Below are 53,188 nucleotides of genomic sequence, written 5' to 3'. Positions count from 1 at the left end.
GCGGTGTGACAGTCAACAGATGTATTGGCTGTTCCACCGCATTCGCGAGCAAGCCCGCTCCCACATTGGTTTAGTGGTGTTGCATAGATTCGAGCAAGACCTCAATTTCTTCAAAGCCCGGCCGCGCCAGCACATCCGGCTGGCAGCAGCGTTGTTGCAGTGCCTGCAAGCGTTCGTCACTGGCCTCAGCCCGCTCCAATAACTCCCCCAGCAACACCCCGAACGCGCGCACTTCAATACGCTGCAGCGCACGGGTTTCCAACGTGTCCGCCGTGGCATGGAAGGACGCCGCGCCAAAGTCTCCCAGCAAGCAATCACCCGCTGCATTCCACAGGATATTGTGGCCATACAGGTCACCATGGGTAATGCCGTGCCGATGCAGGTGCGCCGCCACCGAAGCAATACCCCGCGCCATGCGCAGTGCCACATCCAGGCTGAAACGGGTGTCGGGGGCGTAGATGTCGCGCGTGCACGACGCCAGGCTCGGCAGGGCCGCGAGGTTGCGGTAACTCGGATCGATCAGCTCCATCACCAGGGCGGCCTGGTTATCGGGATGGCCGACGACCCGCCCTTCAACCTTGATCAGGTTGGGATGCAGCCCGGCGGCGATGCAGGCTTGCATTTCATGCAGCGGTGAACCGTCGCTGGTGATGGTGCTCTTGTACAGCTTGACCGCGACCGGCACCGCACGGGGTTTCCACAGCGCCTTGCGAATAATCCCCGAGGCGCCTTCGCCCAGGACTTCGCCCATTTCCAGTTCCTGCCAGGCGATGTTCGGCGTCGCCTCATCACTGCTCACCTGCACGGCCATTTCCACCGGGTTGCCTGCGTAGGCCAGCCAGGTCAGGCTCGGCAGGGTCAGCAGCCACTGCGGCAGATGAGTGAGGCGGTTGGAGGCGATGCGGATCAACTCCAGGTTTTGGCACTGGGCCAGGCTTGGCGGTAGGTGAGTCAGTTGGTTACCGGCCAGCATCAGTTTTTGCAGCAATGGGCGTTGGCCCAGTTCATCGGGCAACTGACTGATGCGGTTATCGGTGAGGATCAGCCAGCGCAACAGCGGCGGCAGGGCGGCGGCGGGCACCTGGCTGATCTGGTTGGCCTTGAAGCCGATCATGCTCAGCTGGGCGCACTGGCCCAGGCATTGTGGCAGTTCGGTAAAGGCGTTGTCCGAACAGAACAGTACGCGCAGGTGCGTCAGGCGGTGCAGGTCGTCGGGCAGGCTGCTCAGCGCGTTGCCGGTGAGGTTGAGGATTTCCAGCGAGTCGGCCAGATCGAAAATTTCCCGGGGGAACTCGGTCAGCCCGCAGGCCAGGTCCAGGCGCATCGCGCCGGCCAATTGGCCAGCCTTGAGTTGGGCGAGGGTATTCATGCAGGCGTGGTGCTCGGAAGAGGGCGTAAAAGGCGCTCATGATAGCCGCTCGGGCGCGGTTTGCGGGCATAGCGTGTGCAATTGCCGCAGGCGACTGGCGGTGCGGGCGAGGTCGATGGCCTGGCCTTCCAGGCATTTATCCAGGGGCTGGTGACCGATAAGTGTCAGTTGTTTGTCCTGGTCGTAGAGCACGTCTACCAGGTTGATAAAGCGCTGTTGCACGGCGATGGGGCATTCGGCCAGATGCGGCAGGCCGTCGATGATCCAGTGGTCGAAGTCCTGGCACAACAACAGGTAGTCCATGACCGCCGTGAGCTGTTCGCACAGGTCGTTGAAGGTGAACGCGATGGTTCGTGCCTGATGGCCTCGGCATTGTAACTGCCGAGTGCCGACCTTCAGGGTTTGCGCCGGGCAATCTGTGGCAGGCAGGCCCAGGTTTTCACGCTGGCCAGCCGTACCTGGCCAGACGTACTGGCCGCCCGTGAAGCGTTGTTGCGCGTGGGCCTGAGCCAGGCTGCGAAAGTCCTGAGGCGCACTGACTTCCAGCACCTCCATGCGCGCGGCGATCAGCTCGATCACCGGTTTGAAGCGTTCGTGGTACAGCGGGTTGGGCAGCAATCCTTCCGGCGGATAGTTGGAAGTCACCAGCACCAGCACGCCGCGCTGGAACAGGGCCTTGAACAAGCGGCTGATGAGCATTGCATCGCCGATATCGTGCACATGGAATTCGTCAAAACACAGCACTCGGCAGCCGGCCAGCAGCTCGTCCAGCGTGACGCCCAGGGCATCGTCATGCCCGCGGTGCAGGAACATGCCCTGGTGCAGCCGGGCGAAGAAGCTGTGGAAATGCACGCGCTGCTTCTCGGCGATGGGCAGTGCTTGGAAAAAACCGTCCAGCAGCCAGCTTTTGCCACGCCCCACCGGGCCATGCAGGTACAGGCTGCGCGTGGCCTGGCCGGTGAGCAGGTATTGGGCCTCGCGATTCAGGGCGCTAATCGCCCGGATTTGCCCATCACTGAGGGTATAACCCTGTTGTGCGGCCTTTTGTTGAAAATATGCCGGGATAGGCGAGGCGTCCGAGGCGTCGGTTTTTTTACCCAGCAGGCGCTGGAGCAGGGCAAGCACGGCCAAGAATAAACACTCTGTATTGCGGTGGTCGCTCACTGTAAGACGCTCGATGCCATTTGACCAATAGCGAACGGCCCCAAGCCTTGCAAACTGGCACTTTCGGGTTAACTGGCTAACCTCATACACAGTTGTCACCCCTGTATAAGGAATTGGGGCTGTGAAGGGACCGGCGGTATTGGCAGTCATGGGCACGATGCTCTGCAACGCGGCGATTGCTGCGCAACTCCAGGTGCAGGTGCGTATCGACGTGCAACGGGGTTGCCAGTTGGTGGGCACCACCCGTAGTGCGGGCATCGAGCAACTTGGTGTATTGGATTTCGGCAGCGGCCCGCGTCTGGATGACCCGGCCGGCCCCCTGAGTGCGGCCCTGATCAGCCAGCGCCAGCCGCGCCTGGAATGTAACCCCGACACGCCTTACCAGGTGCGCGTTGACGGCGGCCTGCATGGCGGTGTGGGTGAAGTGCGTTATCTGGCCACTGCGGCGCCTTCCAGCCGGCCCATCCCCTATCGAATCTACGCCGACGCCGCGCGGCTTATCCCCTTGCCGGTGGACGTGCCGATCAGTGGCCGTGTGCCGGACACCGGCTCCGTGGAGCTGCCGCTGTATGGGCGCATCGAACCACTCAAGGACATCCCCGCCGTCGGCCGTTATTCCGACCTGCTCAAGGTCACGGTCACATGGTAAGCCGCTACCTGGCCGTGACGGCCCTGGGCAGCCTGCTGTTGCTGGCGGATGACGCGCAGGCGGCGGTGGTCAACGGCCAAGTCCACGCACGGTTGGTGATCACCGCCAGTTGCGAAGTGAGCAAGGGCGTGGAAACCGCGCCGGTCACGCCCGAAGGCGGCACCGCGCTGTTGGACTTTGGCAGCCAGGGGCCGACGTGGAACGAGACCTTGGGCGCGGCGATTTCCGATGGCGACAAGGCGCCGCTGTCGGTGTCCTGTAACCCCTCGGTGGTCAGCAGTTTCACGGTGACCATCGACGGCGGCGCCAACGGCGACGGCACCACGCGGCGCCTGAGCAATGGCCGCCAGACCATTCCCTATCGACTCTCGGCCGACCCCCAGGGGCGCAGTGCCTACAGCATCGGTCAGCAACGCAATTTCGTCGTGACCCAGGGCACCCAGGTACCAATCCCGGTATTCGGTTCCGTGGTGGCGAATACCAGGGCCCTACCGGCCGGCATCTACACAGACACCCTGACGGTGACTCTGGATTGGTAAACCATGAGGATGGATATCATGCATGTACTTGTATCGCGAATCGGCCTCTGTGCCCTGGGCCTGGGGCTGGCCTCCAGCCTGAACGCGGCGACCACGGTGACCGGGCAGATCAGTTCCAGCCTGACGTTGATCGCCAGTTGCCAGGTCAACGGCTCGGGCGCGGCTACCGGGCTGAATTTCGGTAGCTTGAACTTCGGCACCACCAACAGCCTGTTTACCAATGCCGACGCCCAGTTGCTCGGCGGCACCGGTACCGGCGGGGCGTTGTCGATCCTGTGTTCGGCTGGCACCGCGCCAACGATCAAGGTGCGTGCCGGCGCCCACGATGGCGCTTCCCCCGGTGGCACCCGAGCGTTGGCCGATGGCGTGGGTAACTTCGTGCCCTATGATTTCTACACTGACAGCGGGCGTTCCGCGCTGTTGGCGATTGACGGCGTGGTGACACTCGCCACCAGTACCGGCGTGGCGCAGACCGTCAACCTTTACGGCCGGGCGGTGGGCAAGGCGGGGCTGCCAGCGGGCACCTACACCGACACGGTGGCCGTGGAACTGACGTTCTAACGATGTGGCCCAGAGTGTTGCTTGCCATCGGCCTGGCGATGCCGTTGCCGCTGTCGGCGGTGGTCAACCAGAGCTTCCAGGTGAGCGCGACCATTACGCCGGGCTGCCTGATCGTGGGCGGCGGTTCCAACTACGGCACGTTGGCCTACGGCAGCTATTCGGCCCTGGCCACCAGCACGGTGACGGCGGCCCTCACTGGCGGTGTAACCCTGCAATGCACGCCGGGCGTGGCCCTGAGCATGAGCGTCGATGGCGGCCTGCACAGCAGCACCGGGCGCAACTTGCAGCTCAACAGTGGCAGCGCGCGGGTGGCTTACCAATTGTTTCGCGATGCGGCGTTCAGCCAGAGCCTGGGCATCAGCCAGAGCGTCAGCGTGACCTACAGTGATGCGAGCAACATCAGCCTGCCGATTTACGGGCGGGTGGTTTTACCGGGCAATCAGCCTGGGGGGACGTACAGCGACACGCTGCAGGTGCAGCTGACGTGGTAGGGCTAACGGTTTTAAGGAGGGGTGTTATGGGGTGTGCTTTGCGACGGTTATGCACCGTGGGTTTCGCCTTGGGGGCGTTGTGCTCGGCGGGGTTTGTACAGGCAGCCAGTTCGGTGCTGATCTGGCCCATCGACCCGGTGCTGGAGGCCGACCAACAGGCCAGCGCGCTGTGGCTGGAGAACCGTGGCACCGAGACCGCCAACCTGCAGATCCGCGTGTTTGCCTGGAGCCAGAATGGCTTTGACGAGCAGTACCAGAACCAGCGCGATGTGATCGGCAGCCCGCCCGTGGCCAAAATCGAGCCGGGCCAGAAACAACTGGTGCGCCTGACCCGCACCCGGGAAGTGCCGCCGGGACAGGAGCTGGCCTATCGCATCATCATTGATGAAATCCCCTCGGCGCTTCAGGTGCCCACGCCGCCGGAGGGCAAGAACACGGCGGCGGCGATTCGCTTTCAGATGCGTTATTCGGTGCCGTTGTTTGCCTACGGCGCCGGCTTGTGGAGCAAGGACGACGCTACCCGCCAACGCGATCCCAAGGGCGCGGGCAAGCCGCAGTTGAGCTGGCAGAAGGTCAACGTGGCAGGGCGCAACTACATCGAGGTGCGCAACCAGGGCGCCGTGCATGCGCGGCTTACCGATGCGTCATTCAAACAGGGCGGGCAGACCCGGCCGTTGGTGGACGGTTTGCTCGGCTATGTGCTGCCGGGCGCGAGCATGCGCTGGCCGGTGCCGGATGCCGTATCGGCCGACCAGCCGTTGCAGGTACGCGTCAACGGCGCGCCGCAACTGGAAAGCCTGGCGCCCAAGCGATAGCCGTTATGTAGCGCAACGGGCACGCGCCCGGGTTTTAACAGGATGGAGATGTCCATTGAAGGACACAACGCCATGGTGAGTCGTGGTTGGGCTCGGGTTTTATGGCCGTCGGTGGCAGTGGCAAGCGGGCTGTGGGGCGCAGCGATGGCGGGCGACTTGCCGCCGCCGCCCGGCAGCATGGAGGCAGTTGCCGATGCACAGCTGTTTCTGGAACTGGTGGTCAACCAGATGGACACCGGCCGCGTTATCGCGGTCGAGCAGCGCGCCGGCCAGCTGTTTGTGCCGGCCAGCGCGTTGCAGGACGTGGGCATGAAACTGCCCGGTGAGCCCGTCGGCAGTGTGGCCCTGGACCAGGTGCCGGGCCTGCACAGCGACTACGACAGCAACGGCCAGCGCCTGCTGCTGGATGTGCCGCCTTCCTGGCTGCAGGAACAGTTCATCGGCAACCGCAATACCTATCCGCGTACCCAGGCCATGAGCAGCTTCGGCGCCTTGCTCAACTATGACGTGTATTTCAATGACACCGACGACGGCGGCAGTTACCTCGCGGCGTGGAACGAAGTGCGGCTGTTCGACACCTGGGGCACCTTGTCCAACACCGGGCAACTGCGCCAGACCCTGTCCGACGGAGTCAGCGGCGGCACCCTCAACAATGGTTACCGACGTTACGACACCACCTGGCGTTTCTCCGACGATGAGCGCCTGCTGACCTACGAGGCTGGCGACGTGATCAGCGGCGCGCTGCCCTGGAGCAGTTCGGTGCGCCTGGGCGGGGTGCAACTGTCGCGGGACTTTGCCGTGCGCCCCGACCTGGTCACGTACCCCTTGCCGCAGTTTGCCGGTGAGGCGGCGGTGCCGTCGTCGGTGGATCTGTTTATCAACGGCTATAAATCCGACAGCGCACAGTTGCAACCCGGCCCTTACACCCTGACCAACATCCCGTTTATCAACGGTGCCGGCGAGGCCGTGGTGGTCACTACCGACGCCCTGGGACGCCAAGTGTCGACCACGGTGCCGTTCTACGTCACCAGCACCTTGCTGCAACAAGGCTTGACGGATTTTTCGCTGGCCGCCGGTACCTTGCGCCGTGACTACACCCTGCGGGACTTCGGCTACGGGCCGGGCGTGGCCAGTGGCACGTTCCGCTACGGCTATTCCGATAACCTCACCCTGGAAAGCCACGCCGAAGCCTCCAGCGACCTGACCCTCGGCGGGCTCGGCGGCAACCTGCGCCTGGGCAACTTCGGCGTGCTCAATACCGCCATCAGCCAGAGCCAGTTCGACAGCCGCACGGGCCAGCAACTGAGCCTCGGTTACCAGTACAACAGCACGCGCTACAGCTTTATGTACCAACGGGTGGAGCGCCGCGACGACTACGCCGACCTGACTCTGGTCGATACCCCTTACGCCAGCCTCAGCAAGCGCAGCGAGCAGGTGACCCTGAGCCTCAACCTCCAACGTTTCGGCAGCCTGGGCCTGGGTTATTTCGACGTGCAGGCGGCGGACGACTCGCGCACGCGCCTGCTCAACCTGAGCTGGAGCAAACCGCTGTGGCGCAACACCAGTTTCTATCTGTCAGCCAACCGCGAAATTGGCGACAGCAACTGGGCCATGCAGGCGCAACTGGTCATCCCGTTCGACCTCAACGCCAGCCTGGCCTTGAGCTCCGAGCGCAGCAAGGACGGCGCCAGTCGCCAGCGCATCAACTACAGCCGCGCGGTGCCCAGCGAAGGCGGGGTGGGCTACAACCTCGGCTATGCCCAGGGCGATGCCCCCAGCTATCGGCAGGCCGACCTGACTTGGCGCTTGCAGTCGGTGCAGTTGCAGGCCGGTGTGTACGGCAGCAGCGAGGCCATGACGCGTTGGGCGGACGCCAGCGGCTCGCTGGTATGGATGGGCGGCGAAACCTTTGCCGCCAACCGCATCAATGACGCGTTTGTGGTGGTGAGCACCCAGGGTTTCGCCGGCATTCCGGTGCGCTACGAAAACCAGCTGGTGGGCCAGACCGACCGCAACGGCCATTTGCTGGTGCCGTGGAGCAGTGCCTACTACCGCGGTAAATACGAGATCGACCCGTTGAACCTGCCGGCGAATGTGCAGAGCCCCAATGTGGAACAGCGCGTGTCGGTACGCCGGGGCAGCGGTTATCTGCTGGAATTCCCGCTGCGCCGGGTGCTCGCCGCCAGCATCACCCTGGTGGACCGCCAGCACCAGGAGTTGGCGCTGGGCAGCCTGGTAATGCACGAGCAAAGCAACACTCAGGCGGTGGTCGGCTGGGATGGCCTGGTGTATCTGGAAAACCTCAGCGCCCATAACACCTTGCAGGTCACGCTCGGTGAGGGCCGCATCTGCCAGGCAACCTTCGATATTGATGAGCAGCAACAGGATGTGCCCTTGATCGGGCCGTTAGTGTGCCAATGAGGGATTGAACAGGGAGTGTTCAGGTGAGGGGCAGCGTAGGGCTATATGGCGTAGGTTTGTTGTTTTGCGGGCAGGCCATGGCGGCGTGTTCGGTGGTGTCCACCGTGCCGGCCAGTTTTGGTTCGATCAGTTCGATGACGGTGCGCACCGCCGCGCAAACCAGCTCTACGGCCAACTCAGGGTTGAGTTGCACCTCGGCGCTGATATCGCTGCTGGTGTCCACCGACCACTTTTACGCCACGATCACCTCGCCCCAGACCGGTTTGGTCGGGCCGACCGGTGATGTGATCAGCTACACGATTTATGGCAATAACAGCACCAGCTATCCCATCACCCGTGGCAGCCAATTCGATTTCGGCGGCGCTGGCGGCATCGCCCAGAGCATCGGCCTGATCGCCGGGCCCGGCGCGAAAACTGTGCCGTTGTACCTGAGCAGCATCACTGGCAGCAACGTCGCCGCCGGGGTGTACACCGAGACATTGAGCATCGCCTGGGTGTGGAATTATTGCTCGGGGATCGGCCTTGGCGGCATTTGCCTGGGACGTGACATTGGCAGCGGCACGGCATCGCTGACCGTCAACATGACCGTGACCAACGACTGCCAGATCACTGCCCCGAATATCAGCTTTGGCAGCGCGCCGGTGGTCAGTGGGTTTACTGCGGTGACCGGGCAGACCATCAACATCGCCTGCACCAAGGGCAGCGCCTATACCGTGGGCTTGAGCGATGGCCAGAACCCGGTGAGTGTCGGCGGCCGGCGCCGCATGATTTCCGGCAGCAACTACCTGGCCTATGACATTTTCCAGAGCGCCGGCACCACGCGTTGGGGCAGTGTCGGCGCGGCGCGGCGGGCCAGTTCCACGGCCGAGGTCAACCCTGGCAACGGGTTGGGCGTCGGTAGCCAGGTGTACAACTACAACGCCAAGGTCTACACCGACCAGCCCACGCCGCCGGCTGGCACCTATCTGGATAATGTGGTGTTGGACGTCGGTTTTTAGAATGGCGTCTGCAGCGCGGCGGCCTGGTCTACCGGGCTGACCATTGCATAGTTGTAGCCGCCGCCCGACCAATAGTCGGCCTGCAAACCATCGGCACTGCGGCTGCCGCGAGGCAGGAAACCGTTGTTCGGGCCAGGCGGGCGGATGTAGAAGCTGATGCGCCGGCCTTGGGCGTCCTGATACAGCACCATGGCTGCCGCGCCTTGGTCGGTGGCGAGCAGGCGCCCGCTGACCGGCTTGAAACCGGCTTGGCTGAGGTCGGGCAGGCGATGGGCCTGGTTGAAATAACGGTCGAGCCAGGCCTGCATGGTGCCACGGTCCTGAGCGTTGTAGTCGGCGGGCATGATGCCGTCCTGGGCAAACAGACGGTAGGCCTGCATGGCGTCGGTCATCGGCAGCAGCGGCGGCTGGGTGGCTTCGCGGGCGTGCCAACCGCCAAACCCGCCGAGGCTCACGGCGATCAGCAGCAACGCCGCCGTGGCCAGGTGCCGACGGGACTGTTTATTGATGCGCTGACGAATCAGCGCCGGGTCCAATGCCGGGTTGTACGGCTGCTGCAGGGCGCCGCTCAACGACGCACGCAGCAACTGTGCATCCTGTTGCCAGGCCTGTACCTGGGCCGCCACTTCGGGGTGGCTGGCCAGCCAGGTTTCAAGCACACGACGGTCACCGTCCAGCAGTTGATGATCGACGTAGGCATGTAAATCGCGTTCGCTGGGGGGCAGGCTGATCATTTGAGTCTCCGCAGGGAAGGGCTGGTCATTTCGCCATCGCTGAGTTGACGCAACGCTTGGCGCGCGCGGGACAGGCGTGACATCACGGTACCGATGGGCACCTTGAGGATCTCGGCCACTTCCTTGTAGCTCAAGCCCTCGACAGACACCCACAGCAGCAGGGCGCGCTGTTCGGTGTTCAGTTGGTCGAAGGCTTGCAGGGTGGATTGGGCCAGCACCGTGCGTTCTACCGAAGGTTGCACGTCATCGCGGCCGGTGAAGAATTCGAGCATGCGCGCATAGCGGCGGTTGCGGCGGTGGGCGTCGAGGAACTGCCGGTAGAGGATCGAAAACAGCCAGGCGCGCAGGTCGCCCTCGATACGTTTATCGGCCCAGGCGACGATCGCGAGCTCCAGGGTCGATTGCACCAGGTCATCGGCGCTGCTGCTGTTGCGCGTCAGGGACACGGCAAAACGCCGCAACCTGGGGATGAGTTCGCGTAACTGTTCGTCGAGTTCATGCATGGGTGTCTGGCTGATCACTACGCTGGGACTAGAGAGACGTTTGGCGTTGAAGGTTATTCCCCGTCCCGCAAAATAAATCCAGGGCCTGGGAATAGAGCCCATCGGCGTTCGTCTTAATGCTCCGACCTTATGTTTCAGCCTGAGGCCTCTGGCCCTGGAGTTCCTGCATGGTAGATCACTCACCACCACCCCGTCCTCCCTTGAGCACTGCGAGCCTGATCGCACGACTCGCCGGCATCGGTGCCGTGGTTGCGGTTGTTGCCGGCGCATTTGCTTACGTCAATGGCACGCTCGACCCACAGCGCCTGCGGCCAAAAACCTTGGTCAATGCCCTGGAAACCAATAACGGCGTGCATCCGGGCTTTCGCCGTAACCATGCCAAGGGCGTATGCGTGGCGGGTTATTTCCAGAGCAGTAGCGAGGCCCGTGCGTATTCCAGTGCCCAGGTGTTCAGCGAGGCCAAGACCCCGATCATTGGCCGCTTTGCCTTGCCCAGCGGCAACCCCTACGCGCCGGACAGCAGTGTGCCGATTCGCAGCTTTGCCGTGCAATTCAGCCAGGCCAACGGCCAGCAATGGCGTACAGGGATGAACAGCATGCCGGTGTTCCCGGTGGGCACGCCCGAGGCGTTCTACCAATTGCTCAAGGCCGGCGCGCCAGACCCGGCCACGGGCAAGCCGAACCCGTCGAGCATGCCGGCGTTTTTTGCCGCACACCCGGAGACCGCGCCGTTCCTGGCCTGGGTCAAAACCGCCAAGCCATCGGCCAGTTACGCGACTGAAACCTATAACGGCATCAACGCGTTTTACCTGGTGGCTGCCGATGGCAAGCGCCAGGCCGTGCGTTGGGAGGTGGTGCCCCAGAGCCAGGACGCGGCGGGTGATACCGCACCTACGGGCAGTGACTTCCTGGAGCAGGATTTGGTGCGACGCCTGGCTGTCGGGCCGTTGCGTTGGCAGTTGAACATGACCCTGGCCAACCCCGGCGACCCGCTGGACGATGCGAGCAAGACCTGGAGCGGCGCACACAAGGTGCTCAACGCTGGCACCCTTGTGCTGCAAAGCAGCCAGCCCCAGGCAGACGGCGATTGCCGCGATATCAACTTTGACCCGCTGATTCTGCCCAGTGGTATCCAAGCCTCCAACGATCCCTTGCTGGCCGCACGTTCGGCCGCGTATGCCAGTTCGTACCTGCGCCGGGCCGGTGAAGTCAGCCCGTTGCACAGCGCCCCTCAGGAGTCGAAGCCATGAATGCTCAACCGCGATTTTTTGCGCCCTTGGCGCGCGTGCTGCACTGGCTGATGGCGCTGATGATCATCGCCATGCTGTTTATCGGCGCGGGTTTGGCGGCGTCGGTATCGGAGCGCCATGAGTGGCTGATCCACCTGCACAAGCCGCTGGGCATTGCGATTCTGGCATTGGTGATCGTGCGCCTGGCGGTGCGTTTCTCTACGCGCCAGCCGCCGTTGCCAGCGGATTTGCCGGTGTGGCAGAGGCTGGCAGCCAAGGCCTCCCATGTGCTGTTGTACGCGTTGATGCTGGTGTTGCCGCTGCTGGGTTGGGCGATGATTTCAGCGGCCGGTGACCCTGTGATGCTCAGTAGTAACCTGCAACTGCCCGCGCTGCTGGGGGCGAATGCGCCGTTGTTTGCGTTGTTGCGCAAGGCTCATGGTTATTTGGCCTATCTGCTGTTTCTCACCGTACTGGTGCATCTGGCGGCCGCGTTGTTCCACGGTTTGATCCGACGCGATGGTGTCTTGCAAAGCATGACCGGTAGCAAGGATTGACCGCTCTTGTGGCAAGCTCGCTCGCCACAAGAGCTCGCCTCAGGGGTTAGCGCAAACGCCCGACGATATCGGCGATGCTGCTCAATACGTCCTTGCCCAACTGTTTCGAACGATCGCCTGACCAGCCAGTTCGCAGGTTGGGCGCGTCGTCGTTGTCCTTGAAGGGCATTTCCAGGGTCAGGGACAGGCAGTCGTACTTTTCCCCCACCGCGTTGCAGGCCAGGGTCATGTTGGCTTGGCCAGGCAGGTCGCGGGTGTAGCCGTGGGTGGTCTGGAAGTCCCGGGTCAGGTGGCTCAAATGGCTGCGGAAGTGTTTTTCCAGGGCTTCGATACGCGGGGTGTAGCCAGGGTTGCCTTCGCAGCCGGCGGTGAACACGTAGGGGATTTCTTCATCGCCGTGTATGTCGAGGAACATATCCACGCCGTATTTTTCCATCTGTTGCTGGACGAACAGGACTTCGGGGCTGAGTTCCTGGCTGGCGCTTTGCCAGGCGCGGTTGAGGTCCTGGCCCATGGCATTGGTGCGCAGGTGGCCATGGAAGGCACCGTCCGGGTTCACGTTCGGCACCAGGTACAGATCGGCGACGGCCAGCAGTTTTTTCAGTTCGTCGTCGCCGTCTTTTTGCAGGCGCTCAATCACGCCCTCCATAAACCATTCGGCCATGTGTTCGCCGGGGTGCTGCTGGGCGATGATCCACACCTTGCGCCGGCCTTCGATCCCTTTGCCACGGCGCAGCAGTTGGATATCGCGGCCTTCAGCGCTCTTGCCGGTGGCCAGCAGGGTGACTCCGGCGTACTTCAGGGCTTGCTCGATCAACCAGTCGTGGCGTTCACGGCTGTAGGGCTCGAAGTAGGCAAACCAGGCGTACTTTTGCCGGGTCTGGAGAGTGATGTGCAGGATCTCGCCATCAAAACGTGTCGGTACCCGGAACCAGTTGATATGGTCATAGGACGCCACGGCGTTGTAACCGCTCCAGGCATGCTTGTAGGACGAGCGCCCTGCGTTGCTCAAGCGAAAGGTGTGGGTGTGCCCCACGTGCATGCCTTCGGCCTTGAAGTGGAACCATTGGTAGTGATCGCTGCGGGTGTCGGGTTTGATTGCCAGCAACAACTGATAAGCGTCGCTGGCATCCAGGACCTGAATGTTGCCGCTGTCGAAGTCGGTGCTGATCTTGATGGAGGTCAAGGCCACGGTCATAGTCTGGTTGCCTGAATATGAGTGAGGTGGCGGCTATCTTACACAGGGGTTCGGTAAAACCTGGATGCAAAAATTGTTGCAGGGGAGGGGGCGTCATCCGTGACGCCGCGGCAGCTTAGAGTCTATGAGATTGATTCTCAAGCGCTAATTCGCAGATATACGGGCTAGAGCGTTCGGACGACTTTCTTTGAGCGATAGTCTTTTGCTACCATGCGCGCCATCAAGCAACACACAGTCTTCATTAGCCTGAAGCCACGCCAGGGAAACTGGCAAAAAAAAGACCCGGCCAAAGAGCCGGGTCAAAAACCGTGATTAGCCTGATGAGGAGATATTCCAAGAGTCCGACCTAAGGTCTCTTGGTCTATCGACTGATCTCGCGATCAGCTGAGCCCAATAATAATCATTATCATTTGCAAGTCAAATGTTTTTATCCGTGGGATAGAAATATTTTTCTTTCGTGCCTGCTACGCGTTTGCCGCCGCCCCTGGCGCCTGCAACGACCGCTCCACCATCGCTTTCGCCATATCGATCAAATACACCACCGAAAACGCCAGATCACGCTGGTTGCCTTGATGGCTGCACGCCGATTCGTAGGCGGTAGCCGCTGCACTGCGCAACAGGTCCGAGGCGTGTACAAGGGCTTCCTCCTGGCTGATTTGCGGTTTTATCGCGAACAGGGCGCCGTCCGAATCCGGCGTCGACCGATTTTCTTTCAAGTAATAGTCCAGTGCGCGCTGGGCCGCACCACTGTTGCACATGTCGTTTACTTCAGTCAGTTCGGATGTTTCGGGCGTTAAGTGCGTGCGGGTCGTCATAAGCGGCAGTACTCCGGTGGGTGTCGAAATCCTTGGGCTTGATGATAGTACGTATCGTATTCCTGTCGTTTTATGGATTACTACAAACTGTTTATTGCCCGAAAAAATGGGCACCGTATTGTGATGCGTCATGGATAACTGGATAGCGTTGGTCAAAGCCAACATGAAAGACCGCAAGGTCACACAGGATGAACTGGCGCAGCGCCTGGGCATGTCCCAGGGCGGCATCGGCCATTGGCTCAATAAACGCCGTGTGCCGAGCCTGGCGGACATGAACCGCGTACTGGCCGAACTGGGGTTGGGGTATTTGGAGGTGGCGCTGGAAATTCGTGAACGGGCCGCGCAAGTGCCTGAACGGGAATCGCACTACAACCCGTACTTTCGTTACCCGGTCAGCGACTGGAAGCAGGCCTGCGAGCTGCGTGAGGAGCGTGCGCCTTATAGAACCGAGCGCTACGAATTGACCGATTACCACGCCCGAGGCAAGGCATTCTGGCTGCCAGTGAGGGGAGACGCCATGACCGCCCCCACGGGCATGAGCATTGCAGCTGGCATGATGATCCTGGTTGACCCGGCGATCGCGCCCGAGCCCGGTAAATTAGTGCTGGCCCAATGGGCTGGCAACCCCCAGGCCACCTTTCGCCAATTGCAGGAAGAAAGCGGCCAGCACTACCTGGTGCCGCTCAACCCCACTTACCCCAAGGTGCTGCTCACCGACGGCTGTCGCCTCCTGGGTGTAGTGGTGCAGGCCACGGCGAAGTTCTAGCCAGCCGTTTCAAGCTCCACCAACGCGCTGCCTTCGGCCACCATTTCACCTTCCTGGCAGAACAGCGCCTTGACCACCCCGGCGTGGGGCGCTCGGATGCTGTGTTCCATCTTCATGGCTTCGAGCACCACCAGCTGAGCGCCGGCTTCAACGGTTTGACCCAGCTCTACGAGCACTCGCACGATGCTGCCGTTCATCGGTGCGGTGAGGCCGCCCTGATGAGATTGACTGGCCTCGACCGCCGCAATCGGGTTGAACAGGCTGACGGCATGCATCTCGCCGTCCCAGCGCAGGTACAGGCTGCCTTCACTGCGCACCGCCAGATGAGCACGGCGCACGCCCTGATGTTCAGTCAGCAACTGTTCGCCGCATAACTGTGCGGTGTGCCCCGCCAGCGTCACCAGCCGATCCTGCCCATTGCAACTCAGGTGCAGCGACACCTCGGCAGGCAGGCCCGCGCGAAAGCCCTGGTGACTTGCCCAAGGCCCGTCGCCCACCGGCAAGCTCTGCATAAACGCCGCGCCCGCCGCCTGCCAGAACTCATCGCTCAAGGCCCCTGGCGTCGGCAACAACTCATTCTGATAGCGCGGGATAAACCCGGTGTCCAACTCGGCCGCGGCAAACGCAGGATGCCCGATGATGCGCCGCAAAAAGCCCAGGTTGGTCTTGAGCCCACCGACCGCAAACTCATCCAGCATGCTCAATAAGCGCAGGCGCGCTTGTTCGCGGTCTTCACCCCAGGCAATCAACTTGCCGAGCATCGGGTCGTAGAACGGCGACACGCTGTCACCTTGCTCGACGCCGCTATCCACCCGGCGTCCAGGGCCTGGGCTGGACTCGCGGTATAGCGCCAAGTGCCCGGTAGCGGGCAGGAAGTCATTGGCCGGGTCTTCGGCATACAGCCGTACTTCAATCGCATGACCGTTCAACGCGACCTGCTCTTGCGTGATCGGCAGCGCCTCGCCCTGGGCCACCCGAATCTGCCAGGCCACCAGGTCGAGGCCGGTAATCGCTTCGGTCACCGGGTGCTCGACTTGCAGCCGCGTGTTCATCTCCATGAAGAAAAACTCGCCACGGGCATCCAGCAAAAACTCCACCGTGCCCGCGCCGACATATCCGATGGCCTGGGCAGCGCGCACGGCTGCTTCGCCCATGGCCTTGCGCTGCTCCACACTCAAGCCGGGCGCCGGGGCTTCTTCCACGACCTTTTGATGGCGCCGCTGGATCGAGCAGTCGCGCTCATTGAGATACAGGCAATGACCCTGCTGGTCGGCAAACACCTGAATCTCCACATGCCGCGGCTTGAGCAGGTATTTCTCCACCAGCATTTGCCCGTTGCCGAAGGACGACAACGCCTCACGCTGGGCGGAAGCCAGGGCTTCGGCCAGCTGGCTGACATCCTCGACCACCTTCATGCCCTTGCCACCGCCGCCCGCCGTGGCCTTGAGCAGCACCGGGTAGCCGATACGTTCACAGGCGGCGCGGAAGGTCTCCAGGTCCTGGGCCTCGCCGTGATAACCCGGCACCAGCGGTACGCCAGCTGTTTCCATCAGCGCCTTGGCCGCGGATTTGCTGCCCATGGCGTCGATGGCCGAGGCCGGCGGGCCGAGGAAGATCAAGCCTGCCGCCTCGATGGCTCGGGCGAAGCCGGCATTCTCCGAGAGGAAGCCGTAGCCGGGGTGAATCGCCTGGGCGCCGCTGGCGTGGGCGGCGGCAATCAGCTTGTCGATTTGCAGGTAACTGTCGGTGGCTTTGCTGCCGCCCAGGTCGACGCGGATATCGGCTTCACGGCTATGGCGGGCATCGCGGTCGATGGCGCTGTGCACAGCCACAGTGGTCAACCCCATGGCCTTGGCGGTGCGCATGACCCGGCAGGCGATCTCGCCACGGTTGGCCACCAGTACGGTGGTGAGTGTGCTCATGAACGCGGCTCCTGGGTCTGCCAACTCGGCGCACGTTTTTGCAGAAAGGCGCGCAAACCTTCCTGGCCCTCGGCGCTTACCCGGATGCGTGCGATAGCGTTTTCGCAATAGCGGCGCAGTGCGGGGGTGAGGGCACCGTTACCCACTTCACGGAGTAAATCCTTACTGGCGCGCATGGCCGCCGGGCTGTTTTGCAGCAGGTTGGCGACCCACTGGTCCACCTGTTGATCCAGAGTCTCGGCGGGATAACTTTCCGCCAGCAAGCCGATCTCCCGTGCGCGCTGGCCGCCGAACCGCTCGGCCGTCAGGGCATAGCGACGGGCCGCGCGTTCGCCGATGGCCTGCACCACGAACGGGCTGATCACCGCCGGTGCCAGGCCGATACGCACTTCCGACAGGCAGAACTGCGCATCATCGGCGCCGATGGCCATGTCACAGCAACTGATCAGGCCCAGCGCGCCACCGTAGGCCGCGCCTTGCACCACCGCCAGCGTGGGGATTTTCAGCTTGGACAGGTTGTACATCAGCTCCGCCAGTTCCCGGGCGTCGTCCAGGTTGGTGTGGTAGTCCAACTCGGCCGACTGCTGCATCCAGGCGAGGTCGGCGCCGGCACTGAAGTGCTTGCCACGCCCGCGCAGTACCAGGAAACGCAGGGACGGGTCGCCTTGTACGCGGTCAAGAGCCAGGATCAGCTCGCGGATCATCTGGGCGTTGAACGCGTTGTTCTTGGCTTCACGGCTGAGCCACAGCGTGGCAAAGCCACGGCGGTCAGTGATCAGTTCGAGGGTGTTGAAGTCGCTCATGCAAGGAGCTCCATGATAATGAGAGGCCTCCTGTAGGAGCGAGCTTGCTCGCGAAGATCGTCAACGATAACGCGGGGCTTGAGAATGACCGCGTTGCCCTGAGGTTCTTCGCGAGCAAGCTCGCTCCTACAGGTTACATGCGGAACACGCCAAAGCGGCTCGGCTCGATGGGGGCGTTCAGTGCGGCGGACAAGGCCAGGGCCAGCACGTCGCGGGTCTGCAGCGGGTCGATCACGCCGTCATCCCACAAGCGCGCGCTGGAGTAGTAGGGGTGGCCCTGGGTTTCATACTGGTCGAGAATCGGCTGTTTGATCGCGGCTTCCTCCTCGGCACTGAAACCGTTGCCGGCGCGCTCAGCCTGTTCGCGCTTGACCTGCACCAGTACCCCGGCGGCCTGTTCGGCCCCCATCACGCCAATCCGTGCGTTGGGCCACATCCACAAAAAGCGCGGGTCGTAGGCGCGGCCACACATCCCATAGTTACCCGCACCAAAGCTGCCGCCGATGATCACGGTGAATTTCGGCACCTTGGCGCACGCTACGGCGGTGACCAGCTTGGCGCCATGCTTGGCAATGCCACCGGCCTCGTACTTCTGGCCGACCATGAAACCAGTGATGTTTTGCAGGAACAGCAGGGGAATTCCGCGCTGACAGGCCAGTTCGATAAAGTGCGCGCCTTTTTGCGCGGCCTCGGCGAACAGGATGCCGTTGTTGGCCAGGATCGCAATCGGGTAGCCATGCAAGTGCGCAAAGCCGCACACCAGGGTCGTGCCGAACAGGGCCTTGAACTCATCGAACACCGAGCCGTCCACCAGCCGTGCGATGACTTCGCGCACATCAAAGGGTTGCTTGGCATCCGCAGGGATCACGCCGTACAACTCTTCGCTGCTGTACAGCGGCGCCACCGGCGGGCGTTGCAGCAGCTCACCTTGCTTGCGCCAATTGAGGTTGGCCACGCTGCGCCGCGCCAGGGCCAGGGCGTGTTCATCGCTGTCGGCATAGTGGTCGGCCACGCCGGAAATCTTGCAATGCACATCGGCACCGCCCAGGTCTTCGGCGCTCACCACTTCACCGGTGGCGGCTTTCACCAGCGGCGGGCCGGCGAGGAAGATGGTGGCTTGCTGGCGCACCATGATCGCTTCGTCGGCCATGGCCGGCACGTAGGCGCCGCCGGCGGTGCACGAGCCCATCACCACGGCAATCTGGGGAATGCCCTGGGCGCTCATGTTGGCCTGGTTGAAGAAGATCCGCCCGAAGTGCTCGCGGTCGGGGAATACCTCGTCCTGGCGCGGCAGGTTGGCACCACCGGAGTCCACCAGGTAGATACACGGCAGGCGGTTCTGCTCGGCGATGGTCTGGGCGCGCAGGTGTTTTTTAACGGTCAGCGGGTAATAGGAGCCGCCTTTGACCGTGGCATCGTTGGCCACGATCATGCATTCGACGCCTTCCACTCGGCCGATGCCGGCAATCACTCCGGCTGCCGGGACGTCTTCGCCATACACCTGGTGAGCGGCCAGTTGGCTCAGCTCCAGAAACGGCGAGCCCGGGTCGAGCAGACGGTTGATGCGCTCGCGGGGCAACAGCTTGCCGCGTGAGGTGTGGCGTTCCTGGGCCTTGGCGCCGCCACCTTGGTGGACGTGGGCAAGCAGGCTGTGCAGGGCGTCGACCTGTTCAAGCATCGCCGCGCGGTTGGCGGCGAATTCCGCCGAGCGCGGGTTGAGCTGGGTATGCAGGGTAGCCATGGGGCGCTCCTTCAGCGGGTTTCGTTGAACAGTTCGCGACCGATCAACATCCGCCGAATCTCACTGGTGCCCGCACCAATTTCGTAGAGCTTGGCGTCACGCAGCAGGCGCCCGGCGGGGAATTCATTGATATAGCCATTGCCGCCCAGGATCTGGATCGCATCCAGGGCCATTTGCGTGGCGCGCTCGGCGCTGTAAAGAATCACGCCCGCGGCGTCCTTGCGCGTGGTCTCGCCGCGCTCGCATGCCTGGGCCACCGCGTAGAGGTAGGCACGGCTGGCGTTGAGTTGGGTGTACATATCGGCGACCTTGCCCTGGATCAGCTGGAACTCGCCGATGCTCTGGCCGAACTGCTTGCGGTCGTGGATGTAGGGCACGATCAGGTCCATGCACGCCTGCATGATCCCGGTAGGCCCACCGGAGAGCACCACGCGTTCGTAGTCCAGGCCGCTCATCAACACTTTCACGCCGCCATTGAGCACGCCGAGGATGTTGTCTTCGGGTACCTCGACATCGTCAAAAAACAGCTCGCAGGTGTTGGAGCCGCGCATGCCCAGCTTGTCGAATTTGTTGCTGCGGCTGAAGCCTTTCCAGTCGCGCTCGACGATGAAGGCGGTGATGCCGTGGGGGCCTTTTTCCAGGTCGGTCTTGGCGTAGATCACATAGGTGTTGGCGTCCGGGCCGTTGGTGATCCAGGTCTTGCTGCCATTGAGTACGTAATGATCGCCGCGCTTGTCGGCGCGCAGTTTCATCGACACCACGTCAGAACCGGCATTCGGCTCGCTCATGGCCAGGGCGCCGATGTGTTCGCCGCTGATCAGCTTGGGCAGGTACTTGAGTTTTTGTGCGTGGTTGCCGTTGCGGTTGATCTGGTTGACGCACAGGTTGGAGTGCGCGCCGTAGGACAACGCCACCGAAGCCGAGCCGCGGCTGATTTCTTCCATGCTCACCACATGGGCCAGGTATCCCAGGCCAGCACCGCCGTACTCCTCGGGCACGGTGATGCCCAGCAGGCCCATGTCCCCGAACTTGCGCCACAGGTCAGCGGGGAACAGGTTGTCGATGTCGATCTGGGCCGCGCGCGGTGCGATCTCCTTGGCCACGAAGGACTGCACCTGGTCGCGCAGCATGTCGATGGTCTCGCCGAGGGCGAAGTTCAGGGACGGGTAACTCATGGACAGGCACCTTAATGTGAGCTTTGTTGTTGTGTGGGCGGGGCGCGGGAGGAGGGCGCTCACCTTTACGTTAACGTAAGCTTGCGTTACGACGCTGTCAATCGTAGTTTACGTATACGTAAACCTACAAAAAAGATAACAGGGGTCGTTATGGATCAACCGCACCCGAGCTACAGTCGTGGCTCCCAGGACAAGACTTTGCTGGCCATGACCATTGGCCAGGCATTCGATCACACTGTCGCGCAATACCCAGATGGCGAAGCCTTGGTGGTGCGCCACCAGCAGCGGCGCTACACCTGGCGGCAACTGGCCGAGACGGTTGAGCTGCACGCCCGCGCATTCCTCGCCCTGGGTATGCAAACCGGCGACCGCCTGGGTATCTGGGCGCCTAACTGTGCCGAGTGGCTGATCTGCCAGGTGGCAAGCGCCAAGCTCGGGGTGATCCTGGTCAATATCAACCCGGCCTATCGCAGCAGCGAATTGGACTACGTGCTCAAACAATCCGGCTGCCAATGGCTGGTATGCGCCGGCTCGTTCAAAAGCTCCGATTACCACGCCATGCTCCAGGCGCTGAAGCCCGAGCTTCGCGGCCTTCTCAGCCTGGACCCCAGCCCGCCGCCGGAATTCATGCCCTGGTCGCAGTTGGCGGCCCTTGGCGCAGGCGTGTCGCCCGAGCAACTGCACAGCCGCCAGGCCAGCCTGCATTTCGATCAACCTGTGAATATCCAGTACACCTCCGGCACCACCGGCTTCCCCAAGGGCGCCACCCTCAGTCACCACAACATCCTCAATAACGGTTACATGGTCGGTGAAAGCCTGGGCCTGACGGCAGGGGACCGCCTGGTGATCCCAGTGCCGCTGTACCACTGCTTCGGCATGGTCATGGGCAACCTCGGTTGTATCACTCACGGCACCACCATGATCTACCCCAATGACGGCTTCGACCCGTTGCTGACGCTGAGCGCCGTCGCCGAAGAACAAGCCACCGGCTTATATGGCGTGCCGACCATGTTTATTGCGCTGCTCGATCACCCACGCCGGGCCGAGTTCGAGGTGTCCAGCCTGCGCACCGGGATCATGGCCGGGGCGACATGCCCGATCGAGGTGATGCGTCGGGTCATTCATGAGCTGCACATGGCAGAGGTGCAGATTGCCTATGGCATGACTGAAACCAGCCCGGTGTCGCTGCAGACCGGCGCAGATGACGATATCGAACGGCGTGTCACCACGGTGGGCCGCACCCAACCGCAACTGGAAACCAAGATTGTCGACGAGGCCGGTAACACCGTGGCCCGTGGCGTGATCGGTGAACTGTGCACCCGGGGCTACAGCGTGATGCTGGGTTACTGGAACAACCCTGAAGGCACCCGTGAGGCCATCGACGATGCCGGCTGGATGCATACCGGTGACCTGGCGACCATGGATGAGGAGGGTTACGTGTGCATTGCCGGGCGTAACAAGGACATGATCATTCGTGGGGGGGAGAACGTTTACCCGCGGGAGCTGGAAGAGTTTTTCTTTACTCATCCGGCGGTGGCGGACGTGCAGATCGTGGGCATCCCGGATGAGCGTTATGGCGAAGAGATTGTTGCCTGGATCAAGTTCCATCCCGGTCAGGTGGCCAATGAGTTGGAGTTGTTGAGCTGGTGCAAGGACCGCATCGCCCATTTCAAGACGCCCAGGTATTTCAAGATCGTGGATGAGTTTCCGATGACGGTGACGGGCAAGATTCAGAAATTTCGGATGCGCGAGATTTCCATCCAGGAGCTGCAAGCGCGCTGACAACGTCAAACCCTGGTAGCTGGCTTGCCTGCGATGGCGGCCTGACTGCCGGCCCACATCTACCTGATACCCCGCGAACCTGCTGTGCCACCCAAATAGTGAAACCCAGAAAGCACAAAGGGGACCCGAAGGTCCCCTTTAATTTGTCGTTGCGTGCTCTTTTCTTATTATTGAGGGGCGGCCTGTTGTTGTTTTTGGTAGCCGTGGCCCGTACCGCTTTTTTTGGCGACCCCCATCCGGGGTCAAGAGCAAACGTATTTTTTTGAACGCTGACCTGCTTCTTCGTAAACGATCCAACCAGTGGGTAGCTACCTGAGGTAGTTTTATTTTTCTCTATCCGGTTGCGGGTTGCGGCATGCCGTACCCTGGGAAGCACATCTTCTCCAAAAAAATCTGTTAGCTGCGTCTCTGCCGTGTTGTTTTTGTTATGTCAGAGTCGTTTCGTCTTATTTTTATTAGGTTTGGCGCTTTTTATTCTTGTTATGCAATAGAGATAGCAGAACGCGTGCCAACTTTTTAAAAGCCTTTAAAATCAATGGTTTGGTTTTTTGGCCCGCTTTATCTTGCCGTGTGTGCGGCGGATTTTGTTCCCGCGTTACCCGTTACGCCGGCGTGCGGTAACACATTGTCACAGCTGTGCTACTCACCCGGCGTTACGCACCTTCGCCACGCGGGAACCCGTAGGCCGTCCCAGCACCTGGCTGATCTGCTGGCCGGCGCCAATCAAGCGTTCCAGGTCGATGCCCGTGTGGATACCCAGGCCGTTGAGCAGGTACAGCACGTCCTCGGTGGCGACGTTACCGCTGGCGCCTTTGGCGTAAGGGCAGCCGCCCAGGCCGGCGATGGAGCTGTCGAACACCGTGATGCCCTCCAGCAGGCTGGCATAGATGTTGGCGATGGCCTGGCCGTAGGTGTCGTGGAAATGCCCGGCCAGCTTGTCCCTTGGCACCTGTGCGCCGACCACTTCGAACAGGCGCCGGGTAGCGCCCGCGGTGCCGGTGCCGATGGTGTCGCCCAGGGAGACTTCATAACAGCCCATGGCATACAGCTCGCGAGCGACCGCCGCCACTTGCTCCGGGGCGATCACGCCTTCATAGGGGCAACCCAGCACACAGGACACATAACCGCGCACGCTCACGCCGTGCTGCTTGGCCGAGGCCATGATCGGCGCGAAGCGCTCCAGGCTTTCGCTGATGGAGCAATTGATATTGCGCTGGGAAAACGCCTCGGAGGCCGCCGCAAACACCGCGACTTCCTTGACCCCGGCTGCCAGCGCATCCTCGAAGCCGCGCATGTTCGGTGCCAGGGCGCCATAGGTCACACCGGGCTTGCGCTGGATCTGCGCAAAGACCTCGGCGGAGCCGGCCATTTGCGGCACCCACTTGGGTGAGACAAAACTGCCGACTTCGATGTAGCTCAAACCGGCGGCGCTCAGGGCGTCTACCAGTTGGACCTTATCCGCCACGCTGATGGGCTGGGCTTCGTTCTGCAAACCGTCGCGCGGGCCGACTTCAACCAGGCGTACGTGGGAGGGGAGGGACATGGCAGTTACCTTCTGGTCAATGGCCGGCTTGGCTGATGGTCTGCGCCAGGGCCTGGGTGCAACGCTCTTCAGCGGTGTCCAGTTCCAGCTTCATCTGTTCGATATCCAGCAGTTGCTGTTCCAACTGCTCACGGCGTTCGGCGATCTTGGCCAGCATGCTGTTGAGTTGGATCTGGTTGCCGCCGGTGGGGTCGTAGAGTTCGATCAGCTCGCGGCATTCGGCCAGGGAGAAGCCGATGCGCTTGCCACGCAGGATCAGCTTGAGGCTGACCTTGTCGCGCGCCGAGTAGATGCGCTCCTGGCCCCGACGCTCCGGGGCCAGCAGGCCTTGTTCTTCATAGAAACGAATGGCGCGGGTGGTGATGTCGAGCTCGCGGGCGAGGTCGGAGATGCTGTAGGTGGTGCTCATGGCGGTGCTCAAGGAAGTCTTGGCGCTAAGCTAATTGCAGGTTGACGTAAACGTCAAGGCTGCTGGGCTTTCTTTTCCTGGGCCGTCACCTGCTGGCACAACTCGATCATCTGTTCACGCATCCAGCGGTTTGCCGGGTCCTGGTCGGTGCTTTCGTGCCAGTACAAATGGGTTTCCACCGGCGGCACGTTGTTGACCGGCAGATTGAACCAGTGCAGTTCATGACGGCGGGCGAAACGCTCGGGCACGGTCATCACCATGTCGGTCTGTTGCAGCACCTGGGAGGCCATCAGGTAATGCTGGGAACGCAGGGCAATCTTGCGCTGGATGCCCATCTTGCCCAGGGCCAGGTCCACATAACCCAAGCCGTTGCGACGGCTGGAGATATGGATATGGGTCAGCGACAGGTAATCATCCAGCGTGAATTTGTCCTTGCCCGCCATCGGATGGCCCTTGCGCATGGCACACACGTAGCGGTCTTCCATCAGCTTGACGTGACGCACCTGCGGGTCAGTGTTGAGCGGCGCATCCACGGCAAAATCCAGGCGCCCGGCCGCGAGTTCCTTGGTGGTTTCGCGGCGTTTGGACAGGAAGCTCTCGATCACCACCGTCGGCGCCAGGCGACGCAGGCGCTGGAACAGCAGCGGCAGGATCACGGCTTCGGTCAGATCGGTCATGCTGATGCGGTAGGTCTTGGCCGCCTGCTGCGGGTTGAAGATGCGGCTTTCCTGCACCGACACGCGCAGCAACGACAACGCATTGCGTACCGGGCCGATGATGTTCTGCGCCATCGGCGTGGGCACCATGCCTTGGGCAGTACGCACGAACAGCGGGTCGTTGAAGGTCTCGCGCAACCGCGCCAGGGCGTTGGACACCGCTGGCTGGGTGATACCGACAATCTGCCCGGCGCGGGTCAGGTTGGCTTCGGTGTAGATCGCATCGAAGACGATGAAGAGGTTGAGATCGACCTTGCTCAGATTCATTTCGTTGCGCTCTTATTGTTAGGTGCTCATACGCCGATCATATATCGGTGATGAATGTTAATACACGCCGAGAATAGGCTAGGTAAATTATCAGCGCTGTTCTAGCATCGAATGCATGACCTAAACAACCTCTCAGAGAAGGGAGCTGCTCATGGATTTCGCCTATTCGCCCAAGGTTCAGGAACTGCGTGAACGCGTCACTGCGTTCATGGACACTTATGTCTACCCGGCCGAACCGGTGTTCGAACGCCAAGTCAGCGAAGGTGATCGCTGGCAGCCCACGGCAATCATGGAAGAACTCAAGGCCAAGGCGAAGGCCGAGGGCTTGTGGAACCTGTTCCTGCCGGAATCCGAACTGGGCGCCGGCCTGAGCAACCTTGAATACGCACCCTTGGCAGAAATCATGGGCCGCTCGTTGCTGGGCCCGGAGCCGTTCAACTGCTCCGCCCCCGACACCGGCAATATGGAAGTGTTGGTGCGCTACGCCAACGAAGAGCAGAAGCAGCGCTGGCTCGAACCCCTGCTGCGCGGCGAGATCCGCTCGGCCTTTGCCATGACCGAACCGGATGTGGCGTCCTCGGACGCCACCAACATGGCCGCCCGCGCCGAACGCCAGGGCGACGAGTGGGTGATCAACGGCAAGAAATGGTGGACTTCTGGCGCCTGCGACCCGCGTTGCAAGATCCTGATCTTCATGGGCCTGAGCAACCCCGATGCACCGCGCCATCAGCAGCACTCGATGATCCTGGTGCCGGTCGATACCCCAGGCGTGAAAATCCTGCGACCGCTGCCGGTATTCGGTTACGACGATGCGCCTCACGGCCATGCCGAAGTGCTGTTCGACAATGTGCGCGTACCCTATGAAAACGTATTGCTGGGCGAAGGCCGTGGCTTCGAGATCGCCCAGGGCCGCCTTGGCCCAGGCCGTATCCACCACTGCATGCGTTCGATCGGCATGGCCGAGCGAGCATTGGAATTGATGTGCAAACGCTCGGTCAGCCGCACCGCCTTCGGCAAGCCCTTGGCGCGGTTGGGGGGCAATATCGACAAGATCGCCGACTCGCGCATGGAAATTGACATGGCCCGCCTGCTGACCTTGAAAGCGGCGTACATGATGGACACCGTGGGCAACAAAGTGGCGAAAAGCGAAATTGCCCAGATCAAGGTGGTGGCGCCGAATGTGGCCTTGAAGGTTATCGACCGCGCAATCCAGATGCACGGCGGCGCCGGGGTCTCCAACGACTTCCCGCTGGCCTATATGTACGCCATGCAACGCACCCTGCGCCTGGCCGACGGCCCGGACGAAGTGCACCGCGCGGCGATTGGCAAGTTTGAGATCGGCAAGTATGTGCCGCGGGAATTGATGCGCGGCGGGCAGTAACACCGCGTCGCCTGTGATGATCGTTGATGATGATGATCGTTCCCACGCTCTGCGTGGGAACGATCTTCAACGATCCTCAGTATACCCACACCTCCACCCGCCGATTCTTGATCCGGCCCTCATCCGCCGTATTGGCCGCCACCGGCATCTGCGCGCCAAACCCGCGAATATCCTTGAGCACCACGCCGCTCTTGACCAGCTCCCGGCGCACTGCCATCGCCCGCAATTTCGACAACAAAGCTGCACGTTGTGGGTCATTCTTGGTGTCGCCAAACCCCACCAGCGTCACCTGTTTATCCAGCTTGCCGTGGCTTCTGATATAGGCCACCACCCGCTGCACATCCTGGCGCGCCTTGTTGTCGAGGCTGGCGCTGCCCTCGTCGAAGCGAAAATTCACCGTCAGGCGCTGAGCGTCGCGGGCGATGGCCTGGTAGTCGTCGGGCATCGACGGGCGCGGCGCCACGCCAATCGCTTGCACCTGCTGGGCGATAAAGCCATTGGCGGCCACAATCGCCTGGCCCTGGCTGCCTTGGGTAAAGTCCACCAACGCCTTGGCCCACGGGTTGGGGGAGGAGGGTGGCAAGTAGAAGAACAGCCGGCGTGACAGCGGGTAATCCTCGGTGGCGATCAGGCTGGTCAGCGGCAGCATCGGTTGCGAGTCGCCGTCGACAATCGCCACCGCCTTGGCCTGGCGCACAGAGGGCAGGCCGATAAAACCGATGCCCTGGGGGTCTTGGCTCACCGCATCGGACAGCTGTTCGCTGGATTCAAAGCGCTTGGCCGACGGCGCGAGCGGTTGGCCGCGGCGGCTCAGCACCAGTTCCCGGAAGGTGTCGAAGGTGCCGGATTGATCATCCCGGGCATATAAATGAATGGCCCCGCCTGTACCGCCCAGTGCCTCCCAGGTGCTGACTTCGCCGTTGAAGATCTGCGCCAATTGTTCGGTGTTCAGGGTACTGAGCGGGTTACGCGGGTTGACGATAATTGCCAAGCCATCGATGGCGATCACATGCTCGGCGCCTGGGCTTTTCAAATCACCTAAGGGGGCGAGGTCCACCAGCTCGTTGTCTTTGATCGGGCGGGACGCTGCAGCGAGGTCGGCGCGGTTGTTTTTCAGCGCCGTAAAGCCGGTGCTGGAACCGTGGGCCGCGACCTCGATGGTGACCGTCTGGCCTTGGCGTGTCTTGCCGACCACGCGCTGTTCATTGGCCCCCGCACCCGCTTCAGCGTGTACGTCCTGCAAGCCCTGATGCTCCATCAAACCCTTGACCAGCGCCGGGCCGAGTGCCGCGCCGATGGTGTTGGAGCCCTGGATGCGCAGGGCCGGGCCTTGGTCGGGAATGGGCAGAGGGGCCGCCACGGCGGGGAGGGCGATTGCAAAACACAGGAACAGAACGCGCAGCATCATGCCGGCACCGTCTCAAGCCAAAGGGAGTACCGCAAGATTAAGTCAGTTGGATTGCAGCCATATGACCAACACGGGCGCTGGCAAACCCTGATGCCCTGTAGGAGCGAGCTTGCTCGCGAAGAGCGTCAACGATAACGCAGCGAATCTGTTTTAACGCGGCGCTTTCAAGTTCTTCGCGAGCAAGCTCGCTCCTACAATCTATTTTTGAGGTCAGCTCAGTTCCAACCAGATCGGCGCATGGTCCGACGGTTTTTCCAGCCCGCGCAGGTCGTAATCCACCCCCGCATCCTTGACCCGTGGCACCAACCCGGTGGATGCCATGATCACATCAATGCGCAGCCCGCGCTTGGGCTCGTCCTCAAACCCACGGCTGCGGTAATCGAACCAGCTGAAGCGGTCGGTCACATCCGGGTTGAGGTGGCGGAAGCTGTCCACCAGGCCCCAGTTCTTCAAGCGTGCCATCCACTCGCGTTCTTCCGGCAGGAAGCTGCACTTGCCGGTTTTCAGCCAGCGCTTGGCGTTGTCTGCGCCGATGCCGATATCGCAGTCCTCTGGGGAAATGTTCACGTCGCCCATCACCACCAGCGCCTGGTCGTTGCTGAACTGGGTTTCCAGCAGGTGCTGCAAGTCTGCATAGAAGCGCTGCTTGGCCGGGAACTTGGTCGGGTGGTCGCGGCTTTCGCCCTGCGGGAAGTAGCCGTTCATGATGGTTACCGGCTGGCCGTTTTCGTCGGCGAAGGTGCCCCAGATAAACCGGCGTTGGGCGTCTTCTTCATCGCTGGCAAAGCCTTTGTGCACGCTCAACGCTTCTTTGCGCGAGAGCAGGGCTACGCCGTAGTGGCCTTTCTGCCCGTGGTAGTACACGTGATAACCCAGGGCCTGCACCTCGGCCAACGGGAACTGATCATCGTGAACCTTGGTTTCCTGCAAACCGATCACGTCCGGTTGATGCTTTTCAATCAGCGCCGCCAACTGATGAGGGCGAGCACGCAGCCCGTTGATATTGAAGGAGACGATTTTCATGGTCGGCAGTCCAGTCTGGCAAAAGGGCGATGCTAGCCGACAAGTCGGACGGGGGCCAGCGTGGCGGTAGGGTGAATGCGCTGCTAATGTGGGAACGACTGGAGCTGTGCAGGTTCGTACCCATAAGAACGCCATGTTTGAGTGGCGCCCAGGGAGATTGATTGTTATGCCAGACACTTCGACGGCCACTGCCGAAATCCGCCTGCTCAATAGCGGTTACTCCCGCGAAGCGCGATCCCTGCTGTACCAGGCGTATCGCCATGAGCCGACCTTCGCCTACATCTTCGAAGCCGAGCGGGCGGGCTATGAGCAGCGGGTACGTGCCACTGTGCGCGAACTGGTCAAGCAGCACTTCTTTCAGAAACTCCCGGCCATCGGCCTGTTCGTCAACGACCGGCTGATCGGCATCGCCTTGATTGCACCGCCCCAGCGGCGCCTGGGCATCACCGAAAGCTGGGCCTGGCAAATCCGTATGTGGCTGAGCACCGGCGTGCGCGGTACGCGGCGTTACCTGGAATACCATCATGCCGTCATGGCGTGCCTGCCCACCGAGTCTGTGCATGTGTTGCCGCTGCTGGGCATTCACCCGCAGTTCCAGGGCAAGCACCATGGTGAGCAGTTGCTGGAAGCGGTACACAATTGGTGTGCCGACGATCCGCATTCATCCGGCGTGGTGCTCGACACCGGCAACTCCCGTTACCTGGATTTCTACAAGCGCCAGGGCTATGAGGAAATCGGCGAAGTCGCCGTAGGGCCGGTGCGCGAGCATGTGTTTTTCCATCCCAATCCCCAGGCGTTACATCCTGCAACGGCTTAGAACAGAATTATTCAGACTAATCCTGGTTCAAAGTTCCTCCCTCGCTCGTGTAGCATCCGCGCCTATGAAGTTTCCAGGAAGATTTACCAGCGGCTTGATTCTGCTGTTCACAAGCTGCGGCGCCTTGGCGCAAAGCGAATTGGACGTGCGGATCAAACCCTCAAACGACGCGCTGAAAGCCAACATCGAAGGCTACATCGGCGGGGTAGGCGATCGTGATGAAGAAGCCTTGCTGCGGTTCAGCCGTGGCGCCGAGGAGCAGGCGCGTAAAGCTGCGCAGGCCCTGGGCTACTATCAGCCACAGATCGCCAGCGATGTGAAGGGCGGCAAGAACCCGCGCCTGACCCTCACCATCGACCCCGGCGAACCGGTGCATTTGCGCAACGTGACCCTGCGAGTCGATGGCCCGGCTGCGAGCCTCAAGGCCTTTCGCGTGCCCGCCAGCGACGACCTCAAATCCGGCGCCGTGCTCAACCACGGCCATTACGAAGACGCCAAGCGCCTGATCCAGAACCAGGCCTCGCGCTACGGGTTTTTCAGTGGGCGCTTCACCAGCCAGAAACTTGCCGTAGACCCTCAAGCGGGCGTGGCCGACATCGAACTCATTTACGACAGCGGCCCACGCTACAGCATGGGCAAGGTCAGCTTCACCGGCGACACGCCCTTTGATGAAGAACTGTTGCAGCGCATGGTGCCGTTCAAGCCCGGCACGCCTTATGACTCCGAGCTGGTCGCCGAACTCAATCAGAACCTGCAAGCCAGCGGCTTCTTTGAAGGCGTGCGCGTCGACGCCAGCCCCACCGCCGCCACCGATGACGTGATCCCGGTGGCGGTGCAACTGGACACCCGCAAGCCGCGCACCATGGGCCTGGGCCTGGGTTACTCCACCGACGTCGGCCCACGGGGCAAAGCCAACTGGACGCGCCATTGGGTCAACCCCCAGGGCCACAGTTATGGCTGGGAAGCCGAACTGTCGGCGCCACGGCAGAACGTCGGGCTGTGGTACGACATCCCCCTCGACCCGCCGCTCACCGACAAACTGCGCTTTGCCGGCGGCTACCAGAATGAAGAAATCGCCAACACCGACACCCTGAGCAAGCTGCTCACCATCGGCCCCGAATGGCACAGCAAATTGCCCAGTGGCTGGACCCGGGTGATCTCCCTCAAGTACCAGCGCGAAGAATATCGTCTGGGCAATGATTCGGGTCTGAGTAACCTGCTGATGCCGGGCGTGAGTTATTCCTACCTGCGCAGCGACAACCGCATCGACCCGCACCACGGCTACCGCCTGATGTTCGACACCAAGGTCGCCAAGGAGGGCGCGGGGTCCGACACCAACCTGCTTTACGGCACGGCGACTATCAAGGGCCTGACCACCTTGTGGGACAACCACCGCTTCCTGGGCCGTGCGCAATTTGGCGGCAGTGCCACCAATGGCTACAAATCCGTGCCGCCTTCCTTGCGCTTCTTTGCCGGTGGCGACCAGAGCGTGCGCGGCTACGAGTACCAGACGCTGTCGCCCGAGAACGATCGCGGCGACCGCATCGGTGGCCGCTACATGGTGGCCTTGAGCGCCGAGTATCAATATTCCATCACCGATAAATGGCGTATCGCGACCTTTGTCGACCAGGGCAACTCCTTCAACAACCTCGACTTGCCCAGCCTGAAAACCGGCGTGGGCGTCGGCGTGCGCTGGGTGTCGCCAGTGGGGCCGATTCGCCTCGACCTGGCCCATGCCCTCGAAGATCCGGGCGGCGTTCGCTTGCACTTTTCCATGGGGCCTGAGCTGTGATGCGTGGTTTGAAAATAGCGGGGCTGGCGCTGGTCGCCATCCTCGCCTTGCTGGTGTTGGCGCTGTGGTCGGTGCTCGGCACCCAGGCGGGCAGTCGCTGGGCCCTGGGCCAGGTGCCAGGTTTGAGCGTGGAAAATTTCCAGGGCCGTTTGGGCGGGCAGTGGAGCGCCGACCATCTGCTGTGGCAGCAGGATGGCAGCCGCGTCGAGTTGAATGCCCCTACGTTTGAATGGTCGCCCGGCTGCCTGCTGCGCATGACCCTGTGCATCAACCGACTGGATGTGGAACAGGTCAGCCTGGAATTCGCCCCCAGTGCCGAAGAGAGCGACAGCCGGCCGATTCAACTGCCCGACCTGAAGCTGCCGGTTGCCCTGCAGTTGGGCGATGTGCGCATCGGCAGCCTGCTGTTCAACGGCAATGAAGAACTCAAGGGCCTGCAACTGGCGGCGCACTGGACTACCGCCGGCCTGCAGATCGACGCGGTGCATCTACAGCGCGATGACCTGGTGCTGGACCTCGCCGGCCTGCTGCAACCCAACGGCGATTGGCCGCTGAATGCCACCGGTAACCTGAGCTTGCCCTATGCGCCGGGCGGAGCACCCTGGACCATCGCCCTCAAGCTCGACGGCGACCTGCTCAAAACCCTCAAGCTCGACGCCGACAGCAGCGGCTACCTGCCGGCCAAGCTCACTGGCGAGCTGCAACCCCTGGCGGAAAACCTGCCGGCGCAGGTGCACATCACCTCCGAGTCGTTCAAACCCAGCGCAGACCTGCCCGATACCCTGCAACTCAACCAATTGGACCTGAGCGCCAAAGGTGACCTGAGCAATGGCTACCAGTTGCTGGGCAAGGCCGTGCTACCGGCCGAAAAAGGCCCGGTGGATTTACTGCTCAAGGGCAAGGTTGACGCCAAGGGCGCGCAGATTGCCGGCCTGGACCTGACGGCCGGCGACAAGCAAAGCCTCAAGCTCAGTGCCAACCTGGACTGGCAGCAAGGCTTCAGCGCGGACGCCAAGATCGACTGGCTGGATTTTCCCTGGCACCGCCTCTATCCGGTCATCGACGAACCGCAAGTGGCCTTGCGCACCTTCAACGGTGAAATCTCCTATAAAGACGGCAACTACCTGGGCAATATCAAGGCTGACCTCGACGGCCCGGCGGGCAAGTTCAATGTGGTCACCCCCTTCAGTGGCGACCTCAAGCAGGTCTTCCTGCCTGAGCTGAAACTGAGTGCCGGCCAAGGCAAGGCCGAAGGCCACCTGAACCTGCAATTTGCCGACGGCATTGCCTGGGACACCGCCCTGGATCTGTCGGCGCTGAACCCGGCCTATTGGGTCGCGGAGCTGCCCGGCACCCTGGCCGGACCGCTGCGCAGCAAAGGCGAGTTCAAGAATGAACAGCTCAAGCTCAACGCCGACCTCGACCTCAAGGGTCGCCTGCGTGGCCAAACCGCCGTGCTCGCGGCCAAGGCCGAAGGCGCCGGCGAACAATGGACCCTCGCCAACCTGGACATCCGCCTGGGCGACAACCGCATCAACGGCAGCGGCAGCCTGCAACAGCGCCTGGCCGGGCAGATCGACATCAAGCTGGCACGCCTGGCCCAGCTCTGGCCGCAACTGCGCGGGCAAGTCAACGGGCGTGTCGAGGTGGCCGGCACCTTGAAAGCGCCTCAAGGCAAGCTCGACCTCAAGGGCCAGCAACTGGCCTTTGCCGACAACCGCCTGCAAAGCCTCAACCTGGACGCCAACCTCGATAGCGCCCAGCGCGCCAAGCTCGACCTCAAGGCCAACGGCATTCAAAGCGGCGAGACGCAAGTCGGCAACCTTACCGCCAGCGCCCAGGGCGACATCAAGAACCAGAAGGTCCAACTGGCCCTGACCGGCCCGCTGGTCAAACTAGCCCTGGCCCTGGATGGCAACCTCGACAAAGACAACTGGCGCGGGCGCCTGGCCAGTGGCGACGTGCAAGCCGGTGGCCAGGACTGGCGGCTGCAAGCCCCGGCGAAGATCGAACGCCTGGCCGATGGCAAGCTGACCTTCGGCGCGCACTGCTGGGTCTCCGGCGGCGCCAGCCTGTGTGGGGAAGACCAGCGCCTGATGCCCGAGCCGAAGTTGCGTTACCACCTCAAGCAATTTCCCCTCGACAGCCTTGCGGCATTTTTGCCCAAAGACTTCGCCTGGCAGGGCAAGCTCAATGCTGACGTGCAGCTTGACCTGCCTGAAAGCGGCCCAAAGGGTGTGGTAGCGGTAGATGCCAGCGGTGGCACCTTGCGCGTGCGTGACAAGGGCCAATGGTTGGATTTCCCCTACAACACCCTGAAGCTGGAAACCACCCTCAATCCCAAGCGCATCGACACTCAGCTCAACTTTCATGGCGGCAAGCTCGGCGAGTTGCTGTTGCAGGCGCAGATCAACCCGCTGCCGAACAACAAGCCAATCACCGGCAACTTCAGCCTTACTGGCCTGGACCTCGCCGTGGCGCGGCCCTTTGTGCCAATGGTTGAAAAACTCACCGGCAAGCTCAACGGCAGCGGCCGTATCTCCGGCGGGTTGCTCGCGCCGCAGATCAACGGCAACCTGAACCTGGTGGACGGTGAAGTCTCCGGGCCGGAGTTGCCCATCAGCCTCGAGGGCCTGAACCTGCAGGCGCAGATCGCCGGTGAAAGCGTGCAGCTCAACGGCGGCTGGCACAGCGGCAAGGCCGGGCAGGGCAGCCTCACGGGGCAGATCGACTGGGGCCGTGCCCTGGTGGTCGACCTCAGCCTCAAAGGCTCGCAACTGCCAGTCACCGTGGAACCCTACGCCAAGCTGGAAGTGGCGCCCGACCTGAAGATCAGCCTCAAGGACGACAAACTGGCGATTGCCGGCAAAGTCCACATCCCCCGTGGCGACATCACCGTGCGCGAACTGCCGCCTTCGACGGTCAAGGTGTCCGACGACACCGTGATCATTGGCAGCCAGACCGAAGAGGGCAAAGCGCCGATGGCCATGGCCATGGATATCGACGTGGAGGTAGGCGAAGACCAGCTCAACTTCTCCGGCTTCGGCCTCACCGCCAAGGTCCAGGGCCATGTGCATATCGGCGACAACATGGACACCCGCGGCGAGCTGTGGCTAAACGACGGCCGCTACCGCGCCTACGGCCAACGCCTCAACGTGCGCCGTGCACGGCTGCTGTTTGCCGGGCCGCTGGACCAGCCCTTCCTGGACATCGAAGCCGTGCGCGTGGTGATCGAATCGTCGCGCACCGTGACCGCCGGTATACGCCTGAGCGGCAGCGCCGAACAGCCCACCACGCAGATCTTCTCCGAGCCGGCCATGGCCCAGGAAGATGCGTTGTCATACCTGGTGCTGGGTCGTTCGCGCACCAACACCGGCGAAGACAACAACATGCTCGCCGAAGCCGCCCTGGGCCTGGGCTTGATGGGCAGCGCCGGGGTGACCACGGATATCGCCAATAAGCTGGGGATTCAGGATTTTGATCTGGACACCCAAGGCACCGGCAACAGTACTGCGGTGGTGGCCAGCGGCAAGATCAACGAGAAGCTCAGCCTGCGTTATGGGGTAGGGGTGTTCGAACCGGCCAACACCATTGCCTTGCGCTACCTGCTGAGCAAGAAGGTGTACCTGGAAGTGGCGACGGGTGTGGCCAGCTCCCTGGATATCTTTTACAAGCGCGATTTCTAAGCCTTGCCCGGTCAAAAAATGTAGGAGCGAGCTGGCTCGCGAAAAACGTCAACGATAACGCGTGCATCCTGAATGCACGCGGCGCCCGTGAGTTTTTCGCGAGCAAGCTCGCTCCTACAAAAAGCCTTAACTGGACTCTCCCTGAGTTGATTGCTGCCCAAGGCTCTAAGTTACTCAACTACCAAGCAACCTAATTATTCCATTTGACATTCGCTGCCTAAGCAGTAACATCTCGTCACACATTCACTGCCTAGGCAGTAATAAGGTGACTTTCGATGCCTCACTTCACCCCTGACAACTTCCACAACTGCCACCTCGGCCTGTTGCTGGGCCGCGCTGCGATTCTCAAGGACCGCATCATCGACACCCATATGGAACCCCACGGCATTACCGCCGCGCAGTTCAAGGTGTTGATCATCATGGCCCAGTTCGGCGTCGATACCCCGGCGGAGCTGTGCCGCAACCTGTCCCTGGACAGCGGTTCGATGACGCGCATGCTCGACCGGCTGGAGCAAAAAGACCTGCTTAGCCGCAAGCGTTCCGAGCTGGATCGTCGCCAGGTGCAGCTGGTGCTGACCACTGAGGGCCAACGCCTGGCGGACATGCTCCCGCACATCGGCGCCAAGGCGCTCAACCAGTTGGCCGGCGTGCTTGAGCCGGGCGAGCTGGAAACCCTGGAGCGGATCCTGAAAAAAATGCTGATCGCTGCGGGTGACCCCATCACGATCCAGCGGGTAGGTCGATCATGAATACACGCGCATTCAGCCTGGTGCTGGCGGCGATGACGTTGGCCGGTTGTGCCAATTACAGCGGCCTCGACACCCAGGGCCAGCGCCTCGACGCCAATACCCTGCACACCAGCAAATCCCTCAGCGGCGTGACGCTGTCGAGCGCGGCCTGGCCGGCCGCTGACTGGTGGAAAAGCCTGGGCGACCCGCAGCTTGACGGCCTGATCCAGGAAGCCCTGCAGAACAGCCCCGACATGCAAGTCGCCGACGCTCGTGCCCATCAGGCCGAAGCGGCGGCCTATGCCGCCAACGCGGCGCGCATGCCGACCCTGGATGCCAGCGCTGGCGTGAGCCGTTCGCGCCTGGCCAAGGACCAGGACCCTCGCGGGCAGGGCGATGCCTATTCGACCGTGCGTAACATCGGCGCCAGCTTCAACTACAACTTCGACCTCTGGGGCGGCCAGCGCGCCGCGTGGGAAGCCGCGTTGGGCGAGGCCCGCGCTGCCGAAGTCGACCAGCAGGCTGCGCGCCTGACCCTGGCCGCCAACGTGGCCAAGGCCTACAGCGACCTGGGCCAGGCCCATATCGTGCGTGACCTGGCCGTCGATGACCTCAAGCGCACCCGCCAGATGCTCGACCTGAGCAAACGCCGCCTGAGTTCCGGTATCGACAGCGAATACCAGTTCCAGCAGACCGAGAGCCTCGAAGCCAGCTCCCAGTCGCAACTGATTGACGCGGAAAAACAACTGCAAAGCGCCAAGATCGCTCTCGCCGTATTGCTCGGCAAAGGCCCGGACCGTGGCGACGAGTTGGCCCGCCCAGCGGTGCTCAAACCCAGCGCCGTGGCCGTGCCCGCGGTGCTGCCTGCCGAGTTGCTCGGCCGTCGCCCGGACCTGGTTGCCGCACGCTGGCGCGTAGAGGCCGCGAGCAAGAACATCGACGCCAGCAAGACCCGCTTCTACCCCAACCTCAACCTGAGCGCGAGCGCAGGTGCCGAGTCGTTGCTGGGCGATGCGATGTTCGGTTCGGCCAGCCGCTTCTTCAACATTGCGCCGACGATTTCGCTGCCGATCTTTGACGGCGGCCGCCTGCGTGCTGATCTCGATGCCCGCGACGCCGACTACGACCTGGCCGTGGCCCAGTACAACAAAACCCTGGTGCAAGCCTTGGGTGATATCGGCAACAGCCTGTCCCAACTGCGCGACACCGGGCGGCAGATCCAGGCCCAGCAACACGCGGCCGACATCGCGCAGCAGTCCTACGACACCGGGGTGCAGCGCTACAGCTCAGGCATCGGTAACTACCTGGATGTGCTCAGCATCGAGCAGCAATTGCTGCAGGCCCAGCGTCAGCTGGCCACCCTGAATGCGGCGCAGATCGACCTGTCGATTCAATTGATGCAGGCCCTGGGTGGCGGGTACCACGCCAACAGCGTGGCCGCGACCACCCCCGCAACACGCACGGAATAATTTGAGGTATTTGTCATGGCCACTGCCGACAGCAACAACGCAACCGAACAACCCAACGACACCAACCCCCGCAAACGCAAAGTGATGCTGATCGGCCTGGCGCTGATCGTCATCCTGAGTGTGGTGGGCGTGTGGGCCTGGTATGAGTTCTACGGGCGCTTCAATGAAAGCACCGATGACGCCTATGTGAACGGCAACGTGGTGGAAATCACCCCGCTGGTCACCGGCACCGTGGTCAGCATTGGCGCCGACGATGGCGACCTGGTCCACGAAGGCCAGGTGCTGATCAACTTCGACCCCAACGACGCCGCCGTCGGCCTGCAGAGTGCCCAGGCCAACCTGGCCCGCACCGTGCGCCAGGTACGCGGCCTGTACAGCAACGTCGATGGCATGAAAGCCCAGGTCAATGCGCAGAAAGCCGATGTGCAAACCGCCCAGGACAACTACAACCGCCGTAAAACCCTGGCCCAGGGCGGAGCGATTTCCCAGGAAGAACTGTCCCACGCCCGCGACAGCCTGACCGCCGCCAAGAACGCCTTGACCAACCTTGAGCAACAACTGAAAACCACCAATGCGCTGGTGGATGACACGGTGATTTCGTCCCACCCCGACGTGCAAGCCGCCGCTGCGCAACTGCGTCAGGCGTACCTGACCAATGCGCGCAGCACCTTGATCGCGCCGGTTACCGGCTACGTGGCCAAGCGCACTGTGCAACTGGGCCAACGCGTGCAGCCTGGCACCGCGCTGATGGCGGTGATCCCGCTGGACCAGCTGTGGATCGACGCCAACTTCAAGGAAACCCAACTGCGCGATATGCGCATCGGCCAGCCGGTGGATATTGAGTCGGACATCTACGGCAGCGACGTGAAGTACAGCGGCACCGTCGACAGCCTCGGCGCCGGCACCGGCAGCGCGTTCGCCTTGCTGCCCGCGCAGAACGCTACCGGCAACTGGATCAAGATCGTGCAGCGGGTACCGGTGCGCATCCACATCAACGCCGAAGAGCTGGCCAAGCACCCGCTGCGCGTGGGCTTGAGCACCGTGGTCAACGTCGACCTGCACGACCAGAGCGGCCCGGTGCTGGCGCAACAGGCGCCGCAAAAAGCCTCGTTCACCACCAACGTGTATGACCGCCAATTGGCCGAGGCCGATGCCATGATCAACCAGTTGATCCATGACAACAGCGTCGCCGCTCCCAAGGCTGCGCAACGCTGATGAGCAATAACGCCTCGTTCACGCCACCCAGCCTGTTGATGGCCACTATTGGCCTGTCGCTGGCGACCTTTATGCAGGTGCTCGACACTACCATCGCCAACGTGGCGTTGCCGACGATCTCCGGCAACCTGGGGGTGAGTTCGGAGCAGGGCACCTGGGTGATCACTTCGTTTGCGGTGAGCAACGCCATCGCCTTGCCGCTCACCGGTTGGTTGAGCCGGCGCTTTGGCGAGGTGAAGCTGTTTTTGTGGGCGACCCTGCTGTTTGTGCTGGCGTCGTTCCTGTGCGGTATCTCTACCTCTATGCCTGAGTTGATCGGCTTTCGCGTGCTGCAAGGCTTGGTCGCCGGGCCGTTGTACCCGATGACGCAGACGCTGTTGATTGCGGTCTACCCACCGGCCAAGCGCGGCATGGCCTTGGCGTTATTGGCGATGGTCACGGTGGTAGCGCCGATTGCGGGTCCCATCCTCGGTGGCTGGATCACCGACAGTTACAGCTGGCCGTGGATCTTTTTCATCAACGTACCCATCGGGATTTTTGCGGTGATGGTGGTGCGTGCGCAGCTGAAAAAACGCCCGGTGGTCACCAGCTACCAGCCGATGGACTACGTTGGGCTGCTGAGCCTGATTGTCGGGGTGGGGGCCTTGCAGATCATCCTCGACAAGGGCAATGACCTGGACTGGTTCGAGTCCAACTTCATCATCATCGGTGCGGCCATTTCGGTGATCGCCCTGGCGGTGTTCGTGATCTGGGAGATGACCGACAAGCACCCGGTGGTCAACCTGCGGCTGTTCGCGCACCGTAACTTCCGGATCGGCACCATTGTGTTGATCCTTGGTTATGCGGGCTTTTTCGGCATCAACCTGATCCTGCCGCAGTGGCTGCAAACCCAGATGGGCTACACCGCCACCTGGGCCGGGTTGGCGGTGGCGCCGATCGGCATTTTGCCGGTGCTGATGTCGCCATTCGTGGGCAAGTACGCGCACAAGTTCGACCTGCGCCTGCTGGCGGGCCTGGCATTCCTGGCGATTGGCTTGAGCTGCTTCATGCGCGCCGGTTTCACCAACGAAGTGGACTTTACCCACATCGCCATGGTGCAGCTGTTCATGGGCATCGGCGTGGCGCTGTTCTTCATGCCGACCTTGAGCATCCTGATGTCCGACCTGCCGCCGCACCAGATTGCCGACGGCGCGGGGCTGGCGACCTTCCTGCGTACCTTGGGCGGCAGCTTCGCGGCGTCGCTGACCACCTGGATCTGGATCCGCCGGGCCGACCAGCACCATGCCTACATGAGCGAGAACATGACCGTCTACGACTCGACCACCCGCGATGCGTTGCAGGCGCTGGGTGGGGCAGGGCAGAAGGCCTATACCCAACTGGACCAGATTCTCACCAGCCAGGCGTACATGATGTCCACCGTGGATTACTTCACGTTGCTGGGGTGGATGTTCATGGGCTTGATGTTGCTGGTGTGGCTGGCCAAACCGCCGTTTACCGCAAAAGCGGGGCCGGCGGCATCGGGGCACTGATCCGCAAAAGTTAGAATGCAATCAAGTGTGGGAGCTGGCTTGCCTGCGATGCAGACACCTCGGTGTATCAGATGCACCGAGGTGATGCTATCGCAGGCAAGCCAGCTCCCACAGGTTGATCGGTGTTGTGCCAGAGGGTTATGCGCCAGGCAGCGCCAACTGCGGATTGACGAAGTCAAACGCCGCCAGTTGAAAGCCTTGCTCATCCACCTGCAATGCCCAGCCTTGCTTGTCCCAGTCCCCCAGCACAATGCGCTTGGCCGCCTGGTCGCCGATCTGCAACTTATGGATGGCGGGGCGGTGGGTATGGCCGTGGACCAGGGTGCGCACGCCAAACTGCTGCATCACCCGTGGCACTTCTTCAGGCGTGACATCGACGATGTCATTGGCCTTCATGCGCACCTGGGCGCTGCTCTCACTGCGCAGCTTGCGCGCCAGTTTGTGGCGTGTGCCCAAGGGCAGGTGGCGCAGGATAAACAGCACAATCGGGTTACGCAGGATGCGCCGCAGCTTCATATAGCCGAGGTCGCGGGTGCAGAGGCTGTCGCCGTGCATCAACAGCACAGGCTCGCCATACAACTGCACGACCGTCGGGTCCTTGAGCAAGGTAGCGCCTGCCGCTTTGCAGAACGCCTTGCCGATCAGGAAATCGCGGTTGCCGTGCATGATGAAAATCGGGGTGCCGCTGTCGCTCAGCTCACGCAGAGCCGCGCAGATGGAACGCTGGAAGGGGGTCATGCCATCGTCGCCAATCCAGGCTTCGAAGAAGTCCCCCAGAATGTATAACGCCTGGGCGCCACGGGCGCGGCCGTGGAGCAGATCCAGAAACGCCCGGGTGATGGCCGGGCGCTCCTCTTCCAGATGCAAGTCTGAAATCAGCAATATCACGCTTCGATGATCTCGGCTTTCTCGACGATCACGTCTTCGGCTGGAACGTCCTGGTGACCGGCCTTGGAGGTGGTCGATACGCCTTTGATCTTGTCGACAACGTCGGTGCCTTGGGTGACTTTACCGAACACCGCGTAGCCCCAACCCTGCACGTTTTTGCCGCTGTGGTTCAGGAAGGCGTTGTCGGCGACGTTGATGAAGAACTGCGCGGAGGCCGAATGCGGCTCCATGGTACGGGCCATGGCGACGGTGTACTTGTCGTTGGAAAGGCCGTTGTCCGCTTCGTTCTGGATGCTTGGACGCTTGTCTTTCTTTTCTTTCATGCCAGGCTCGAAGCCGCCGCCCTGGATCATGAAGTTACCGATGACACGGTGGAAAACCGTGTTTTCGTAGTGGCCGGCTTTGACGTATTCGATGAAGTTGGCGACGGTGATCGGCGCTTTATCGGCGTTCAGCTCGATGACGATGTCACCGTGGTTGGTGGTCAGTTTGACTTGAGTCATGTTCACTACTCTTTTCAGGGAATTCGTGGGTGTGGGCGCGTGGGCACCTTACCTGTCTGGCTAAACGACGGCCAAGGCGCGCAGTTTAGCCTGCCCGGCAGGAATTTCGAGGTGGTTTTTTACCAGTGGTGCGTTAAATGCACCTGAGCCCTGTCAGCGCCTTGACAGCATCAGCTATGATAAGCCCTTTGTTTTGTCTGGCCCCAACCGGCCATGAACCTGTCTGTTCAAGGATCCTATGAGCAAGCCCACTGTCGACCCTACCTCGAATACCAAGGCCGGACCTGCCGTCCCGGTCAATTTCCTGCGCCCGATCATCCAGGCGGACCTGGATTCGGGCAAGCACACGCAGATCGTCACCCGTTTCCCACCTGAGCCCAACGGCTATCTGCACATCGGCCACGCCAAGTCGATCTGTGTGAACTTCGGCCTGGCCCAGGAGTTCGGTGGCGTCACGCACCTGCGTTTCGACGACACCAACCCTGCCAAGGAAGACCAGGAATACATCGACGCCATCGAAAGCGACATCAAGTGGCTGGGCTTCGAATGGTCCGGTGAAGTGCGCTATGCCTCCAAGTATTTCGACCAGTTGTTCGACTGGGCCGTCGAGCTGATCAAGGCCGGCAAGGCCTATGTGGACGACCTGACCCCGGAGCAGGCCAAGGAGTACCGGGGCACGCTGACCGAGCCAGGCAAGAACAGCCCGTTCCGCGACCGTTCGGTGGAAGAGAACCTGGACTGGTTCAACCGTATGCGCGCCGGCGAATTCCCGGACGGCGCCCGCGTGTTGCGCGCCAAGATCGACATGGCCTCGCCGAACATGAACCTGCGCGATCCGATCATGTACCGTATCCGCCATGCCCACCACCATCAGACCGGTGACAAGTGGTGCATCTACCCCAACTACGACTTCACCCACGGCCAGTCGGACGCCATCGAAGGCATCACCCACTCCATCTGCACCCTGGAGTTCGAGAGCCATCGCCCGCTGTACGAGTGGTTCCTGGACAGCCTGCCGGTACCGGCGCACCCGCGTCAGTACGAGTTCAGCCGCCTGAACCTGAACTACACCATCACCAGCAAGCGCAAGCTCAAGCAACTGGTGGATGAAAAGCACGTACATGGCTGGGATGACCCGCGCATGTCCACACTGTCGGGCTTCCGTCGCCGTGGCTACACCCCGGCGTCGATCCGCAACTTCTGCGACATGGTCGGCACCAACCGCTCCGACGGCGTGGTCGATTTCGGCATGCTCGAATTCAGCATCCGTCAGGACCTGGATGCCAATGCACCGCGCGCCATGTGCGTGCTGCGTCCGTTGAAAGTCGTGATCACCAACTACCCGGAAGGCCAGGTCGAGAACCTCGAACTGCCGCGTCACCCGCAGAAAGAAGAGCTGGGCGTGCGCAAATTGCCGTTTGCCCGCGAAATCTACATCGACCGTGACGACTTCATGGAAGAGCCGCCAAAAGGCTACAAGCGCTTGGAGCCGAACGGCGAAGTGCGCCTGCGCGGCAGCTACGTGATCCGTGCGGACGAAGCGATCAAGGACGCCGACGGCAACATCGTCGAACTGCGCTGCTCGTACGATCCGGACACCCTGGGCAAGAACCCTGAAGGCCGCAAGGTCAAGGGCGTGGTCCACTGGGTACCGGCCGCTGCCAGCATCGAGTGCGAAGTGCGCCTGTACGATCGTCTGTTCCGCTCGCCCAACCCTGAAAAGGCTGAAGACAGCGCCAGTTTCCTCGACAACATCAACCCTGACTCCCTGCAAGTACTCACTGGTTGTCGTGCCGAGCCATCGCTTGGCGACGCACAGCCGGAAGACCGTTTCCAGTTCGAGCGCGAAGGTTACTTCTGCGCGGATATCAAGGACTCGAAACCTGGTGCTCCGGTATTCAACCGTACCGTGACCTTGCGAGATTCGTGGGGCCAGTGATTTAAGGGAAACATCGTGCTAACGATCTACAACACGCTCAGCAAGACCAAAGAAGTCTTCAAGCCGCTGGATGGCAACAAGGTGCGCATGTACGTGTGCGGCATGACCGTGTACGACTACTGCCACATCGGCCACGGCCGCAGCATGGTTGCCTTCGACCTGGTGACCCGTTGGTTGCGTTTCAGTGGCTATGACTTGACGTACGTGCGCAACATCACCGACATCGACGACAAGATCATCAACCGTGCCAACGAAAACGGCGAGTCGTTTGATGCGCTGACCGAGCGCATGATCGCCGCCATGCACGAGGACGAGGCGCGCCTCAACATCCTCAAGCCGGACATGGAACCGCGTGCCACGGACCACATCCCGGGCATGCACGCGATGATCCAGACCTTGATCGACAAGGGCTACGCCTACGCACCGGGCAACGGCGACGTGTACTACCGCGTCGCCAAGTTCATGGGCTACGGCAAGCTGTCGCGCAAGAAGATCGAAGACCTGCGCATCGGCGCGCGCATCGAAGTCGACGAGGCCAAGCAGGACCCGCTCGACTTCGTGCTGTGGAAAGCCACCAAGCCGGGCGAGCCGAGCTGGGAGTCGCCCTGGGGCGCCGGGCGTCCGGGTTGGCACATCGAGTGCTCGGTAATGTCCACCTGCTGCCTGGGCGAGACCTTCGACATTCATGGCGGCGGCAGCGACCTGGAGTTCCCGCACCACGAAAACGAAATCGCCCAGAGCGAAGCTGCCACTGGCAAGACTTACGCCAATGCCTGGATGCACTGCGGCATGATCCGCATCAATGGCGAGAAGATGTCCAAGTCCTTGAACAACTTCTTCACCATCCGCGACGTGCTGGAAAAGTACCACCCGGAAGTGGTGCGCTACCTGCTGGTGTCCAGCCACTACCGCAGCGCCATCAACTACTCCGAAGACAACCTCAAGGACGCCAAGGGTGCCCTGGAGCGTTTCTACCACGCGTTGAAAGGCCTGCCCGCGGTGGCGCCTGCTGGCGGCGAAGCCTTCGTGGCACGTTTCACCGAAGTGATGAACGACGACTTCGGCACCCCGGAAGCCTGCGCCGTGCTGTTTGAGATGGTGCGCGAGATCAACCGCCTGCGCGAGACCGATATCGACGCAGCGGCGGGCCTGGCAGCACGCCTGAAAGAACTGGCCAGCGTGCTGGGCGTGTTGCAGATGGAGGCCGATGACTTCCTGCAAGCGGGCGCTGAAGGGCGTGTGGATGCCGCTGAGGTAGATGCACTGATCCAGGCACGTCTGGCGGCTCGCACCAATAAAGACTGGGCGGAATCCGACCGTATCCGCGACCAACTGACCGCGATGGGTGTGGTGTTGGAAGACGGCAAGGGTGGGACGACGTGGCGGTTGGCTGACTGACCGTTGATAGCTGCACGCTGAACAAAAAACGCCCCGACTGGTTCGGGGCGTTTTTTTACAAAAAATAGCGATGTCACTTAGCGTTTCCACCACCAGTTCAAGTCGCGTTTAACTGGGAGTGCGAGTGCATGAAGTATGAAGAACGCTAGTGCGATCCAGCCAATGATTGGATAGTTTTCAATGACTTCTGGATGAGTGCCGAAGTATAAGTATTTGTCAAGTTGAGCGATTTCCATATGTGTCATCATAAAGAAAATATTGACTGCTAAGCTGATATAGATTTTGGTATATCCAAGTCCTTTGCCTGAGAAGATAACTTTAAGGCAGTATGCGAATAATAATCCCAGTGGCGAGAGTATTAGAAAAGCCATAATAATCATTTTTTAGACTCTTCATGTAGTTGCTTTAATGTGATTGCATCTGTTGCGGCCTCCGCTGCCAGCGAAGTGGGTGCCATGGTTTTATAGGCTCGTATCCGGTCTGAATCCAAATACCTAAATAGACGCCAAGCATCGGGTTTGTATATATGCCGTACAGTACTGTAGATAGATAGGCTAATATCAACGGCGCCGTAGGCCATGTTTGCTTCCCGCTCTCCGTGACCGACGGCGGATGCAACTGATTGATATGCTGTACGAACCGGACCGACGGTATCGGATCTTCCTGTTACTAGGTTGTGTCCGCCTTCATATAAATTATTAGCCCCATGCGCCATCAATGGCACACCCGCAATGAGGCACAGGGTGCCCACCGACGCATAGCAAATTCCGGCACCCGTGGCTATTTGCAGCGCGCCCGCAACGGCTCCGATTCCATTTCTCCCAATCGCTATTGATTGATCCAGCAAACTACGCTGCTCTTTTTTAATCTCAATCAGCCCCTCTGCAACTGTCTTTTTTCCTTGCTCTACATCTCTGACAATACTACGAGCGTAGTAGGCAACCTCTCGGTTGAATATCGAACGATTAACGCCATCCTGTAGATGCCGGGCACTTATTGCACATGCATGATTGGTCAGTTTTGCAGCGGCTTGGCTGACGACCCACAAGTCATAAAAGTTCGGTGCTTGATTTTCTTTCTTTGATTTCATCGTCCGGTTTCCCATGAGCCATAGCCGCTGGTGCCCGCTAGATGATGTGTCCAGATGATTTCCCGATAACGAATCGACAGATGTTCCTGTGGGTCTACATCGTTCAGCAGGACGGAGTGGGGTACATCGACGGTGAGGCTGGCAATGATGCAGCCCCTGATATCGACGGTGTAGTATTTTTGGTGCTGGCCGAGCTGTGAAATGCGATAAAAGTTGATCACGCAGTTCAGTTCTTCTCGGTTGGATAACGCTACCGCCAGCAATGGCGAGGATTTACAATGTTTTTTGTGATAACCACCGGGCCGTGGGTGGAAGCTCTGACATTGCCGGTGTTGAGCATATTGTGATTGAAGGACATCACCATGATTTCGTCTCGGTGCCCCTCCTGGCACTTGTTGCCGATGGAGTCTTGGGTTGAGCAGCCAGCCGAGATCAGGCCTTGAGATTTTCCATTAATGGACATGTAACCGTGGTTAGCCATGGATGTGAATTTCCTGATGGGTTCGCCACAAACATACGGAAAAATGTAAATAGGAAATATCGGACGTTTCGCCTTTTTCAGTGCGAGCGGGATGTAGGATTATTCGTTTTTGTTTGAGATGAAAACGTCCCGTTATGCCGGGGAAATGACCACCACGCGTTCGCACAATCGGACAAGATGCCGGCTGAGCTGGCGCAATGGGCGGCGCGTATCCGCTCTTTTGCCTGGCGCTAAACCAAATGTGGGAGCTGGCTTGCCTGCGATAGCGGAATTTCAGTCAATGATGCTGTGACGGATAAACCGCTATCGCAGGCAAGCCAGCTCCCACATTTTTACTGAATTCGCCTGAAGAATCAGCGGCGGCTGCTGACTTCGGCGGGGACGTCATCACCGGCCATGCGTTTGCGGAACAAGGCCGTTCGCGCCAGCAGCAGTGTGGTGACCGGCACGGTGATCGCGAGCAAAATCGGAATCAGCCAGCCATGCAACACCGGCCCGGACTTGAGCACCGAAAAGTAGATGATCGACGCCAACGCCACGCTCCACGCCCCCAGCGTCGAGGCCAGTGCCGGTGGGTGCATGCGTTGGAAAAATTCTTTCATCCGCAGCAAGCCAATCGCGCCAATCAAGGCAAACAGGCTGCTGAGCAGCAGCAACGCCGCCACGATAATTTCAACCCATAACGGAATCATTCAATCACCTCGCCACGCAGCAGGAATTTGGCCAGGGCGAACGAGCCGACGAAGCCGAACAGCGCGATCAATAGCGCCGCTTCAAAGTAAGTGTCGCTGGCATAGCGAATACCCAGGGTCAGCATCATCAACATCGCCAGGATGTACAGGTAGTCCAGCGCCAGTACCCGGTCCTGGGCCGAGGGGCCTTTGAACAGGCGCACCAGGGTCAGCACCATGGCCAGGGAGAACAGGAACAGGCTGAACAGGATCGCATTGGCGAGCAGGGCGCTCATTCGAAGATCTCCATCAGGGGCCGTTCGTAGGCGTGCTTGAATTGCTGGATAAACGAGGCCTCGTCATCCAGGTCGAAGACGTGCAGCAGCAGGATGCTACGGTCCAGGGCCAGTTCCGACCACACGGTGCCGGGGGTCACGCTGGTGATCATCGCCAGCACGGCTAGGCCGTTGGCGTCGCGCAGGTCCAGGGGGATCTTGATAAAGCGTGAGCGCGGTGGGCGTGAGCCACAGGTGAGTACGCCCCAGGCCACGTGCAGGTTGGAGATGATCACGTCGAGGCCAACCCGGAAGAACAGGCGCACGATCACCCCAGGGCGACGGATGCGGATCGGCAACGGGCGCAATGGCGCCATCATCAGCGGCGCGAGAAAGCCCAGCAGTGCGCCCAGCAGCAGGTTGCCAGGGCTGATTGACAGGTTCAGCACCAGCCACAACACCCACAACGCCAACGACAACCAGGGGGCAGGGAACAGACGTTTCATGGCTGCACCTCCAGGGCGGCGGCCTTGGCTTCAGGGCTGGGCACTGGCCGGGTCGCGAGCACTGCCATCACGTAGTGTTCCGGGTTGTTCAGGCTGTCGGCGGTGGCCTGGGTGTAGCGCATCAGCGCTTCGGCCTTGAAGGTCAGCGCGATGCTCAACCCCAGCAGCAGGAAGATCGGCACACACTCGTAGCGGCGCAGCAGCGGTGATGGGCGTTCTTCCGGGGTCCAGAAGCGTTGGATGCCGAGGCGGGCGAAAGCGATGAGCGAGGCCAGGCCAGAGAGAATCAGCAGCGCCACCAGGCCCCAGGCCGCTGGGCGGATCGATTCGTCCACGGCGTTGCCCAGGCCCAGTGGATTGATCAGCGCACTCAACAGGCTGAGCTTGCCGATAAACCCGGACAGCGGCGGCATGCCGATAATCAGCAGCGCGCAGGCGATAAAGCTCAGGCCCAGGAAAGCCATGGTCCAGGGGATGACCTGGCCAATCACTGCTTTTTGCTCATCGTCCAGGTTCACGCCAGGACGCGGATGCAGCGATTCCATGGCTTTGGGCAGCGCATCAATCTCCTCATCCAGCGGCAGGTCGTTGGCCGAACGCGAACGCTCGATCAGCTCCGCCAGCAAAAACAGCGCACTCAGTGCCAGGGTGGAGCTGACCAGATAGAACAGCGCCCCAGCGGTCAGGCTCGGCTGGGCAAACCCGACGGCCGACAGCAGGATCCCGGCCGACACCAGGATGCTCAGGCTGGCCATGCGCTCCAGGCGCTGCGCCGCCACCATCGCCAGTGCCGCGCAAATGATGGTCGCCATGCCGCCGTACACCAGCCAGTCGCCGCCAAACAGCGCCGAGGCGCCGGCCTGGCCGGAGAACAGCAGGGTCCACAGGCGCAGCACGGTGTACACGCCGACCTTGGTCATGATCGCGAACATTGCCGCCACCGGCGCGCTGGCCGAGGAATAGGCGGGCGCCAGCCAGAAGTTCAGAGGCCACATCCCGGCCTTGGCCAGGAACGCCGTCGCCAGGATCGCTGCACCAGCATGCAACAGGCCGCGATCGGCCTCCGGCACCAGCGGTATTTTCAACGCCAGGTCGGCGAAGTTCAGCGTACCGGTGACGCCGTAGATCATCGCCGCGCCGATCAGGAACAGCGACGACGCCAGCAGGTTGATCGCGATGTAATGCAGCCCCGACGACACCCGCGCGCGGCCGGAACCGTGCAGCATCAGGCCGTAGGAGGCGGCCAGCAGCACCTCGAAGAACACGAACAGGTTGAACAGGTCGGCGGTGAGGAAGGCGCCGTACAGCCCCATCAGTTGGATCTGGAACAGGGCATGGAAGCTGGTGCCCGCACGGTCCCAGCGTGCCATGGCGAACAGCAGCGCGCTGACGCCTATCACCCCGGTAAGCACCAGCATCATCGCCGACAATTGGTCCACCACCAGCACGATGCCGAACGGCACCTGCCAGTTGCCCGGCAGGTACACGCCAATGGAGCCGGGGCCGCCTTGTTGCGTCCAGTACAACAGCAGGATGGCCACGCCCAGGCCGACGATGCTGGAGCACAGATTGATCTGGGCTTTGAGCGGGCGGCGTTTCTCGCCCAGCATCAGCATCAGCCCGGCGGTGAGCAGCGGCAGCAGGATCGGCGCGACGATCAGTTGATTCATCCACGTCATTCCTTGGGCTCCCGGCCGTCTACATGGTCAGTGCCGGTCAGGCCGCGGGATGCCAGCAGCACCACCAGGAACAACGCGGTCATGGCGAAGCTGATCACGATGGCCGTGAGCACCAGGGCCTGGGGCAGTGGGTCGGTGTAGTTGAGCAGGTCTTGGGGCACGCCGTCCTTGATGATCGGCTCCTTGCCGATAAACAGGCTGCCCATGCTGAAGATGAACAGGTTGACCCCGTAGGACAGCAGGCACAAACCCATGACCACCTGGAACGTCCGTGGCCGCAGGATCAACCAGACGCCGGAGGCCGCCAGGACCCCAATGGCTATTGCGATGACTTCTTCCATCAGGCGGCTCCTTCGGTTGCAGCAACCACTTTGGGCTGGTTGCTCGGTTTATGCGCGCGTACCGACTGGTGGCCGAGGGCGGTAAGCATCAACAGGGTCGAGCCCACGACCATGGCGTACACGCCGACGTCAAAGAACAGCGCACTGGCGATATGGATATCGCCCAGTAACGGCAGGCTAAAATGCCAGGTATGCGTGGTCAGGAAGGGGTAGCCGGCAAACAGCGCGCCCAGCCCGGTCAAGGTGGCCGACAGCAGGCCGAAGCCCATCCAGCGCATCGGCCGCAGGCTCATCTGCGCCTCGACCCACTGGGTACCGGCGACCATGTATTGCAGGATAAACGCCACCGACATCACCAGCCCGGCGACGAAACCACCACCCGGTTGGTTGTGGCCACGCATGAACAGGTAGAACGACACCACCAGCGCGATCGGCAGCAGCAGGCGCACCAGCACCGCCGGCACCATCATGAAGCCCAGGGCGGTGTCGCTGGCCTGGCGCGGGTTGACCAGGTCGGTGGCCACGTCCGGTGCCAATTGGCGCTGTTGCGCCGGCAACTGCATGCTTTCCTTGGACGGGCGGAAGCGGCGCAGCAGGGCGTAAACAGTCAACGCCACGGCGCCGAGTACGGTGATTTCGCCCAAGGTGTCGAAGCCACGGAAATCCACCAGCATCACATTCACCACATTGCTGCCGCCGCCTTCGGGGAGGGCACGGCTTAAGTAGAACGAGGAGATATCGTTGGGCGTCTGGCGGGTCAGCATCGCGTAGGACAACAGCGCCATGCCGCCGCCGACTACGGTGGACAGCAGCAAGTCACGCACCCGGCGAATTCGCGCCTTGCGCAAGGTGTTGGGCAATGGCCAAACTTCCTCGATACGCCGTGGCAGCCAGCGCAGGCCAAGCAGGATCAACACGGTAGTGACCACTTCCACCACCAATTGGGTGAGGGCCAGGTCCGGCGCCGAGAACCACACGAAGGTGACGCAGGTCATCAGGCCGCACACGCTGACCATGGTCAGGGCCGCCAGCCGGTGGTACTTGGCTTGCCAGGCGGCACCCAGTGCGCAGGCAATCGCCAGCAACCACAGGGTGACGAAGACGATGGAGCCCGGGATTTTCGGGCGGTCGCCCCAACTGAGGCCACTGTTGATCATCGGGATCATTGCGCCGATCACCGCCAGCAGCACCAACAGGAACAACTGGGTTTGCAGGCGCTTGGTGCTGATGCGTTTCTCGATCCGGCGCACGCCGCGCATCATCACCACCAGGCAGCGCTCGAACCCGCGCTTGCCGTTGAAGTAGCCGATCAGCGGCGGGTATTCGAAGCGGCCACGCTTGAGTTGCTTGCGCAGCAGCAGGTACAGCACCACGCCGCCGGTCATCGCCACCAGGCTCATGATCATCGGTGCGTTCCAGCCGTGCCAGATCGCCAGGCTATATTCCGGTAGCGTACCGCCCACCACCGGCAGGGCGGCAGCGGCGAGGATCGAGCCGACCATCTGGGCCGGGAAAATCCCCACCAGCAGGCAGGTGAACACCAACAGCTCAACCGGGGCGCGCATCCAGCGCGGCGGCTCGTGGGGCGTGTGCGGCAAGTCGGTGGCGGGCGGGCCGAAGAACACATCCACGGTAAAGCGCAAGGCATAGGCCACGCTGAACGTACCGGCGATGGTCGCGATCAGCGGCAGGGCGATTTCCACCCATTGGGTCGACGAGATAAACACGGTTTCGGCAAAGAACATCTCTTTGGACAGGAAGCCATTGAGCAACGGCACCCCCGCCATGGACGCGCTGGCGACCATCGCCAGGGTCGCGGTAAACGGGATCAGGCGCACCAGCCCGCTGAGCTTGCGGATATCCCGCGTGCCGCTTTCGTGGTCGATGATGCCCGCGGCCATGAACAGCGAAGCCTTGAAGGTGGCGTGGTTGAGAATGTGGAATACCGCGGCAACTGCGGCCAGTGGGCTGTTGAGGCCCAGCAGCAGGGTGATCAGCCCGAGATGGCTGATGGTGGAATAGGCCAGCAGGCCTTTGAGATCGTTTTGAAACATGGCGCAGTAAGCGCCGAGGAGGAGAGTGAGGGCGCCGGCACCGCCGACGATCCAGAACCATTCTTCGCTGCCGGACAGCGACGGCCACAGACGGGCCAGCAAGAACACGCCGGCCTTCACCATCGTTGCCGAGTGCAGATAAGCCGAAACCGGAGTGGGCGCCGCCATGGCGTGGGGCAGCCAGAAGTGGAAGGGGAACTGCGCGCTTTTGCTCAGGGCGCCGATCAGCACCAGGGCCAGCATGACCGGGTACAGCGAGTGCACGCGAATCTGATCGCCCGCCGCCAGCACCTGGTCCAGGTCATAGCTGCCGACGATATGCCCCAGCAGCATCACTCCCGCCAACAGGCACAGGCCACCTGCGCCGGTGACCATCAGCGCCATGTACGCACCCCGCCGCGCATCGGCACGGTGGTGCCAATAGCCGATCAGCAGGAACGAAAACAGGCTGGTCAGTTCCCAGAAAAACACGATCTGGATCAGGTTGCCGGAGATCACCAGGCCAAGCATGGCGCCCATGAACGCCAGGAAAAACGCAAAGAAACGCGGCACCGGGTCGTCCGGTGACATGTAATAACGCGCATACAGCGACACCAGCGTGCCGATGCCCAGCACCAGCATCGAGAACAGCCAGGCAAACCCATCCATGCGCAACACGAAGTTCAGCCCCAGGCTGGGCAACCACATGAATTCTTCGCGGATCACGCCACCGTGGGCGATCTGGGGGTAGAGCAGGGCGACTTGAATAGTACCGACCAGTGCCACAAGGCCGGCCAACAGGGATTCGGTGTTACGTGCGTTATGCGGCAGCAAGGCCGCCAGACAGCTGCCGATAAAAGGCAGAAGCAGTAGAACTATCAGGGACATAGGCTTCTAATCTGCGGGAGTTTGGGATGCATCATACGTGCCGCTTTCACGATCACCAAACGGCAAGATGTGGCAGGATCCTACAAGGTAGGCTGAAACTTCCCATTTGGCACTGTTTCAACCTCCCTCTGAACTGAAATGTCGACCCTGTGGGAGCCGGGCTTGCCCTAATGCCAGTCAGTCAAGCGGTCATCGCCTACTGTAGGAGCGAGGGGGACGCCTAGTTCTTGCTCGCGAAAAACGTCAACGATAACGCGTGTTTGCTGAATGAACGCGGCGCC

46 protein-coding genes and 1 pseudogene are annotated in these 53,188 nt (G+C 61.6%); 21 read left to right on the top strand and 26 right to left on the bottom strand.

Features of this window, described 5'->3' with window-relative positions:
• Positions 1-70 precede the first annotated feature (70 nt).
• Together E1K68_RS17445 and zapE are read right to left on the bottom strand one after the other, a co-directional pair.
• Positions 71-1,369 (bottom strand): protein kinase, encoded by a 1,299-nt coding sequence (locus tag E1K68_RS17445; protein ID WP_212614475.1) that lies wholly within the window; start codon positions 1,367-1,369, stop codon positions 71-73.
• Positions 1,370-1,405: 36 nt separating this feature from the next.
• Positions 1,406-2,500 (bottom strand): cell division protein ZapE, encoded by a 1,095-nt coding sequence (gene zapE, locus E1K68_RS17440; protein WP_094774508.1) that lies wholly within the window; start codon positions 2,498-2,500, stop codon positions 1,406-1,408.
• Between the two features lie 190 nt (positions 2,501-2,690).
• On the opposite strand from zapE, the gene E1K68_RS17435 reads away from it, so the two are divergent.
• From E1K68_RS17435 to E1K68_RS17405, 7 genes are all read left to right on the top strand, one after another.
• Entirely contained in the window at positions 2,691-3,182 is a 492-nt protein-coding gene (locus tag E1K68_RS17435; RefSeq protein WP_087149722.1) for a spore coat U domain-containing protein, read from the top strand.
• Positions 3,176-3,721 (top strand): spore coat protein U domain-containing protein, encoded by a 546-nt coding sequence (locus E1K68_RS17430; RefSeq protein WP_003192221.1) that lies wholly within the window; start codon positions 3,176-3,178, stop codon positions 3,719-3,721. The genes E1K68_RS17435 and E1K68_RS17430 overlap by 7 nt, the downstream gene beginning before the upstream one ends.
• 18 nt (positions 3,722-3,739) lie before the next feature.
• Positions 3,740-4,282 (top strand): spore coat protein U domain-containing protein, encoded by a 543-nt coding sequence (locus tag E1K68_RS17425; protein WP_003192220.1) that lies wholly within the window; start codon positions 3,740-3,742, stop codon positions 4,280-4,282.
• A gap of 2 nt (positions 4,283-4,284) precedes the next feature.
• On the top strand, positions 4,285-4,773 hold the full coding sequence (locus E1K68_RS17420) for a spore coat U domain-containing protein (RefSeq protein WP_003192218.1): 489 nt from the start codon (positions 4,285-4,287) through the stop codon (positions 4,771-4,773).
• A gap of 26 nt (positions 4,774-4,799) precedes the next feature.
• Positions 4,800-5,588: a molecular chaperone gene (locus E1K68_RS17415; RefSeq protein WP_003192217.1), complete on the top strand. Its 789-nt coding sequence runs from the start codon at positions 4,800-4,802 to the stop codon at positions 5,586-5,588.
• A gap of 72 nt (positions 5,589-5,660) precedes the next feature.
• A complete protein-coding gene (locus E1K68_RS17410; protein WP_212614908.1) occupies positions 5,661-8,009 on the top strand; it encodes a fimbria/pilus outer membrane usher protein in 2,349 nt (782 codons plus the stop codon).
• A gap of 77 nt (positions 8,010-8,086) precedes the next feature.
• Positions 8,087-9,007: a spore coat U domain-containing protein gene (locus E1K68_RS17405; RefSeq protein ID WP_003192215.1), complete on the top strand. Its 921-nt coding sequence runs from the start codon at positions 8,087-8,089 to the stop codon at positions 9,005-9,007.
• On the opposite strand, the gene E1K68_RS17400 is transcribed toward E1K68_RS17405, so the two are convergent.
• Together E1K68_RS17400 and E1K68_RS17395 are read right to left on the bottom strand one after the other, a co-directional pair.
• On the bottom strand, positions 9,004-9,741 hold the full coding sequence (locus E1K68_RS17400) for an anti-sigma factor (protein WP_212614474.1): 738 nt from the start codon (positions 9,739-9,741) through the stop codon (positions 9,004-9,006). The genes E1K68_RS17405 and E1K68_RS17400 overlap by 4 nt on opposite strands.
• Entirely contained in the window at positions 9,738-10,244 is a 507-nt protein-coding gene (locus tag E1K68_RS17395; RefSeq protein WP_212614473.1) for a sigma-70 family RNA polymerase sigma factor, read from the bottom strand. Before E1K68_RS17395 ends, E1K68_RS17400 begins: the two co-directional genes overlap by 4 nt.
• A 167-nt stretch (positions 10,245-10,411) precedes the next feature.
• Between E1K68_RS17395 and E1K68_RS17390 the strand changes: the two genes are divergently transcribed.
• Both E1K68_RS17390 and E1K68_RS17385 read left to right on the top strand, forming a co-directional pair.
• Entirely contained in the window at positions 10,412-11,494 is a 1,083-nt protein-coding gene (locus E1K68_RS17390; RefSeq protein ID WP_094774511.1) for a catalase family peroxidase, read from the top strand.
• Positions 11,491-12,030, top strand: coding sequence for a cytochrome b (locus tag E1K68_RS17385; RefSeq protein WP_003192209.1), 540 nt, complete (start codon positions 11,491-11,493; stop codon positions 12,028-12,030). The genes E1K68_RS17390 and E1K68_RS17385 overlap by 4 nt, the downstream gene beginning before the upstream one ends.
• A gap of 46 nt (positions 12,031-12,076) precedes the next feature.
• On the opposite strand, the gene E1K68_RS17380 is transcribed toward E1K68_RS17385, so the two are convergent.
• Together E1K68_RS17380 and E1K68_RS17375 are read right to left on the bottom strand one after the other, a co-directional pair.
• The gene (locus E1K68_RS17380) at positions 12,077-13,228 is read right to left on the bottom strand and encodes a M14-type cytosolic carboxypeptidase (protein ID WP_212614472.1); all 1,152 of its coding nucleotides are present in this window, start codon (positions 13,226-13,228) and stop codon (positions 12,077-12,079) included.
• A gap of 464 nt (positions 13,229-13,692) precedes the next feature.
• The gene (locus tag E1K68_RS17375; RefSeq protein ID WP_169855972.1) at positions 13,693-14,043 is read right to left on the bottom strand and encodes a DUF3077 domain-containing protein; all 351 of its coding nucleotides are present in this window, start codon (positions 14,041-14,043) and stop codon (positions 13,693-13,695) included.
• A gap of 130 nt (positions 14,044-14,173) precedes the next feature.
• Between E1K68_RS17375 and E1K68_RS17370 the strand changes: the two genes are divergently transcribed.
• Positions 14,174-14,809 (top strand): S24 family peptidase, encoded by a 636-nt coding sequence (locus E1K68_RS17370; RefSeq protein ID WP_057710328.1) that lies wholly within the window; start codon positions 14,174-14,176, stop codon positions 14,807-14,809.
• Here the strand turns inward: E1K68_RS17370 and E1K68_RS17365 are convergent.
• From E1K68_RS17365 to E1K68_RS17350, 4 genes are all read right to left on the bottom strand, one after another.
• Positions 14,806-16,731 (bottom strand): acetyl/propionyl/methylcrotonyl-CoA carboxylase subunit alpha, encoded by a 1,926-nt coding sequence (locus E1K68_RS17365; protein WP_212614471.1) that lies wholly within the window; start codon positions 16,729-16,731, stop codon positions 14,806-14,808. The two genes, E1K68_RS17370 and E1K68_RS17365, sit on opposite strands and share 4 nt — an antisense overlap.
• Entirely contained in the window at positions 16,728-17,534 is an 807-nt protein-coding gene (locus E1K68_RS17360) for a gamma-carboxygeranoyl-CoA hydratase (protein ID WP_034133789.1), read from the bottom strand. Before E1K68_RS17360 ends, E1K68_RS17365 begins: the two co-directional genes overlap by 4 nt.
• 133 nt (positions 17,535-17,667) lie before the next feature.
• Positions 17,668-19,275, bottom strand: a complete 1,608-nt coding sequence (locus E1K68_RS17355; RefSeq protein ID WP_120248983.1) for a carboxyl transferase domain-containing protein — start codon at positions 19,273-19,275, stop codon at positions 17,668-17,670.
• 11 nt (positions 19,276-19,286) lie between these two features.
• Positions 19,287-20,450, bottom strand: coding sequence for an isovaleryl-CoA dehydrogenase (locus E1K68_RS17350; protein ID WP_003192199.1), 1,164 nt, complete (start codon positions 20,448-20,450; stop codon positions 19,287-19,289).
• Positions 20,451-20,600: 150 nt separating this feature from the next.
• Here E1K68_RS17350 and E1K68_RS17345 point away from each other — a divergent pair, with 150 nt between their 5' ends.
• Complete coding sequence (locus tag E1K68_RS17345; protein WP_212614470.1) at positions 20,601-22,232, top strand: AMP-binding protein; 1,632 nt, start codon at positions 20,601-20,603, stop codon at positions 22,230-22,232.
• 643 nt (positions 22,233-22,875) lie between these two features.
• On the opposite strand, the gene E1K68_RS17340 is transcribed toward E1K68_RS17345, so the two are convergent.
• Genes E1K68_RS17340 through E1K68_RS17330 form a run of 3 tightly spaced genes read right to left on the bottom strand, consistent with a single transcriptional unit; the run spans position 22,876 to position 25,167 of the window.
• Complete coding sequence (locus tag E1K68_RS17340; RefSeq protein WP_212614469.1) at positions 22,876-23,775, bottom strand: hydroxymethylglutaryl-CoA lyase; 900 nt, start codon at positions 23,773-23,775, stop codon at positions 22,876-22,878.
• Between the two features lie 16 nt (positions 23,776-23,791).
• Positions 23,792-24,184, bottom strand: a complete 393-nt coding sequence (locus tag E1K68_RS17335; RefSeq protein ID WP_003192195.1) for a MerR family DNA-binding transcriptional regulator — start codon at positions 24,182-24,184, stop codon at positions 23,792-23,794.
• A 53-nt stretch (positions 24,185-24,237) separates the two neighbouring features.
• Entirely contained in the window at positions 24,238-25,167 is a 930-nt protein-coding gene (locus E1K68_RS17330) for a LysR family transcriptional regulator (protein WP_212614468.1), read from the bottom strand.
• Positions 25,168-25,318: 151 nt separating this feature from the next.
• On the opposite strand from E1K68_RS17330, the gene E1K68_RS17325 reads away from it, so the two are divergent.
• A complete protein-coding gene (locus tag E1K68_RS17325) occupies positions 25,319-26,548 on the top strand; it encodes an acyl-CoA dehydrogenase (RefSeq protein ID WP_034133794.1) in 1,230 nt (409 codons plus the stop codon).
• Positions 26,549-26,624: 76 nt separating this feature from the next.
• Here the strand turns inward: E1K68_RS17325 and E1K68_RS17320 are convergent, their stop codons facing one another.
• Together E1K68_RS17320 and xthA are read right to left on the bottom strand one after the other, a co-directional pair.
• Positions 26,625-27,956: a phosphate ABC transporter substrate-binding/OmpA family protein gene (locus E1K68_RS17320; protein WP_212614467.1), complete on the bottom strand. Its 1,332-nt coding sequence runs from the start codon at positions 27,954-27,956 to the stop codon at positions 26,625-26,627.
• Positions 27,957-28,166: 210 nt separating this feature from the next.
• Positions 28,167-28,979: an exodeoxyribonuclease III gene (xthA, locus tag E1K68_RS17315; RefSeq protein WP_057710333.1), complete on the bottom strand. Its 813-nt coding sequence runs from the start codon at positions 28,977-28,979 to the stop codon at positions 28,167-28,169.
• Between the two features lie 166 nt (positions 28,980-29,145).
• Here xthA and E1K68_RS17310 point away from each other — a divergent pair, with 166 nt between their 5' ends.
• The 7 genes from E1K68_RS17310 to E1K68_RS17280 all read left to right on the top strand — a co-directional run bounded on the left by E1K68_RS17310 (position 29,146) and on the right by E1K68_RS17280 (position 40,215).
• Complete coding sequence (locus E1K68_RS17310) at positions 29,146-29,796, top strand: GNAT family N-acetyltransferase (RefSeq protein ID WP_034133797.1); 651 nt, start codon at positions 29,146-29,148, stop codon at positions 29,794-29,796.
• A 64-nt stretch (positions 29,797-29,860) separates the two neighbouring features.
• The gene (locus E1K68_RS17305; RefSeq protein WP_003192185.1) at positions 29,861-31,588 is read left to right on the top strand and encodes an autotransporter assembly complex family protein; all 1,728 of its coding nucleotides are present in this window, start codon (positions 29,861-29,863) and stop codon (positions 31,586-31,588) included.
• Positions 31,588-35,274: a translocation/assembly module TamB domain-containing protein gene (locus E1K68_RS17300; RefSeq protein ID WP_212614466.1), complete on the top strand. Its 3,687-nt coding sequence runs from the start codon at positions 31,588-31,590 to the stop codon at positions 35,272-35,274. Before E1K68_RS17305 ends, E1K68_RS17300 begins: the two co-directional genes overlap by 1 nt.
• Positions 35,275-35,549: 275 nt before the next feature.
• Positions 35,550-36,023 (top strand): MarR family transcriptional regulator, encoded by a 474-nt coding sequence (locus E1K68_RS17295; RefSeq protein WP_003192182.1) that lies wholly within the window; start codon positions 35,550-35,552, stop codon positions 36,021-36,023.
• Positions 36,020-37,471: an efflux transporter outer membrane subunit gene (locus E1K68_RS17290; RefSeq protein WP_137204362.1), complete on the top strand. Its 1,452-nt coding sequence runs from the start codon at positions 36,020-36,022 to the stop codon at positions 37,469-37,471. Before E1K68_RS17295 ends, E1K68_RS17290 begins: the two co-directional genes overlap by 4 nt.
• Positions 37,472-37,486: 15 nt before the next feature.
• The gene (locus E1K68_RS17285) at positions 37,487-38,686 is read left to right on the top strand and encodes an HlyD family efflux transporter periplasmic adaptor subunit (RefSeq protein ID WP_003192180.1); all 1,200 of its coding nucleotides are present in this window, start codon (positions 37,487-37,489) and stop codon (positions 38,684-38,686) included.
• Positions 38,686-40,215: a DHA2 family efflux MFS transporter permease subunit gene (locus tag E1K68_RS17280; protein ID WP_003192178.1), complete on the top strand. Its 1,530-nt coding sequence runs from the start codon at positions 38,686-38,688 to the stop codon at positions 40,213-40,215. Before E1K68_RS17285 ends, E1K68_RS17280 begins: the two co-directional genes overlap by 1 nt.
• Before the next feature lie 138 nt (positions 40,216-40,353).
• Here E1K68_RS17280 and lpxH read toward each other — a convergent pair whose 3' ends face one another.
• The gene (gene lpxH / locus E1K68_RS17275) at positions 40,354-41,103 is read right to left on the bottom strand and encodes a UDP-2,3-diacylglucosamine diphosphatase (RefSeq protein WP_212614465.1); all 750 of its coding nucleotides are present in this window, start codon (positions 41,101-41,103) and stop codon (positions 40,354-40,356) included.
• On the bottom strand, positions 41,100-41,606 hold the full coding sequence (locus E1K68_RS17270; RefSeq protein ID WP_003192175.1) for a peptidylprolyl isomerase: 507 nt from the start codon (positions 41,604-41,606) through the stop codon (positions 41,100-41,102). The genes lpxH and E1K68_RS17270 overlap by 4 nt, the downstream gene beginning before the upstream one ends.
• Before the next feature lie 238 nt (positions 41,607-41,844).
• Here E1K68_RS17270 and E1K68_RS17265 point away from each other — a divergent pair, with 238 nt between their 5' ends.
• Positions 41,845-43,545, top strand: a complete 1,701-nt coding sequence (locus E1K68_RS17265) for a glutamine--tRNA ligase/YqeY domain fusion protein (RefSeq protein ID WP_003192174.1) — start codon at positions 41,845-41,847, stop codon at positions 43,543-43,545.
• A gap of 15 nt (positions 43,546-43,560) precedes the next feature.
• On the top strand, positions 43,561-44,943 hold the full coding sequence (cysS, locus tag E1K68_RS17260; protein WP_034127906.1) for a cysteine--tRNA ligase: 1,383 nt from the start codon (positions 43,561-43,563) through the stop codon (positions 44,941-44,943).
• A 77-nt stretch (positions 44,944-45,020) separates the two neighbouring features.
• Here the strand turns inward: cysS and E1K68_RS17255 are convergent, their stop codons facing one another.
• From E1K68_RS17255 to E1K68_RS17215, 9 genes and pseudogenes are all read right to left on the bottom strand, one after another.
• On the bottom strand, positions 45,021-45,323 hold the full coding sequence (locus E1K68_RS17255) for a hypothetical protein (RefSeq protein ID WP_094774521.1): 303 nt from the start codon (positions 45,321-45,323) through the stop codon (positions 45,021-45,023).
• Positions 45,320-46,033: a DUF4225 domain-containing protein gene (locus E1K68_RS17250; RefSeq protein WP_057710340.1), complete on the bottom strand. Its 714-nt coding sequence runs from the start codon at positions 46,031-46,033 to the stop codon at positions 45,320-45,322. The genes E1K68_RS17255 and E1K68_RS17250 overlap by 4 nt, the downstream gene beginning before the upstream one ends.
• Positions 46,030-46,514: pseudogene (locus E1K68_RS17245) on the bottom strand (Hcp family type VI secretion system effector). Before E1K68_RS17245 ends, E1K68_RS17250 begins: the two are co-directional and overlap by 4 nt.
• A 353-nt stretch (positions 46,515-46,867) precedes the next feature.
• On the bottom strand, positions 46,868-47,206 hold the full coding sequence (locus E1K68_RS17240; RefSeq protein ID WP_003192169.1) for a Na+/H+ antiporter subunit G: 339 nt from the start codon (positions 47,204-47,206) through the stop codon (positions 46,868-46,870).
• The gene (locus E1K68_RS17235; RefSeq protein WP_003192168.1) at positions 47,203-47,481 is read right to left on the bottom strand and encodes a K+/H+ antiporter subunit F; all 279 of its coding nucleotides are present in this window, start codon (positions 47,479-47,481) and stop codon (positions 47,203-47,205) included. Before E1K68_RS17235 ends, E1K68_RS17240 begins: the two co-directional genes overlap by 4 nt.
• On the bottom strand, positions 47,478-47,966 hold the full coding sequence (locus tag E1K68_RS17230; RefSeq protein WP_034133804.1) for a Na+/H+ antiporter subunit E: 489 nt from the start codon (positions 47,964-47,966) through the stop codon (positions 47,478-47,480). The genes E1K68_RS17235 and E1K68_RS17230 overlap by 4 nt, the downstream gene beginning before the upstream one ends.
• The gene (locus E1K68_RS17225) at positions 47,963-49,645 is read right to left on the bottom strand and encodes a monovalent cation/H+ antiporter subunit D (protein WP_137204363.1); all 1,683 of its coding nucleotides are present in this window, start codon (positions 49,643-49,645) and stop codon (positions 47,963-47,965) included. Before E1K68_RS17225 ends, E1K68_RS17230 begins: the two co-directional genes overlap by 4 nt.
• On the bottom strand, positions 49,642-49,986 hold the full coding sequence (locus E1K68_RS17220) for a Na+/H+ antiporter subunit C (protein WP_003192163.1): 345 nt from the start codon (positions 49,984-49,986) through the stop codon (positions 49,642-49,644). The genes E1K68_RS17225 and E1K68_RS17220 overlap by 4 nt, the downstream gene beginning before the upstream one ends.
• Complete coding sequence (locus tag E1K68_RS17215) at positions 49,986-52,907, bottom strand: monovalent cation/H+ antiporter subunit A (protein ID WP_057710342.1); 2,922 nt, start codon at positions 52,905-52,907, stop codon at positions 49,986-49,988. The genes E1K68_RS17220 and E1K68_RS17215 overlap by 1 nt, the downstream gene beginning before the upstream one ends.
• Positions 52,908-53,188 lie beyond the last annotated feature (281 nt).

It is taken from the genome of Pseudomonas sp. B2021, assembly GCF_018135665.1.
Taxonomy (GTDB): Bacteria; Pseudomonadota; Gammaproteobacteria; order Pseudomonadales; family Pseudomonadaceae; genus Aquipseudomonas; species Aquipseudomonas lactis.
The sequence above is the reverse complement of the archived record's forward strand: the minus strand, read 5'-3'. Positions and strand labels throughout refer to the sequence as shown.

Excerpts from the sequence above, each read along its gene's own strand:
- E1K68_RS17445 (WP_212614475.1), bottom strand. The coding sequence starts at position 1,369 with ATGAATACCCTCGCCCAACTCAAGGCTGGCCAATTGGCCGGCGCGATG.
- E1K68_RS17435 (WP_087149722.1), top strand. The coding sequence starts at position 2,691 with ATGCTCTGCAACGCGGCGATTGCTGCGCAACTCCAGGTGCAGGTGCGT.
- E1K68_RS17430 (WP_003192221.1), top strand. The coding sequence starts at position 3,176 with ATGGTAAGCCGCTACCTGGCCGTGACGGCCCTGGGCAGCCTGCTGTTG.
- E1K68_RS17425 (WP_003192220.1), top strand. The coding sequence starts at position 3,740 with ATGCATGTACTTGTATCGCGAATCGGCCTCTGTGCCCTGGGCCTGGGG.
- E1K68_RS17420 (WP_003192218.1), top strand. The coding sequence starts at position 4,285 with ATGTGGCCCAGAGTGTTGCTTGCCATCGGCCTGGCGATGCCGTTGCCG.
- E1K68_RS17415 (WP_003192217.1), top strand. The coding sequence starts at position 4,800 with ATGGGGTGTGCTTTGCGACGGTTATGCACCGTGGGTTTCGCCTTGGGG.
- E1K68_RS17410 (WP_212614908.1), top strand. The coding sequence starts at position 5,661 with ATGGTGAGTCGTGGTTGGGCTCGGGTTTTATGGCCGTCGGTGGCAGTG.
- E1K68_RS17405 (WP_003192215.1), top strand. The coding sequence starts at position 8,087 with ATGGCGGCGTGTTCGGTGGTGTCCACCGTGCCGGCCAGTTTTGGTTCG.
- E1K68_RS17400 (WP_212614474.1), bottom strand. The coding sequence starts at position 9,741 with ATGATCAGCCTGCCCCCCAGCGAACGCGATTTACATGCCTACGTCGAT.
- E1K68_RS17395 (WP_212614473.1), bottom strand. The coding sequence starts at position 10,244 with ATGCATGAACTCGACGAACAGTTACGCGAACTCATCCCCAGGTTGCGG.
- E1K68_RS17390 (WP_094774511.1), top strand. The coding sequence starts at position 10,412 with ATGGTAGATCACTCACCACCACCCCGTCCTCCCTTGAGCACTGCGAGC.
- E1K68_RS17385 (WP_003192209.1), top strand. The coding sequence starts at position 11,491 with ATGAATGCTCAACCGCGATTTTTTGCGCCCTTGGCGCGCGTGCTGCAC.
- E1K68_RS17380 (WP_212614472.1), bottom strand. The coding sequence starts at position 13,228 with ATGACCGTGGCCTTGACCTCCATCAAGATCAGCACCGACTTCGACAGC.
- E1K68_RS17375 (WP_169855972.1), bottom strand. The coding sequence starts at position 14,043 with ATGACGACCCGCACGCACTTAACGCCCGAAACATCCGAACTGACTGAA.
- E1K68_RS17370 (WP_057710328.1), top strand. The coding sequence starts at position 14,174 with ATGGATAACTGGATAGCGTTGGTCAAAGCCAACATGAAAGACCGCAAG.
- E1K68_RS17365 (WP_212614471.1), bottom strand. The coding sequence starts at position 16,731 with ATGAGCACACTCACCACCGTACTGGTGGCCAACCGTGGCGAGATCGCC.
- E1K68_RS17360 (WP_034133789.1), bottom strand. The coding sequence starts at position 17,534 with ATGAGCGACTTCAACACCCTCGAACTGATCACTGACCGCCGTGGCTTT.
- E1K68_RS17355 (WP_120248983.1), bottom strand. The coding sequence starts at position 19,275 with ATGGCTACCCTGCATACCCAGCTCAACCCGCGCTCGGCGGAATTCGCC.
- E1K68_RS17350 (WP_003192199.1), bottom strand. The coding sequence starts at position 20,450 with ATGAGTTACCCGTCCCTGAACTTCGCCCTCGGCGAGACCATCGACATG.
- E1K68_RS17345 (WP_212614470.1), top strand. The coding sequence starts at position 20,601 with ATGGATCAACCGCACCCGAGCTACAGTCGTGGCTCCCAGGACAAGACT.
- E1K68_RS17340 (WP_212614469.1), bottom strand. The coding sequence starts at position 23,775 with ATGTCCCTCCCCTCCCACGTACGCCTGGTTGAAGTCGGCCCGCGCGAC.
- E1K68_RS17335 (WP_003192195.1), bottom strand. The coding sequence starts at position 24,184 with ATGAGCACCACCTACAGCATCTCCGACCTCGCCCGCGAGCTCGACATC.
- E1K68_RS17330 (WP_212614468.1), bottom strand. The coding sequence starts at position 25,167 with ATGAATCTGAGCAAGGTCGATCTCAACCTCTTCATCGTCTTCGATGCG.
- E1K68_RS17325 (WP_034133794.1), top strand. The coding sequence starts at position 25,319 with ATGGATTTCGCCTATTCGCCCAAGGTTCAGGAACTGCGTGAACGCGTC.
- E1K68_RS17320 (WP_212614467.1), bottom strand. The coding sequence starts at position 27,956 with ATGATGCTGCGCGTTCTGTTCCTGTGTTTTGCAATCGCCCTCCCCGCC.
- xthA (WP_057710333.1), bottom strand. The coding sequence starts at position 28,979 with ATGAAAATCGTCTCCTTCAATATCAACGGGCTGCGTGCTCGCCCTCAT.
- E1K68_RS17310 (WP_034133797.1), top strand. The coding sequence starts at position 29,146 with ATGCCAGACACTTCGACGGCCACTGCCGAAATCCGCCTGCTCAATAGC.
- E1K68_RS17305 (WP_003192185.1), top strand. The coding sequence starts at position 29,861 with ATGAAGTTTCCAGGAAGATTTACCAGCGGCTTGATTCTGCTGTTCACA.
- E1K68_RS17300 (WP_212614466.1), top strand. The coding sequence starts at position 31,588 with ATGCGTGGTTTGAAAATAGCGGGGCTGGCGCTGGTCGCCATCCTCGCC.
- E1K68_RS17295 (WP_003192182.1), top strand. The coding sequence starts at position 35,550 with ATGCCTCACTTCACCCCTGACAACTTCCACAACTGCCACCTCGGCCTG.
- E1K68_RS17290 (WP_137204362.1), top strand. The coding sequence starts at position 36,020 with ATGAATACACGCGCATTCAGCCTGGTGCTGGCGGCGATGACGTTGGCC.
- E1K68_RS17285 (WP_003192180.1), top strand. The coding sequence starts at position 37,487 with ATGGCCACTGCCGACAGCAACAACGCAACCGAACAACCCAACGACACC.
- E1K68_RS17280 (WP_003192178.1), top strand. The coding sequence starts at position 38,686 with ATGAGCAATAACGCCTCGTTCACGCCACCCAGCCTGTTGATGGCCACT.
- E1K68_RS17270 (WP_003192175.1), bottom strand. The coding sequence starts at position 41,606 with ATGACTCAAGTCAAACTGACCACCAACCACGGTGACATCGTCATCGAG.
- E1K68_RS17265 (WP_003192174.1), top strand. The coding sequence starts at position 41,845 with ATGAGCAAGCCCACTGTCGACCCTACCTCGAATACCAAGGCCGGACCT.
- E1K68_RS17255 (WP_094774521.1), bottom strand. The coding sequence starts at position 45,323 with ATGATTATTATGGCTTTTCTAATACTCTCGCCACTGGGATTATTATTC.
- E1K68_RS17250 (WP_057710340.1), bottom strand. The coding sequence starts at position 46,033 with ATGAAATCAAAGAAAGAAAATCAAGCACCGAACTTTTATGACTTGTGG.
- E1K68_RS17240 (WP_003192169.1), bottom strand. The coding sequence starts at position 47,206 with ATGATTCCGTTATGGGTTGAAATTATCGTGGCGGCGTTGCTGCTGCTC.
- E1K68_RS17235 (WP_003192168.1), bottom strand. The coding sequence starts at position 47,481 with ATGAGCGCCCTGCTCGCCAATGCGATCCTGTTCAGCCTGTTCCTGTTC.
- E1K68_RS17230 (WP_034133804.1), bottom strand. The coding sequence starts at position 47,966 with ATGAAACGTCTGTTCCCTGCCCCCTGGTTGTCGTTGGCGTTGTGGGTG.
- E1K68_RS17225 (WP_137204363.1), bottom strand. The coding sequence starts at position 49,645 with ATGACGTGGATGAATCAACTGATCGTCGCGCCGATCCTGCTGCCGCTG.
- E1K68_RS17220 (WP_003192163.1), bottom strand. The coding sequence starts at position 49,986 with ATGGAAGAAGTCATCGCAATAGCCATTGGGGTCCTGGCGGCCTCCGGC.
- E1K68_RS17215 (WP_057710342.1), bottom strand. The coding sequence starts at position 52,907 with ATGTCCCTGATAGTTCTACTGCTTCTGCCTTTTATCGGCAGCTGTCTG.